This is a genomic window from Rhodococcus yananensis, assembly GCF_020515525.1.
In the GTDB taxonomy this organism is placed as follows: Bacteria; Actinomycetota; Actinomycetes; order Mycobacteriales; family Mycobacteriaceae; genus Rhodococcus; species Rhodococcus yananensis.
On sequence record NZ_JAIYEP010000026.1, the window covers coordinates 1 to 54141 of the forward strand.

The window sequence follows — 54141 nt, forward strand, 5'->3', positions numbered from 1 at the left end:
CGGGACACCCGCGGGTGCGCGAACGTCCGGTGGGGAGTAGGCATGAAGACATGAGTGAACCCGCTGCCCCCACGACGACGGCTGCCGCATACGCGGCCACCGCCGCCGACGCCCCGCTGACGAAGACCACCATCGAACGCCGCGCGCTCGGGCCGCTCGACGTCCTCATCGCGATCGAGTTCGCCGGTATCTGCCATTCCGACATCCACACCGCTCGCAACGAGTGGGGCGGCACGAAGTATCCGGTGGTGCCCGGCCACGAGATCGTCGGCATCGTCGCGGCCGTCGGCGCCGACGTGACCCGGCATTCGGTGGGTGATCGGGTCGGTGTCGGATGCTTCGTCGACTCGTGCGGTGAATGCGAACCGTGCGTCACCGGCTACGAACAGCACTGCACGGCGCGGGTGACCGGCACCTACAACGCGATCGGGCGTGACGGGCAGGTCACCCAGGGCGGGTATTCGACGCACATCGTCGTCACCGAACACTTCGTGCTGAAGGTGCCGGACGGTCTCGATCCGGCCGGTGCGGCGCCCCTGCTGTGCGCGGGAATCACCCTGTATTCACCGCTGAAACGATGGCACGCCGGACCCGGCACGAAGGTGGCGATCATCGGCATGGGCGGGCTCGGGCACGTCGGTGTGAAGATCGCGTCGGCGCTCGGCGCGGAGGTGACGGTGCTGGGTCATTCGCTGTCGAAGAAGGACGACGGACTGCGGTTCGGGGCGGTGGACTACCGGGCCACCACCGACCCCGCGGTGTTCAAGGAGTTGCGTTCGCGCTTCGATCTGATCCTCAACACGGTGTCGGTCAACCTGGACATGGATCGATACCTGTCGCTGTTGAAGCTGCACGGCACGCTCGTCGAACTCGGGTTGCCCGAGAACCCGCTGAGCTTCCGAGCGTTCTCCCTCGGGATCAACGACCGTGCCATCGCCGGTTCCAACGTCGGGGGCATCCCGATGACCCAGGAGATGCTCGATTTCTGCGCGGCGAAGGGCATCACCGCGGAGGTCGAGGTGATCTCGGCGGACCGCATCGACGAGGCGTACGAGCGGGTCGTCGCCAGCGACGTGCGGTATCGCTTCGTCATCGACGCCGCGACCTTCTGATTCAGAACGTGTCGCCGAGCTGCTCGCGCAGGTGCGCGAGCGTCTTCGCGAGCAGCCGCGACACATGCATCTGCGACACGCCCACCTGCTCGGCGATCTGCGTCTGTGTCCGATTGCCGAAGAACCGCAGTACGACGATGGTGCGTTCGCGCGTGGGCAGAGCGTCGAGCAACGGGCGCAGGGCCTCGTGGTTGTCGACGTCGTCGAGCGCGGCGTCGTACTCCCCGAGGGTGTCGGCGAGGGTGAGCCCGTCGTCGGTGTGCGGGGCCGACCGGTCCACCGACACGGTCTGGTAGGCGTTGCCGGCGACCAGCCCCTCGAGCACCTCCTCGTGACCGATACCGAGTTCCTCGGCGAGTTCGCTCGGCGACGGCGCACGACCCAACCGCTGGGACAGATCGGCGGTCGCCCTACCGAGCGCACTGTGCAGTTCCTTCATGCGGCGGGGGACCCGGACAGCCCAGCCGCTGTCCCGGAAATGGCGGCGCACCTCGCCCATGATCGTCGGTACCGCGAACGACGCGAAGTCCGTGCCGCGTTCGGGATCGAACCGGTCGACGGCGTTCACCAGTCCGAGCCGCGCGACCTGCTGCAGGTCTTCGAGGGATTCACCCCGGCCGTCGAAGCGTCGCGCGATGTGTTCCGCGAGCGGCAGGCACCGTTCGACGACGGAGTCGCGGAGGCACGCGCGCTCCGGGTCGTCCTCGGGGAGCGAACGGAGTTCGTTCAGGGAATCGGCGACATCGGCGTATTCGTCGCTCGTCCTGCCTGTCGCACGTTTCACCGAGCGGAACTGCCTTCGCTCAGTGTCAGTGCGATGGTGGCGACGGTGCCGCCGTCGCCGTCGCTGTCGGCGTCCGAGGATACGGACACCGAGTCGGTCAGTGCCTCGAGGACGTGCCACCCGAACGAACGGGATCGGTCGGCGGCGATGTCGCCGCGTGTGGGTGCCGACAGGATGATCGACAGTTCGCCGGGGGTCGTCTCGAAGATGCACGACAGGGTCGAGGTGGTCGCGGAATCGGTGATCAGTCGCGTCGCGGCTTCGTCCACGGCCAGCTTGACGTCTTCGACCGTGTCGAGGTCGAAATCCTGCCGGAGCGCGATCGCTGCTGCGACGGCCCTCAGGACCGACAGCTGGTCGGCATCCGCGCGAACGCGCAGTTCGACTGTGGACGGGGTGTTTTCGCGTACGGAATCGATCGACGCGGATCTCGCCATGAGGGTGTGTGCTCCATGCGTGCGCTCTGCGGTGGTGGCCATCGCGGTCTTCTCTTCTCCTGTGGTCCGGGCGAGGGTACCCGCCCGGGCGACGTTTCAATCGTCGCAGCGGCGGCGGGACGACGGGTGTGCCGGTCGGTTGAGGGTGAATGCATCGTCCATTAGGGTGGATGGCGGTTGAGCACACAGCCGGGAACGTGAAGTGCCTCGCAGTTGCGCGGTGTCCGGTGCTCGGAATGCCGCTGCGGCGTACTCTCTCATGCTTCGATGTTGGGAAGTGCTTCGATGTCGGGAAGTGCAATGGCCGTCAGATCGGATGGTGCAGGACTGCGTTCGCCGAGGGAAACGGCCTCTCGGTCCGGTCGCACGGAGTCCGTCCGGGCCGAACCCGTCCGGGGTGAATCCGCCGCCGACGTTGCGGGAGTGAGCCCGGGCGCACGATTCGCCGCGCGGCCGATCAGTTCCGAACTCGCGTGGGTGGGGGTGTCCGGGGACGTCGATCTCCGCAATGCCGATGACCTCCGAAGATTCGCGTGCCATCACTTCCGGAGGTCTCCGCGTCTGGTCCTCGATCTCGCCGACGTCGGCTTCTTCGGAACCGCGGGACTCCGCGTGTTCGAGGGACTCGACGAACATGCGCTCGGGTCGGGGGCGCGTTGGGTCCTCGTGTGCGACCGGCCCGTCGCGCGGTTGCTGCGGATCGCCGACCCCGAGCGACACGTGCGGATGCACGGTTCCCTCGAAGCCGCGATGAGTTCGCTGCGGCGGCCGACGATGTGAAGCGGTGGCGGGCGGTCTGCGCCGGTCAGCCGGCCACCCCGGCTGAGATCCCCGCATACACGAGCATGAGAACGAAGAGTGCCCACCCGGTGCCGTGCCAGATCGGCCAGGTACCACCGGCACGCCACGTCCGGTAGGCCTGGACGAATGCGCCCGCCCCACCGAGCAGAAGGATCGCGGTGGGTCCGAACAGCAGGATGCTGCGCGCCGGCTCGGTGCACACCGCGAACTCGTCGTCGGCGCATGTGTCACCGGATCCGGCCGACCACACGACGACCGCGAACATCAGAACCAGTGCGAGCGCGACGGTCGTGGCCGCGTACCACATCGCGCTGCGGAAGGTGCGCGGGTCGTTCCAGCGCTTCTCGACATCGCTGTTCCTCACGTCCGGGTCGTCTCCGTTCCGTCGTCGAGGGGAACCGTGTACACGGGGTTCCCGGGTGCTTCGGGGTGCAAACCCGACGCGGGCGCCGGCGCGTACGGTTCGCGTCAGGCCTCCTGCTGCAGGACGTCGGCGCCGGCGTCGCGCAGGTCCGCGAGGAAGCTGCGCGCCCAACGCTCGACGTCGTGCGTCATCACCTGGGTGTGCATCGACCGCATCCGTCTCGTCAGGCTCGGATCGTCCCGCCGCACCGCCTCGACGATCGCGCGTTCGACATCCTCCAGATCGTGCGGATTGACCAACAGTGCCCGCCGGAGCTCCGCGGCCGCCCCGGCGAACTCGCTGAGCACGAGAGCGCCGGAGCCGTCACCGTGGCACGCGACGTACTCCTTCGCGACCAGGTTCATCCCGTCGCGCAGCGGTGTCACCAGCATGACGTCGGCACCCGTGTACATGGCGACGAGTTCGTCCCGGTCGACGGGCCGGTGCAGGTAGTGCACGACCGGCCTGCCCAGCTCGCCGAATTCGCCGTTGATGCGGCCGATCTCCCTCTCGACGTCGTTGCGCAGCTCCGCATACGCTTCGAGACGTTCGCGACTCGGTGTGGCGAGCTGCACCATCACGACCTTCTCCGGGTCCAGCCTTCCATCGGCGAACAGTTCCCGCAGGGCCTCGATGCGCAGGTTGATGCCCTTGGTGTAGTCGAGTCGGTCGACGCCCAGCAGGATCGTTTCGGGATCGCCGAGTTCCGCCCGGATCCGTGCGGCCCGCCGGAGCGTGTCGTCGTGCCGCGACCGATCGCGCAACTGCGCCGAATCGATCGAGATCGGGTAGGCGCCGACCCGCACACTGCGGTCACCGAGATCGATGCGGCCGCTGCCTCGCCGCCCGTCTCCGGTGGTCGGCAGATCGAGGAGAACCCGGGCGAGCTGCCGGAAGTTCTTGGCGCCGTCGGGCAGGTGGAAGCCGACGAGGTCTGCCCCGAGAAGACCTTCGACGATCGACCTGCGCCACGGCAACTGCAGGAACAGTTCGGACGGTGGGAAGGGAATGTGCAGGAAGAACCCGATGGTGAGATCGGGACGCAACTCCCGCAGCAGGCGCGGCACGAGTTGCAGCTGGTAGTCGTGTACCCACACCGTGGCGCCGTTCGCGGCGGCGCGTGCCGCCGCGTGCGCGAAACGTTCGTTGATCCGACGGTAGGTGCGCCACCATGCCCGGTCGAAGGTCGGTGTGACCAGAGCATCGTGGTACAGCGGCCAGAGGGTGTCGTTCGAGAAACCCTCGTAGTACTCGGCCACGTCGTCCTCGTCGAGACGCACCGGATGCAGGGTCAGGCAGTCCTCGACGAACGGCTCGAGTTCGACTCCTGCGGATCCGGGCCAACCCACCCACGCCCCACCGGAGGAACGCAGGACCGGTTCGAGCGCCGTGACGAGGCCGCCCGGGCTGCGTCGCCATTCGGGTGGACCGCCGTCGGCGGGTGTCACCAGGTCGACGGGGAGACGGTTCGCGACGACGACGAGATCCTGCGGTTCGGGTTCGGGGTTGCCGGTGCGACCGTTCACCGGCCGACGGGTCCGGTCACGGTCGACGGCCGCATCGCGTTCACTCATCGTGCAGGGTGTCCTCTCCGCTCGCCCGCCTGGTCGTCGGCGGGGAGCAGCGTCGCCAACACTGTCATGCGCCAATCTAGCCGTCGGGGTCGACGGAACCGTTCGATCGCCGCGCGCGCCGCCGGCCACACGGATTCCGGAACCGGCGAGGGCGGTGTGGCTTCCCGCGGCACCGGACTGTCGTAAACCGTGGCGGTGACCCACGCGGGGTGGCATCGTCGACCCCATGGCTACTTCGGAGAATCCGGGGGCGAGTGTGCCCGGCGAGTACAGCGTCGACGACGAGGACCAGCTCCAGCCGGAGGACACCCTCATCGAACGCGGGCCGGAGGACATCCTCGACGAGGGGATCTCGCCACCGGAGCGGCCGCTGGCCCTCGAACCGCACGACACGCTGGATGCGCGACTCGAGGAGGAGGAACCGGACGGTGCCCTCGACACGGGAACCGAGTCCGGTGACCGGACCGACTATCCGTCCCGCACCGAGGTCGGCGACGTCCGCGCCGGTCGACTCGTCGCACCCGACGAAGGCACCGGCGAGGACGTCGACAAGGACCTGATCGGAACGGATGTGGGAATCGACGGGGCCGGCGCGTCGGCGGAGGAGGCCGCCGTGCATCGGTTCGACGAAGGCGACGTCGACACCGGAGTCCCACCGGAACGGTGACGGACCGTTTCCCGTTCGACCACGATCGACCACAGGAGCCTGCAGTGGGCAAGACCGTCTACTTCACCGCGTCCACCGTGAACGGATTCCTCGCGTCCGACGACCACGACCTGAGTTGGTTGCTCACCCGCGACATCGATCAGGGCGGACCCGGCGGCGGGGAGGAGTTCTTCGCGACCGTCGGGGCGATGGTCATGGGGTCGTCGACGTATCGGTGGATCCTCGATCACGAGGGAGCCGACGCGTGGGAGTACGACGTTCCGTGCTGGGTGTTCACCCATCGCGACGATCTGCCGGTGGCGCGCCGGAACGGTCGCCGGGGAGACATCCGGTTCACCCGCGCCGACGTCGCGGACGTGCATGCCGAGATGTCGGCCGCCGCGGGCGGGCGCGATCTGTGGATGGTCGGTGGCGGAGACCTCGCCGGGCAGTTCGCCGACGCCGGACTGCTCGACGAGGTGATCGTGTCGTTCGCGCCCGTCACCCTCGCGTCGGGCCGGCCGCTGCTGCCGCGGCACGTCGAACTCGAACTCCTCGACGTCGCGCGCAACCGTGACTTCGTCGTCGCCACGTACCGCGTCGGGAAGCGGTAGCACCCCGATCTCCTTGTGACCGTCATCACCCGGGGGTACCGTCGGAGTCACCGAACTCCCAGCTCGGGAAGGAGAAGAGGCCGTGAAGCTCAATCTCTTCGTCGCGTGGTCGGGGTACGCACTCGCACTCGTTGCGGTCCTGACGATCGCGCTCGCACTGGTCGCAGCAGGCACCGGGTACGGCGGACACGCACTCACGAGTGGCATCGTCGCCGCCGTGGCCGTGATCCTGGGGATCCTGATGGTGGCGGGAGCGAGCCGACGCGACCACAGGCATCACATGGAGACACCGCACCTGTTCTGACCCGACACGCGGCGCCCGGCGGTCACGATTCCGCCAGGCGTCGTTTCTCGGTGTCGATGTCGAAGGTCGGTTCGGGCCAGTCGAGGTCGAGCCGCTCGAACGCGTCGATGAGCAGTTCGGTGACCGCGATGCGGCTGTACCACTTGCGGTCGGCCGGAACCACGTACCACGGCGCGTAATCGGTGTTCGTCCGGTCCAGCATGTCCTGGTACGCCTTCTGGTACTCGGGCCACAGTGACCGTTCGGTGACGTCGCTCGGGTTGTACTTCCAGTGCTTGTCGCGACGCTCGAGGCGTTCGGCGAGCCGCTGCTTCTGTTCGTCGAGGGAGACGAACATCGCCACCTTGACGATCGTGGTGCCGGTGTCGGCGAGTTCGCGTTCGAACCGATTGATCTCGTCGTACCGGTGCCGCCACACGTTCTCGGGAACCAGGTCGTGCACGCGGACCACCAGCACGTCCTCGTAGTGCGAGCGGTCGAACACGCCGAGTTGGCCGTCGCGGGGGAGTGCCTTGCGGATGCGCCACAGGTAGTGGTGGCGCAGTTCCTCGGGTGTGGGTACTCCGAAGGCGGTGTGGTCGACCCCCTGCGGGTCGACGTGTCCGATGACGTGCCGCACCATGCCGCCCTTGCCCGACGTGTCCATCCCCTGCAGGACCAGCAACACCGACCGTTCGTCGCCGGTGCGGCCGTTGGCGAACAGCATCTCCTGCAGGTGGGAGAGCACGGCACCGCGCTCCTCGAGCAGCCGTTCCCCGAGGTCCTTGTCGCCGTCGAACCCCGGGGTTCCGTTCGTGTCGAGATCGGCGATGCGCAGGTGCGGTCCGGCGCGCAACGCCTCGGTCGCGGGGGTGTGCCAGTGCTCTGCGCGCTTTCCGCTCTTGCCCATGGCGACGAGGGTGCCACAGGTGGGGCGTGTGTCGGTGGAACGCGACGTCAGTCGTCGGACGCGTCGTCGGAGATCGTCCGGTAGGGCGGTGTCGACGTGCCGTCCACCATGTGACTGCCCCACAGGTCGACCTCGGTGATGCGGGCGGTGGCGGTCAACTCCCCGTCGTCGGTGGTGACGGTGATGGTCACGTCGGTGCCGGAACCGAGGGGGGTTCCGGCGGGCAACGCCGCGGTGAGACCACGCAGTCGGCCGCGCCACACGTGGCGCCCGAGAATCGGATCGAAGTGGCCGGACAACTGGATGTCGACGGTGGCGTGGGCGGCGCCGACGGTGACGTCGGCGGGTCCCCGGTACGCACCGGTGTCTTCGTCGTCGTGATGGTGTGCAGTGGGCTCGGACATGCCGGCCAGGTTACACGTTACCCGCAGTTACGTGAATTGGCTCACTCGGTGTCGGGCACCAGCGGGTGGGGTTGGGCGTTGAAGCGGGTCGGCGACCCGCCCGCGCCGGCGATGCCCGTCATTCCACCCCACGCCATCATCGTGAGGTAGTCGATGAGATCCTCGGCGGACATCGACTTGTTCGAGATCCACCAGTGTGTCGCCAGCTGGATCGCGCCCACGATGCCGTAGGCCCACGGAACGGACCCGCCCGAATCCATCTCGAGCCGCCGCAGGCGCTCACCCAGCACGGTCGCGACCAGTTCGGCGATCATGCGTTCGGAGTCGGCGACGACATCGTGGCTCGCCGACGAGTTGTTCGACATCACGTACAGGTAGACCTCGGGGTCCTCCGCCACGGTCTCGACGTAGGTGGCGATCGCGACACGGGTGAGGTCGAACTCGTCGAGATCCTCACCGACCGCCGCGTACAACCGCGGCGCGAGGATCTTCTCGACGTACCGCATCATCGTCGCGGTGGTCAGATCGTTCTTGTCGGTGAAGTAGCGGTACAGCACGGTCTTCGACACCCCGATCTCCGAGGCGATCTCGTCCATCCCGATGTCGTGTCCTCGGGTGCGGATCGCCCGGATCGTGCCGTCGACGAGTTCTTCGCGGCGCGCGATCTTGTGCTCGTGCCAGCGACGCTTGCGACCGTCCTGCTTCGTGGGCGGCGTCGTGGTCACGTCGGGCTCGGTCGTGGTGTTGGCGCGATTGCTGGGCACAGGTAGTGGCACATCCGTTCGGTGTCGATCGTCGCCCCAGTTTACGGCGGACGAGTCGAGCGGGTGCGCGGTGTCCCGGACCGCGCGACCGCGCGCCGGTGGTTTCGGCACAATGGTCCGGTGCAGTTCATCACTACCGACGACGACGTCAAACGCGCAGATCTGCGTCGGATGAAGGCTGTCGCGACAGGGTTTCTCGTCGTTGCGACGATCGTCTACCTGTTCTGTCGGTGGCAGGAGACCCGCGGTGCCGGCGAGTGGGTCGGTTACGTGCGGGCCGCCTCGGAGGCCGGCATGGTGGGTGCGCTCGCCGACTGGTTCGCAGTGACCGCGTTGTTCCGGCATCCCCTGCGGATCCCCGTTCCGCACACCGCGATCATCAAGCGGAAGAAGGATCAGCTCGGCGCGAGCCTCAGCTCGTTCGTCGGCACCAACTTCCTGGCCCCCGAGGTCGTGTCCGCGAAGGTCGAGTCCGCGCAGATCCCGTTGCGGCTCGGCACCTGGATGGCGCAGCCGCGGCACGCGGAGCGGGTGGCCAAGGAGACGTCGACGATCCTGCGCGGCATCGTCGGAGTCCTCCGCGAGGACGACATCCAGCAGGTCATCGACAACACCATCGTCAAGCGGATCGCCGAACCCGACTGGGGTCCGCCGCTGGGGCGGTTGCTGGCCGAACTGATCGACGAGGGGCGGCACCGCCCGGTGATCGACATGCTCGCCGAACGAGCGCACCAGTGGGCACTCGGAAGTCAGGAGACGATCGATCGCGTCATCAGCCGGGACTCGCCGTCGTGGTCGCCGAAGTTCGTGGACCTGTTGCTGGGCGAGAAGATCCACCGAGAGCTGGTCGAGTTCACCTGGAAGGTGCGGTCGAATCCCGACCACGAGGTCCGGCGTGCGGCAGACCGGTTCCTCACCGACTACGCGCAGGATCTCCAGCACGATCCGGCCACGATCGCCAAGGCCGAGAAACTCAAGGCCGAGATCATGGGGCGTGAGGAGATCACCCAGCTCGCGGCCGCGACCTGGCGCACCGCGAAGCGGATGATCCTCGAGTCCGTCGACGATCCGAACAGCACCCTGCGGACGAAGGTGGCCGAGAACGTGGCCGGATTCGGCGTGCGGCTCCGTGAGGACGACGCGATACGCGCGAAGTTCGACACCTGGCTGCTCGACGGCGTGCGTTTCATCGCCGCCAACTACGCGGACGAGATCACCTCGGTGATCCGGGAGACCGTCGAGAGGTGGGATGCCGACGAGGCGAGCCGCAAGATCGAGCTTGCGGTGGGGCGCGATCTCCAGTTCATCCGGATCAACGGCACGGTGGTGGGTGCACTCGCCGGCCTGGCGATCTACACGCTGTCCGAACTGCTGTTCGCGTGATACCCACCACTTGCTAGCAGAGCGCTTGCTGTAGCTAGCACCTGGTCGTAGGCTGACGTCGTGTCCACGATTCGAGACCGGACGGGTGACTCCGCCGACGAACCCGATGCGAGCACCGGGTCCGCGGAGGCTGCCGGGCCCGGCGACATCGCCGCCCGGGTCGTCAATTCGGCGGCGCAGGACATCGGGGGGTTCATCCGTTCGCAGCGGGAGGCCGCCCAGGTGTCCCTGCGGCAGCTGTCGCAGCTCGCAGGCGTCAGCAACCCGTACCTGAGCCAGATCGAACGTGGGCTCCGTAAGCCCTCCGCGGAGGTGCTCGCGCAGATCGCGAAGGGTCTCCGACTGTCCGCTGAGGTGCTCTATGTGCGGGCCGGGATCCTCGAGGAGAGGCCCCACAGCGCGGTACGTGACGCGCTGCTCGCCGACAACGCCCTCTCCGAGCGGCAGAAGCAGGTCCTGCTCGACATCTACGACTCGTTCAGCAGGGAGAACGAGTCGGCTCCGGTGGTCGCTCCCGTCGACACAGCGTCGGTCGGGCACTCCGCGGACACCGGCTGTTCCACGGATATCGGGCATTCCACAGACATCGACGAGGAGAACCGACATGACTGATCCCAACGCTGCCATCCGAACATCCCTCTACGCCGCCGTGGGTGCGGGCGACGCCGTCGTCCAGGCCGTGGCCGACGTCGTCGCTCAGGTCCGGGAACGCGCCGAGACCACCCAGGCCGATGTCAACGAGCGCGTCGAAACCGCCCGGGGCCGTGTGTCGTCGGTGCCCACCGACGTCGCCGAGGCCGTCGAGTCGCTGCGCTCGCGTCTCGTCGAACTGCCCGCCGAGCTTCCCGAGGAGCTCGCCGAGCTGCGCGAACGCTTCGGTGCCGACGAACTGCGCCGGGTTGCCGAGGCGTACCTGAAGGTGGCCTCCGATCTGTACACGGCGCTCGCCGAGCGCGGTGAGGAGACCATCGAGCGTCTGCGCAAGCAGCCCGCGGTCGAGGAGCGTCTCGGTCGTGCCGAGGCGGCTCTCGGCGACGCCGTCGACCTGACCGAGGAAGCGCTCGGCACCGTCGCCCGGCAGACGCGTGCCGTCGGTGAGCAGGCCGCCAAGCTCGCCGGTCTCGCCGCCACCCGCATCTCCGACACCGCCGAGGAGGTCGGTGAGGCCATCGCCGACGCGGGTGACGAGGCCGCGCTGCGCGTGCTCGACCTCGGCGACAAGGCGGAGGAGGCGGGCACCGAGGCCGCCACCCGCGTCGAGGAGGTCAAGGACGACGTCGCCGCCGCGGCGGAGGACGAGGCCCCGGCGCAGCCGGCACCGGCGAAGGCCCCTGCCAAGGCGCCCGCCAAGGCTGCGGCGAAGACGCCTGCGAAGAAGGCTCCCGCGAAGGCCCCGGCGAAGGCTCCCGCGAAGAAGGCCGCCCCGCGCAACACCGCGGGTTCCTGACGGCCGACGTACCACGGTGACACCGGCGCGGTGGCGCTCCACGGATTCGGAGCGTCACCGCGCCGGTGTTCTCGCATGTTCGTGTGTTCGGGTGTTCTCGCGGCGTCGCGCTCCGGCGGGATGCCGTCGACGATCCGGTCGCCGGTCGGGCGCCCAGTAGACTGGAGCGGTGACGAACGTGGATTCTCTCGCAGGTCTGATCATTCTCGTCTTGCAGATCGTGGCGATCGCGGGCGCCGGCTTCGCGCTGTTCCACGCGGTCCGTCAGCCTTCCGAGGCATTTCCCGCCGTGGACAAGCTGACCAAGCCCGTGTGGCTCGGGATCCTCGCGGCGTCGCTGGTGGTCCTGTTGCTGTTCGGCGCGATCGGGTTCCTCGGCATCATCGCCGTGGTCGCGGTCTGCGTGTACCTCGTGGATGTGCGGCCGCGGGTGGAGGAGGTTCAGCGTCCTCGCTGGTAGTGCGCTGCGGGGTGGTGCATCTCCCCGGTGTGGTCGTCCCGTGTGTGGTCGCCCTCGGTGTGGTCGTCGCGACATCGGCGGGTGACGGCCGATGCCCGTTGCTTGACAAGTGCGATCCAGATAATGACACTTCGAGTAACGGGTAATTTCCGAGACGAGGTGGTCGGCCATGACGCTCGCCCATACCAACCGGATCGACACCGTCCACGGCGACGCCGAGGACGACGGCAGGCAGGGCTCCGCACGACGGTTGCTCGCGTCATCGGCACGTCGGTCCTACGATCCGACGCTCGAGATCGACTGGGACGCCCCCATCCCCGACGACAAGTACGGCATGACCCCGGAATGGTCCAGTCTCTACGGCACCGAGCTGTGGGACCGCATGACCGAGCAGCAGCGGATCACCCTCACCAAACACGAGGCCGCGAGCATCGCCGGTGCCGGTATCTGGTTCGAGATGATCCTGATGCAGATGCTCGTGCGGGACCTCTACCAGCACGACCCCGCGACCCCGTACGTCCAGTTCGGGCTCACCGAGATCGCCGACGAATGCCGGCACTCGATCATGTTCGCCAGATCCGCACAGCGATTCGGCATCCCGTCGTACCGGCCCGCTCGATGGCTCCGGACCAGCGGGCGGCTGTTCAAGGCCGTCGCGTCCGGGGCGTTGGCATTCGGGGGCACGCTGTTCGCCGAGGAGATCCTCGACATGATGCAGCGCGACTTCATGCGCGACGACCGGGTCCAACCCCTCACCCGCACGGTCAGCCACATCCACGTCCTCGAGGAATCACGCCACATCCGGTACGCGCGGGAGGAGACGGCCCGACGCATGCGCACCGCCACACGCTCCCAACGCGCGTGGGTGCGGATGCATCTGGCCGTCAGCGCGTACCTGATCGTGACGAACCTCGTGAACGAGCGCGTGTACGCCGCAGCGGGCCTGGACGTGGCCGAAGCGAAGGCCGCGGCGCGCGCCAACACCCACTACCACGACAAACTGCGGTTCGGAACACGCCGCACCGTCGAATTCCTCGACGGTGTCGGCCTCATCGGCGGGCCGTCCACGCTGTTGCTGCGCCGCGCGCACATCCTCTGAGCCGAGCGAACACGTCCCACCCGGCGGTGCCGCCGACCCGGACCCGGATCCCGGTCCGGGCACGATCACACACAGGAGACCATCACACGTGAAGAAGCCGTCCCGGAAGTCGCTGCTCGTCGCGGGGGGCATCGCCCTCGTCGGTACGGCGGTGGGAGTCGCCGCCGCGCGCCGTCGCCGTTCGCATTCCGCGGTGCAGACGAAGGATGTCGCGCCGCACGCGTTGCTGGCCCCACCGAGCCTCGAGGCCGACGAGATCGAGGTCACCACGGCCGACGGTGCCCGTCTGCGCGTGCTGGCCTACGGCGATCCCGACGCCCAACCCCTGGTCTTCAGCCACGGCTGGACCTGCAACGCCCTGTTCTGGACGCCGCAGATCAACGCGTTCGCCGACCGCTACCGGGTGATCGCATACGACCAGCGCGGACACGGCGCCAGCAGCGTCGGCACCCGCGTACTCCGCCCCGACGTGCTCGCCGACGATCTGGCCGCGGTGCTCGACGCGACGGTTCCCGCCGGTCGCAGGGCCGTGCTCGCCGGGCACAGCATGGGCGGAATGAGCATCATCGCGTGGGCCGAACGGCATCCGGAACAGGTGCACGAGAAGGCGGCGGCGGTGTTGTTGGCCAGCACCGGGATGGACAATCTCGTCACCGATGCGGCGCTCGTCCCGTTGCCGCCGAGGTTCCCGCGCGTCCCGGTCGCGGTGGCGCGTCCCCTGCTCGGTTCGACGATGCCGTTCGCTGCGTCGCCGATCACCACCCGGGCGTTGCGTTATGTCGCGCTGTCGCCGTCCGCGACCGCCGCCGAAGTCGAATTCTGCGAGAAGATCGTCCTCGAATGCCCCCGTCGTACCCGCGGCGCGTGGGGCCGCGCACTGAGCGTGCTCGACATCCACGAGGGGCTCGCCAACCTGACGGTGCCCACCAGCGTGATCGTCGGAACCGCCGATCGGCTCACCCCGCCGGTGCACGCGCGCAGGCTCGCGGACGGACTCGAACGGGCCGGCAACCTCGAGCATCTCTTGGTGCTCGACGGCGTCGGCCACATGAGTTCGGTGGAGGCGATCGACGCGTTCGACGACGAGATCGTGCACCTGCTCGACCGGGCCGGTGCGCCGGTGTCCTGAACACCGGCGTCCGGGCAGGCCGTGATCGGCCTCAGTTGAACACGACGGTCCGCCGACCGTGGACGAGGACCCGATCCTCGAGGTGCCAGCGCAGACCGCGGGCCAGAACCAGCTTCTCGACGTCGCGGCCCTGCCGCACCATGTCGGTGACGGCGTCGTTGTGGCTGACCCGGATGACGTCCTGTTCGATGATCGGACCGGCGTCGAGTTCCGCCGTCACGTAGTGGCACGTCGCCCCGATCAACTTCACACCGCGCGTGAACGCCTGGTGGTACGGCCGGGCGCCCACGAACGACGGCAGGAAGCTGTGGTGGATGTTGACGGCGCGACCCGCCCAGTGTTCGCACAGTTCCGGCGGCAGTACCTGCATGAACCGGGCCAGCACCACGGCGTGCGGGTCGTGCGCGTCGACGATCTTGCGGACCTGCTCGAATGCCGGTCCCCGCTCGGCGGGGTCCTTCGGGAACGACACGTAGTGGAACTCGATGCCGTGGCGCCGCGCGACCTGCTCGAGGTCGCGGTGGTTCCCGATGACCGCGCACACCTCGGCCTCCATCTCCCCGGCCGCGACCCGGCCGAGCAGATCGTGCAGGCAGTGGCCTTCCTTGCTGACGAGCAGCACCACCCGCTTGCGGCGGCCGGTGTCGGAGATCGTCCACTCGGTGTCGGGGCCGATGGACTCGGCGACCGCCGCGAACTTCTCCTGCAGTTCCTCGATCCCGAAAGGAATGGAGGAGGCGCGCACCGCCTGCCTGGTGAAGAACCAGCCGCTGTCCTGATCCGCGTGGTAGGCGGCTTCCACGATGGACCCGCCGACCTCGGCGAGGAAGGTGGAGATGCGGGCGACGATCCCGGTCGTGTCGGGGCAGCCCAGGGTCAGGACGTAGCGCCGGTCGTCGCCGGACGAGGAACGAGTCATGCCGGCCATTGTCCCAGGTCGTGTCGCGCGACGGTCGGCCGCCGGGTGTGCGCGTCGTCAGAGCGCGTAGAACGGCGCGGGGTACCGGAACACGCCGCGCAACGACGGGTCGTGGGCGTCGAGGGCGCGGGCCTGGAAGTGCGGACCGGCCCACTCGGCGACGTCGGGTTCGACCCCGAGATCAGCGGCCGGTACGAACCCGAACCGCGGGTAGTAGCCGGTGTGTCCGAGCAGCACGACCAGTTGCTCGTCGAGCGCATCCGCAGCGCCCAGCGCGGCGTGCATCAGGGCGCCGCCGACACCGGTGCGCTGCCGGTCGGGGAGGACCCCGATCGGTCCCAGCGCGAGGGCGGGACGCCCGGCGACGTCGCCTCGGGTGAGGCAGACGTGTCCGGTGAGCGTCCCTGTCGGTTCCTCGGCGACGAGGGTGAGCGCCGGCAGCCACGCTTCGCTTGCGCGCAGTGCATGCACGAGACCGACCTCCGCGGGTTCTGTCGCATCCGGGGTGACCGACGCGAACGCCGCCCGGTGGATCGCATCGATCGCGTCGGTGTCGACGGGACGTTCGCGTCGGATCAGCATGGCCGCAGTGTGGTCCACGATCGCTCCGCGCGGCAACGGGTTTTCGGATGTGGGAGTCTGGCGGCATGCCGGACACTGCACTCACCCGAGACCGCGTCGCATCGATGATCGACCACACCCTTCTCGCGCCGGAGGCGTCCGCCGCGGACGTGCGTGCCCTCGTCGCCGAGGCCCGCGAGCTCGGGGTGTACGCGGTGTGCGTGTCACCGTCGATGCTGCCGGTGCGTGCCGACGACGTCGTCGTCGCGACGGTCGCGGGTTTCCCGTCCGGCAAACACCATTCGCTGGTGAAGGGAGCCGAGGCCCGCCTGTCGGTGGAGCAGGGGGCGCGCGAAGTCGACATGGTCGTCGATGTGGGGGCGGCCGTCGCCGGCGACTACGACGCGGTGCTGGCCGACATCCTCACGGTGCGTGAGGCAGTCGGATTCTCCACCGTGCTCAAGGTGATCCTCGAGTCGGCGGTGCTCTCGGACGACGCGATCGTCGAGGTGTGTCGTGCGGCGGAGAAGGCGGGCGCGGATTTCGTGAAGACGTCGACCGGTTTCCACCCGGCCGGCGGGGCGTCGGTGCACGCGGTGCGACTGATGGCCGAGACCGTCGGCGGCCGGTTGGGGGTGAAGGCCAGCGGTGGGATCCGCACGGCCGCAGACGCGGTCGCGATGATCGAGGCGGGCGCGACCAGGCTGGGCCTGTCGAGGAGCCGCGCCGTGCTCGACGGCCTCCACTGACCCCACCCGTGCGCACTTCTGGTAGCGGTAGCTACCAGAAGTGCGCACAGTCAGCCGAAGAGGCCGCAGGCCGACTGCTGGTCCTGCTCGGCGGTCGCCGGCGGAAGTGTGAACTGTCCCCCCTCGAGGGTGAGCTGCACACCGGAGTCGGACACGTGGACCTCGGTGGCCCGCATACCCAGTGGGTACTGCTGCAGGCCCGAGGTGAGGATGTCGACGACACCGTCCACGAGCGCGGTGGGAATGCCGAGCCCGAGCACCGACGCGTCGGTGGTCTCGACCGAGACGACCCCGGTCGTGATCACCGGGCGGACCGTGAACTCGGCCAGCCCCGCCCCGCCGACCGTGAAGGTGAGGGTGCCGGCGTCGCCGTCCGCGGTCACGTCCGTGATCAGAGCGCCCACGGGCTGGCCCTGCACGGTCTCGAGGATTCCGGCGGTGGGCCAGTCGACCTCCGCCCGCGAACTCCCGATCGTTCCGGAGCTGTCGGCGCTCTGTGTCAGATCCACGTCGCGGACCTCGGCGTGCACCTGCATCTGCTGGGCGGGACCGAACGCGGTGTCGTCGCTGTCGAGGGTGACGGACGGAACCTGCCGGTCGAGGAACTGGAGCAATACCGGTTTCCAGCTCAGGTCCACGTCCACTCCGGTTCCGAGTTCGCTCTCGAACGACTGGGCCAGACAGGTGGTGGCACGGATGCGGACGTAGACCTCCGCACCGACGAGGACGGCGACGAGCGCGGCGACGAGAACGACCGCGATCGTGGTGAGGCGATTCCGCTTTCGTTGCGTCATGGGGCGATTGTTCCGGAGAACCCTGAAAATCTTCTGAGTGGACGCGCCGCAACCGACACAATCATGTGAGATGAAACACAGTCGTTCGGTAGTGTTGGCTGCATGACAGGGTGGACGGATTCAGAGTACGGCGCATTCGGGCGGGCCGACGCCGACGAGCTCCTGCGACGCCTCGCCGTCATGCAGGCCGGCTTCTTCACCGCACGTCAGGCGATCGCGCACGGCATCGCTTCCGACGAATTCAATCTCCGGATCGAGTCGGGTCGATGGGTGCGTGTCGAGAACGAGCTGTTCCGGCTCGCGGGCAGCGTCCCGACGAAATTCGACGAGTTCGCGCAGTGGTGCGCCTGGTACGAGGGGGCCGCGGTGGTCTCCCATCAGAGTGCCGCCGACCTGCACGGGATGGGGCACCTGCAACCCCGGTTCCTGCACCTGTCGACGGTCGACCAGCGCACGGTGCCGAGCAACAGGCTCGCGCTGCACCACCGGGAACTCTCCGACAGCGACGTCGAGGCGGTGGGATGCTTCCGGGTGACCACACCGGCGCGTACCGCCGTCGACCTCGCTGCCGGTGGCGTGTCGCAGGAGGTTCTCGACGAACTGGTCGGTGACGCCATCACCCTCGGGCGTGTCGACTCCGAAGGGTTGCACGCCGCCGTCGCCGGGCAACCCGCGGCCGTCGCCGATCGGATCGAACTGGCGTTGCTCGCCGCGGGCTGACCGCTCGTCGCCGCGGACCGGGTCGCGGCTGCCGGGAACATCGCGGGTGGCCGGGAACACCGAGCAGTCAGGCGGGTGCGACCGCATCCCACGGCACGGTGAGCACGCAGTCGCGTATGCGTCGGCGGGGCCGACGCACCGGGATGCCCTGGGTTGCCAGCAGGTCCAGCGCCGCCCGCCACCGCACTCGCGGACCGAACACGGACTGCGGGGCGACCGTCGCCCACGCGCGGTCCGCCGCCTGCAGCAACTCGTGGATCGGTTCCCCCGGCACGTTGTGGTGGATCAGAGCCTTCGGCAGCCTCTCCGCCAGATCGGAGGGGCGCTCGGAGTGGAATGGGCTCCACGCCAACGTCAGTGTTCGCGGGCCGTGCTCGTCGAGCAGCACCCACGCGCATCGTCGGCCCAGTTCGTCGCACGTTCCGTCGACGATCCGCCCACCCGGCGCGAGGCCCGCGCGCAACCGCGCCCAGGCCGGTGCCACCGCCTCCTCCGGGTACTGGCGCAACACGTTGAACGCCCGGATCAGCACCGGGCGCAATCCCGCCAGTTCGAACCCGCCGCGCGCGAACTCCACGCCCTCGCGGCCCGGCACCACCCGCTCCGGATCGATCTCGAGTCCCACCATCCGCAGATCGGGCCGCACGGTGCGCAGGCGCGCCGCGAACTCGAGCGTCGTCGTGGGCATCGCGCCGTACCCCAGATCGACCACGAGCGGATCGGGGGCGTCGGCGAGGACACGTGCGACGTCGGGATCGTGCATCGCCCACCGGTCGCTGCGTCGCAGCCGGTTGATGCCGGTCGTGCCGCGGGTCACGACACCCACGGGGTGCTCCGTTCTCACGGGGCCGTCACCCGCGGTCGAGCCAGCCCGCGGTGATCGCGGCCTCCGCGGTGAACACGTCGACGAGATTGTCGAGCATCAGTTCTTCGAGTTTTCCGCCCACGAACGGCAGGTTCACCTTCGCCTCCGACGCCGTGCGCAGCACGGCACCTCCGTCCGACGCGAACAGCGTCATCGTCCCGGTGAGGCTGCCCGGTCCACCGGGGATCGTCGCTTCGTAGTGGCCGGTGGCCTGCGTGTCGAACGGGCCGTAGCTCTCGCGACGGGTGATGATCAGGTCGCTGCGCATCACCGTCTTCGCGATGTCGGGAAGCGCGGACAGCGGCAGAACATGGTGCAGCACGAGTTCGACGCCGGATTCACCGACGGTGAACTCCTCCAGACGGTTCTCCGAGTACTTGCGCATCTCGGTGATGCGCGCTTCCCAATGGCGACGGTCCGACAGCGCCGCGTACACCAGTTCCGGGGAGTGCCGGAACCGTGCGGAGAACTCCTTGCGTCGTGCCACGGCAGGCCAGGGTACCGACCCGGCCGGGGCACGACGAAATCACGCCGCGCGGATCAGGCCGGGCAGGGTTCGACCCGGGCCGGGATCACCCCGGGTACGAGCCGTCCAACCAGTCGGCGGTGAATCGCTGTTCCGCGTCGAACAGTCCGACGAGTTCGTCGACGATCATCGCCTCGATCTTCGAACCGAGGAACGGGATCTTCACCTCCACGGATCCCTCGGTCACCACCGTGGATCCGGTTTCGTCGGAGGTCAGCGACAGGGTGCCCTCCACTTTGCCCGGCATGCCCTCGACGCCGGCGGAGAACCTGCCGCGCGCGCGGTCGCCGTCGATGCGTTCCCACTTCTCGGTGCGGTGGATGATGAGGTCGCCGGGGCGGATGCTCGTCACGACGCTCGGGAGGTGTTCCTCGGCGATGGCCTGTCGCAGCGTCAGGTCGATCGTGCCGTCCCCTGCGGACGCGTCCTCGATCTCGGCTCCCGGTCCGCCGACCTCGGCGAGCCGCATCCGCCAGTACGCGGGGTCGACGAACGCCGCGTGCACCTCCGCCGGTGTCGCCGTGTAGTGCGCAGAGTGGTCGATAGGGCTACCCATGTCCGGCACGCTACCGTTTGCACGTGTCCGATCCACGCTTATGTGCCCGGCTCGCCGATGCGGGCGCCGTCGTCACCGAGAACGTTCCCCTGTCGACGTTGACGACCCTCCGGCTGGGGGGCCCCGCACGCTACGTCGCCGACTGCTCCACCACCGACGTTCTCGTCGACGTCATTCGTCTCCTCGACACCGATCGGGTTCCGGTGCTCGTCGTCGCCGGTGGCTCGAACCTGGTGGTCGGCGACGACGGGTTCGACGGTGTCGCCGTCCGCATCTCGACGCGCGCGGTCGACCTCGACGGTGCCGTGGTGCGCAGCGACGCCGGCGCGGTGTGGGACGACGTGGTGGCCCGCACCGTCGCTGCGGGACTCGGCGGCCTCGAATGCCTCTCGGGGATCCCCGGCTCCGCCGGCGCCACACCGGTACAGAACGTGGGTGCCTACGGTGTCGAGGTCGGCTCGGTCCTGCGGCGTGTCCGCCTGCTCGACCGCCGCACCGGTACCGACGGCTGGGTGGGGCCGGAGGCACTCGGCCTCGGTTACCGCACCAGCGTGCTCAAGCATTCCGACGATGCGCTCGTCCTCGAAGTGGAGTTCGACGTACGGGCCGACGGGGAGAGCGAACCCCTCGCGTACCGCGAACTCGCCGCGCGGTTGGGTGCCGACGAGGGGGAGCGCCGACCCGCCGCCCAGGTCCGCGACCACGTCCTCGACCTGCGGCGCGGCAAGGGAATGGTGCTCGACGCCGCCGACCACGACACGTGGAGCGCCGGATCGTTCTTCACCAATCCCGTCGTGCCGGACGATCGGTTGCCCGCGGTGCTCGCCGCGATCGAGCAGCGCGTCGGCGCGGACACGCACGTGCCGAAGTACCCCGCGGTCGGCGGCACGAAACTGTCGGCGGGATGGCTCATCGAACGGGCCGGCTTCGTCAAAGGTTTTCCCGGTGAGGACGCGCCCGCACGACTGTCGACGAAACACACCCTCGCGTTGACGAACCGTGGAACGGCGACGACCGCCGATCTCGTCGCCCTGGCCCGCGAGGTTCGTGACGGCGTGGAGGACGTCTTCGGCGTGCGGCTGCGTCCGGAACCGGTGACCGTCGGCTGCGTCGTGTGAACCGACCGCGCGTGCCGCGGTGGGTCACCAACGGTTGTGCACCACTTCCGCGAAACCGAGGAGATCGCCGATCTCGAGGCGGGTGCCGTCGTCGAGCAGGACGTGACCGGTGAACCGGCCGAACACCTGATGTTGATCGGATCGCAACACCAGCGCGTTCACGTCGGCGGCGCGGTCGAGTACGGGCGCGAAGTCCATCTCGAACCGGCCGTCGCTGCTGGTGAACCGCCAGGGTGCGCCGTCGAACGTGCCGGCGGGACGGTGGAAGTGCACGCGGTCGAGTTTGTGGGCGATGCCGTCGTGGAACAGCATGTTCTCCGTGGCCGAGGTGGTGTCGCCGAACCCGTGGCCGATGTTGAATCCGAACGGCACCCCGTCGAGCAACCCGGACGCGGAACCCCAGTACCAGGTGTTGTCGTACGTCCACACCCCGCGACCCCAGTCGAACACCCCGAACGCCGATTCCGGCAGGAACTCGCGGGTGTGGCCGCCGACCGTGAGCGACCCTCGCGCGGCCAAGCAGTTGATCTTCTGGTTGTAGTAGAACGCCCTCGGTGCACGGGGGAACGGTGTGGCGATCACCATGCGATCGGCCTCCGGCTGTGCCAGCACCAGTTCGCCGGCGATGCCCCGGCCACCGTCGAATCCGGGATGCTCGACGATCAGGCGGCGGGCACCGTCCTCGTGTCGGAACTCGATCCGCATCGCACCTCGGTGCGCCACCACGTCGCCCGCGTCGGCGCTCGCGGGCATCCGCATCCGTCCGCGGGGGAACGGCACCAGTTTGTTCTCGGTGATCTCCGTGCGGCCGGTGAGATCCAGCCAGCTCACCCCGAGCAGCCCCATGTACCCGTTGTCGGCGACGGTCAGCGCCACTCCGTACGGCCCGGACGGGCCGTCGGACAGGACACAGTAGTAGTCCCACTCCTTGATCCGCAGCCGCGGCGCCGCGACCTGCGACCGTCCGTACGCGCGTACCTCACCGGTGGCCCATCCCGCCTGGGCGAGGACACCGTCGGCGTCCAGCAGCGGGCCGCGCGACAGACGTTGTTGCTGCATACCCGGCGAGCCTACTTCGGTGGGTTCGCGGTGCGGTGGAAACGACCGGCCGACGCCTGATCGCGCGGTTTGACGATGATCTGGTCCAGGTTCACGTGCGACGGGCGGGACGCGACGAACCCGACGATCTCGGCGATGTCCTGCGCGACGAGCGGCGTGATGCCCTCGTACACCTTGTCGGCACGCTCCTGATCACCCTCGAACCGCACGAGCGAGAACTCGGTCTCCACTGCGCCCGGCGCGATCTCCGTGAGCCGGACCGGCCGACCGAGCAGTTCGCCGCGCAACGTCCGGTGCAGCACCGCCTGCGCGTGCTTGGCGGAGGTGTAGCCCGCACCGTTGTCGTACGCCTCGAACGCCGCGACCGAGGTGATGGTGACGATCAGTCCGTCGCCGGAGGCGATGAGTTCGGGCAGCAGCGCCCGGGTGATGCGCATGGTGCCGATGACGTTGGTCTCCCACATCCACCGCCAGTCGTCCTCCACGGCGTCTGCGACGGTGGCGAGTCCCTTCGCACCGCCCGCGTTGTTGACCAGCACGTCGACGCGCGGCAGCACCGTGGTGAACGCCTCGACCGAGTCCTCGTCCGTCACGTCGAGCGGGAGTGCGGTACCGCCGATCTCGTCGGCGAGGGCCTGCAGTCGGTCGAGTCGCCGCGCGCCGACGACGACGTGATAGCCCTGGGCGGCCAGGGTGCGGGCGGTCGCCTCTCCGATGCCGGAGGACGCGCCGGTGACGACGGCGATGCGGGAATCGGCGGAAATACTCATGTCGTCGATCGTAGATCCGGCGGGGTCACGGTGCCGGTCGCACCGGTGCACCCGCAGATTCACCCGTGAGTTGAGGAGAATTCGGAGCGTGACGTAGCGTCGCGCCATGTCGCCGAGCCGTCTCGCCCCGCGGGTCACGTACGTGACCGCCGCGCTGGGCGCACGGCTGCCTCTGGCACGCGAACTCTGTTGTCGCCGCTGCGGAATGTAGAACCGCGCCGACCCGACCACTCGGACACTCCGTCCCCGCCCGTCGCGGATGTCGTGGTTCGACGCGTCGATGCCCCAGTCGTGCACACCCCGGAACCGTCGAGGCGCCCCTCGTGTTCCGGGTCGAGTCGCAAGGAACCGGACCGTGTCCACACCCACTGTGCCCCGATCGCTCTTCCCTTCCACCGTGTCCCGGTCCGGTGCGGGCCGCACCCGTTCGGGTCGCACCGGCCCGCCCGGAGCCTCCGCGGGCCGGCCTCCGCGGATCGTCGCACCCGACCTGAGGGTCGCCGACGGCGCGGCGGGCGTGGTCTTCCGGGCCGCAGCGAACCGCGGCCCCCTCGCCCGTGATCACATCGCGAAGCTGACCGGGCTGAGCACCGCGACGGTCAACCGACAGGTGTCGTCGCTGCTCGACGTCGGGTTGCTCCGTGAACGCGCCGGCCTGACCGAGCCGGGTGCGGTCGGGCGCCCGCGCATCCCCATCGAAGTCGATCACGAGCGCTACCTCACCGTCGGCATCCACATCGGTGCCGTCACCACCGGCATCGTCGCCGTCGACCTGCGGGGTCGCATCCTCGCCGGCGTCGAGATTCCCACCCCGACCGGAGATCAGGACACAGCGCTCACCACCATCGCGTCCGCCGCGGTCACGTTCGTGTCGCGGTGGCACCGCCGCACTCCACTGTGGTCGGGGGTCGCGCTCGGCGGCCGTGTCGATCCGGTCGCGGGAACCGCCGACCACCCTCGGTCGGGTTGGGTCGACGCCCCGGTCGGCGCGATCATCGGCGGCGGGCTGGGACTGCCCGTGTCGGTGTCGGCGCACGTCGAGGCGATGGCCGCCGCCGAACTGCTGCTCACCCCCGACCGGGAGGCCGTCGCCGGGACCGGGACGGGTCTGTACGTCTACGCGCGCGAAACGGTCGGTATCGCCCTCACCTTCGACGGAAAGGTGCACACGCCCAGGGGAGGTCCGGGCTCGATCGCGCATCTACCGACCGGGTCGTCCGCGCAGTGCCCGTGCGGTGCCGTCGGCTGCCTGGAAGCGACGGTCTCCGACCGGGCGACCGTCGAGAACGCGCAACGGCAAGGCGTTCTGGGCGAGGGAGATGCGTCGATCCGGGGGCTGTACGGACTGGCCCGCGACGGTTCCGCGGCCGCGCACGGACTGCTCGTCGAGCGCGCCACCGTGCTGGGGCGGACCGTCGCTCTGCTCCGCGACCTGTTCAATCCCGATCGGGTCGTGCTCGGAGGCCAGGCATTCACCGAGTACCCGGCCGCGGTCGCGCACGTCGCGTCGGCATTCGACCGCGCATCCACCCTGCCGGGCAAGGGAATCGGGGTCACGGCCTTCGGAAACAGGGTGCAGGCGTACGCGGCCGGCGCGGTGTCGCTGAGTTCGCTGTACTCCGATCCGCTCGGTGCGATGCGGCGGCGTGCGGTGTGACGGCGGTGTGTCAACCCGCGTAGGAGTCGAGCATCTCCTGCGGCAGCGGTTCCGTCATCACCACCCGCGAATCCCAGACGTAGTCGATCACAGCGGGACCGCCCGACGGGCAGCAGTTCGCGTCGTCGTCCTCGAGCCAGCGGTACTGCACCGACACCGTGTTTCCGTTGGTGCCGACCACGGTCGTGTAGGCGTATGCATCGGAGGTCGCGGTGCCCAGATAGGCCCCGTCGTGGAAGAACAGCACCTGCGACGGTGAACTCGCTGTTCCGCCGGGGGTTTCGGCCATGAGCCACACCAACTGCGGGCACGGCGCGAGCCCGTCGTAGGCGGCGCCGGCAACCCAGTCGTCACCGCCCGGGGCGGTCGCCCCGAGCGAGGCGAGTGCGGCGGTCGCGACGGGCGAGGACGGGTCCATGCACGGCCCGTCGACGACGGGGGCGGTCGCCGGGGCGGTGTCGTCCGCGGGGGTCGTGCGGGTCGTGTGGTCGGGCTCCGTTGCGGCGGTGGTGGAACGGGCCGCCGCGGTCTCGGTTGCTCGCGTGGTCTCGGTCGCGGGGGTGGTGGTGTCGGGCGCGACCGTGGTGGCCGACACGGGAGACGGGTTGTCCGTGGTGTTTCCGCCGTCGTCGCCGCATGCCGCGACGAGTAGGATGCCGGTCGCGAGCATCGCGGCCACGGTCAGGCGCTCGGTCGTCACGTTCGCTCCGTTCCACCGCGGCACGGTGCCGCGGTTCAGTAGGGTGCGTCGCACCCCGCGCGGAATCCGTTAGCGGCAGTAACCGATTCGTTACGACACTGGACGACGCACGACGTCGTCGCGCGGTGATCACAGCGCGGGAACACCGCGTTGTCGTCGATTCCGGTGCACGCACGGGGGTGGTGGGTTCAAAGACGCAACATCGACTCGTGCACGCCCGGGGGCACACCGCGCCGCCGGAACCACTCGATCCCGAATGCCGCGCCGAGCTGTTCCGGTGTCATCGCCAGCATCGGGCCGAAGTCGCCGATCTGTGATTCGTGCGCGCGCATCGCTGCGACCTTCGCGTCGATCGCGGCGGTGACGTCGACGGCCGTGGTGAGTTCGGCCTCGGACAGTCCGAACGAATCCAGATCGGGTGGGCCGGCCTCGGCGGTCACGTCCGGGTTCGCGGCGAGGAGCCGCGCGAGATGGTCGCGGTTCATCGCCGACTCGTACACCGCGTCGTGTCCCGTCGACTCCGCGGCCCGCGCTCCCACCCGGTGCACCTGCACATGATCGGGATGGCCGTAGCCGCCGTTCGGGTCGTAGATCGTCACCGAGTCGGCGCGTTCGTCGTCGATGATCTCGGCCAGGCGTTTCGCGACGACGTCGACGTCGGTGTTCGCGAACGCATCCGGGTGGTCGTTGCCCGGGGTGCCGGCCATTCCCGAATCCCGGTATCCGAAGGGCACCAGGCGGCTCACGCCCAGCGCCTCCGCGGATCTCTCCAGTTCGTGGAGGCGACGGTCGGCGAGGGACTCACCCGGCGCCAGCAACCCCTCGGGATGCTCACCGGCCGCGCCGTCGGTGGCGACGACGAGTACCACCCGGTGCCCGGCGTCGGCGGCGAGCCGCATCACACCGCCGGTGGTGAAGACCTCGTCGTCGGGGTGCGCGTGGAAACAGACCAGAACGCCCATCCCCGCATACTCGCACGGACGGGAACGGGGCCGCGAGGGGACGGGTGTGGACGACGACGACCGTTAGAGTGCTGCGGCATGACGATCCGTGAAGTTCACAGCACCGACGGCACCTCCCTCGTGTACCGCGTCACCGGCGACGCCGCGGCCCGCCCGCTGGTGCTGCTGCACGGTTGGGCGCAGTCCTCGAAGTGCTGGGGTGACGGGGTTCTCGCGGCACTGTCCGAACGGTTCCGGGTGATCGCCGTGGACCTGCGCGGACACGGCTACAGCGGTGTTCCGGCGGACGGCTACGACGACCGCGACAACTGGGCCGCCGACGTGCAGGCCGTCCTCGACGCGGAGAACGCGCGCGGCGCGGTACTGCTCGGGTGGTCCTACGGCGGGCTCGTCCTCTGCGATCACATCGCGGTGCACGGCGCGGATCATCTGGCCGGTGTCGTCCTCGTCGGCGCGATCACCAGTATCGGACGAGGCGAGGCCGGTGGGCGGGTGGGGCCCGCGATGCGCGCCGCCGTTCCCACGGCGATGTCGGAGGACCCGGCGGAGGCCATCCGCGCGCTCGGGTCGTTCGGCAGCGCGCTCACCGGCCCCGGCGAGGGGAAGGGCGTGGTCTCGCAGGCACTGTTCGGCGCCAGCCTGTGCACACCCCCGCACGTGCGTGCCGCGCTGTTCGCGCGCAGCGCGAGCAACGACGATCTGTTGCGTGGGCTCGGAGTTCCCGTCCTGATCGTGCACGGCACCGCGGACTCCGTCGTCGACGTCTCCGCTGCGCGGCACGCCGAAGCACTGTTGCCGACGGTGACCGCTTCGTACTGGGACGGGGTCGACCACGGTCCCTTCGTCGAGGACCCGGAGCGGTTCGTCGACGAGGTCGTCGGGTTCGTCGGTTCCCTCGGTGCCGCCGTGTAGGGCCCGTGCCCGCGTCGAATACGAACAGGGCAGTATGGAGGGGTGACACCCCAGCCCAGCAGCCCCCACCGCGTGGCCGTGATCTCGGTCCACACCTCGCCGCTGGCTCAGCCCGGCACCGGGGACGCCGGCGGAATGAACGTCTACGTGCTGCAGTCCGCGATCGAACTGGCGCGTCGCGGTGTGGAGGTGGAGATCTTCACCCGCGCCACCTCCTCGACCGACCCCGCGGCGGTGCAGGCTGCACCGGGCGTGCTGGTGCGGAACATCGAGGCCGGTCCGTTCGAGGGCCTCGACAAACACGACCTGCCCACCCAGCTGTGCGCGTTCGCCGCCGGGGTGCTGCGCGAGGAGGCGCGTCACCCGCAGGGTTACTACGATCTGATCCACTCGCACTACTGGTTGTCCGGGCAGGTGGGGTGGCTCGCACGCGACCGGTGGGGTGTTCCCCTGGTCCATACCGCGCACACGCTGGCCGCGGTGAAGAACGCGTCGCTCGCGGCGGGAGACACACCGGAACCGGCCGCCCGCCAGATCGGTGAACAGCAGGTGGTCGCCGAATCCGACCGGATGATCGCGAACACGGTCGACGAGGCGCGGGCCCTCGAACGGATCTACGGCGCCGACCCCGGCAAGGTCGACGTCGTCGCGCCCGGCGCCGATCTGCGCCGCTACCGGCCGGGTGACCGAGCGAAGGCCCGCGCCGAACTCGGGTTGGATCCGCACGAGACGATCGTGACCTTCGTCGGACGTATCCAGCCGCTCAAGGCTCCGGACGTGCTGCTGCGCGCCGCCGCGCTCGCGATGACCGATGCCCCGGACACGCCGTGGCGGGTACTGGTGGTGGGCGGTCCGTCCGGAACCGGTCTCGACCGGCCGGACTCGCTCATCGAACTCGCCGCCGACCTCGGCATCGCCGACCGGGTCACCTTCTTGCCCCCGCAACCACCGGATCGCCTCGCCGAGGTGTACCGCGCATCGAACCTTGTTGCAGTGCCGAGTTATTCGGAATCGTTCGGGTTGGTGGCGATCGAGGCGCAGGCATGCGGGACGCCGGTGATCGCGGCCGACGTCGGCGGACTCGGTGTCGCGGTCCGCGACGGCGAGACGGGTCTGCTCGTGCACGGGCACCGGATCGACGACTGGGCCGGTGCGTTGCGCGGTCTCGTCACCGATCCCGGGCGACTGGCTGCCTTCGCCGCGGCCGCGCCCGCGCATGCGGAGGAGTTCTCGTGGGAACACACCGCGGACGGGCTGCTCGAGAGTTACCGGAAGGCCGGCATGCGCCGTAACCGCGCTTTCGGGACCGGCGAGTTCTCGCCGCGCCGGCAGCGTGGTGTGTGGAAGTTGCGTCGGACGAGCGGAGTGAAGGCGTGAGCGAACGACTGAGCGAACTGATCGAGGCGACCCTGCGGGATCGGGAACTCGAGTTCTCCCGCAAGGACGGCGGCCATTTCGTCGTCGAACTGCCCGGTGAGAACAAGTTGAAGACCACGACGTTGCTGACCGTCGGGCTTCACGGCGTGCGCATCGAGGCGTTCGTGTGCCGCAAACCGGACGAGAATTTCGAGGGCGTCTACAAGTATCTGCTGCGTCGCAATCGCCGTCTCTACGGCGTCGCGTACACACTCGACAAGGTCGGCGACATCTATCTCGTCGGCCGTCTGTCGGCGGATTCGGTCACTCCGGATGAATTGGACGCGGTGCTCGGACAGGTGCTCGAGGCCGCCGACCACGATTTCAACATCATTCTCGGAATCGGCTTCCTGGCCTCGATTCGTCGGGAGTGGGAATGGCGGGTCTCCCGGGGGGAGTCGCTGCGCAATCTCGAACCGTTCCGGCACCTGATCGAGGAGGGCTCCGACGCAACCGTGCGGCCGGTGGCCGACGATCCGGGTGGGCGCGATTCCTGACGGAACTCCGAATCGTGCCGCTGTCCGATTCGAGGGATTCGGCGGATTGTTTCCGATGTATATCGGATGACTTTCGGTGTGTCACAATTTGTTTTCGGCGTCCGAATTGTAGGGACTGCCCCGAATTGAATTGTGAGCGTCCACACATGACATTTATGTGATTCACTGGCGCACGGCCGGCGATTCGGTGCCTCTCACCTGCGCGAAGTCGAATCGATCATGAATATATCGGTACGTGTGTGCCAGTAAATCGTGCCGTGACCTTTTCGTGATAGCGGGCTACGGTGGTTCCAGGTTCGAAACAACGAGCCGTTACGCACCGGCCCCGCAGTAGTTGATTCTGCCCCCGCGGATGTGCCGGACGACTCGAACTTCAGGGGCAGAACGAGGTGGGTGCACCTCGGCGACCGATCCGGTCGCGGTGTCACCCCGCGGTGTCGGGCGCCGATTCGCACGGCATCTTCCGCGCCGCACCTCGTGCACACTCGGAGAGGATTCACCCCCACATGGCACACTTCACGATCAAGCGCACCCTGGGCACCGTCGCCACCGCCGCGGCTCTCGTCGTCACGCCCCTCGCTCTGGGCACCGGCACCGCCAACGCTGCGTCGGGCAACTGGGACGCCGTCGCGCAGTGCGAGAGCGGTGGCAACTGGGCGACCAACACCGGCAACGGCTACTACGGCGGCCTGCAGTTCAGCCAGAGCACCTGGGAGGCCTACGGCGGCTCCGGCACCGCCAACAACGCCTCGCGTGAAGAGCAGATCCGCGTTGCGGAGAACGTCCTCGCCGGCCAGGGGATCGGCGCGTGGCCGGTCTGCGGTCAGTACTTCTGATCGTTTCCCGAGCATGATCCGGATGCCGTCCCCCGCGTGAGATCCGGGCGGGACGCCGCCCCGGCACCGCAGCCCCGAATGTGACACTATTCACATTCGGGGCTGTTCGTTGTGATCGGCCCCATACTGGCATCGAGTGCCGCACCGATTCCGTATGGAGGAGAATTATGAGCTTCCGCAGCCCGTTTCCGGACGTCGAGATCCCGGCATCGAGTGTCTACGATCTGCTGTTCGGCTCGATCGCCGATGCCGATCTCGACCGGCCCGCACTGATCGACGGTGCGTCGGGCGCGATCACCGACTACCGCGCACTCATCGCGCAGATCGACGGGGTCGCGGGCGCACTGGCCGCGCGGGGCCTCGGCGTCGGTGACGTCGTCGGTCTGCTGTCCCCGAACGTCCCGGCGTTCGCGGCGGTCTTCCACGGCATCCTGCGCGCCGGAGCCACCGCCACCACCATCAACGCGCTGTACACCGCGGGTGACATCGCGAAGCAACTCGAGGACTCCTCGGCCAAGGCGCTGTTCGTGGTCTCCCCGCTGCTGCCGCAGGCGAAGGAAGCGGCCGCGACGGTGGGGATCCCCGACGACCGGGTGATCGTCCTCGACGGCGCCGAAGGACACCCCTCGCTGCGCGACCTGCTCGCCGAGCAGTCGCCGGCACCGGAGGTCACCTTCGATCCGGCCACGCACCTCGCCGTGCTCCCGTACTCGTCGGGCACGACCGGCCGCCCCAAGGGGGTGATGCTCACGCACCGCAACCTCGTCGCCAACGTCTGCCAGATCCAGCCGCGGATGGGTATCGGTGCCGACGACAAGATCCTCGCGGTCCTTCCGTTCTTCCACATCTACGGCATGACCGTCCTGCTCAACGCGGCCCTCTACAATCGCGCCGCGCTGGTCACGATGCCGAAGTTCGATCTCGTCGAATTCCTCCGCATCGTCTCGGAACAGAAGTGCACGTACGTGTTCATCGCGCCGCCCGTCGCCGTGGCCCTCGCCAAGCACCCGCTCGTCGATCAGTACGACCTGTCGAGCGTGCACACGGTCTTCTCCGGCGCGGCCCCGCTCGATCGCGAACTCGGCGGCGCCGTCGCACGGCGGCTCGGGTGCAGGGTCAGGCAGGGCTACGGCATGTCGGAGATGAGCCCCGTCTCGCACGCCATCCCGTTCGACGACGACGACACGCTGCTGGACGCGGTCGGACCGACCATCGCCAACATGGAATGCAAACTGGTCGATCCCGCCACCGGTGAAGAGGTCGCATACCCGACCGGTGATGGTGTGTCGGAACCCGGCGAGCTGTGGTGCAAGGGACCGAACATCATGGTCGGCTACCTCGGCAACGCCGAGGCGACCGCGGAGACCCTCGACGAGGACGGTTACCTGCACACCGGTGACATCGCGACCGTCGACGGGAACGGCGTGATCACGATCGTCGACCGACTCAAGGAACTGATCAAATACAAGGGCTACCAGGTTCCGCCCGCCGAGCTCGAGGCCCTGCTGCTGACGCACCCGCAGATCGCCGACGCCGCCGTGATCGGGGTCCTCGACGACGAGGGCGAGGAGGTGCCCAAGGCGTTCGTGGTGCGCCAGCCGGACACCGACCTCAGTGAGGACGACGTGATCACGTTCGTCGCCGAGCGGGTCTCACCGCACAAGAAGGTCCGTCGAGTGCAGTTCATCGACATCGTGCCGAAGTCGGCCGCAGGAAAGATCCTCCGAAAGGACTTGCGTTCCACCACAGCGTGATCCGGCGGGTCTCACAGCCGCAGAACCCGGCCCAGATGCGTGAGAAGCGCGTCTGCGGTCGGGTTCGTCGTCCGGAACGCCAGGTATCCGTCGGGGCGGACGACGACGGCCTCGGCGGCGGCACCGAACCCGTACGTGGCCGCCGCGCGGCCGCAGTCGTCCTCGAAGCGGCGACCCGACGCGCCCGCGACCCCGGCCGGGGTGAGGACGTACGCGCGCAGAAGGTCGCCCGCCCGCTCGATCAGGGTGTCCGCCAGATCGTCCGCGGCGTCGACATCTCCGGGATCCGATGACCACAGGATCACGGTGTGCCCGGGATGGCGCAGCAGATCGTGAAGCCGGGTCGGCACCGCGACCGGTGCCTGTCGCAGCCCGCGCGCATCGGGGGCGCGGTCACCCGCCGACGGACCGGACCCGGCCACCGCGTCGTCGACGATCGGACTGCCGCGGTACCCGAGCAGCAACTGGGCTTCGCGCAGCATGATCGTGGTCGGATCGTTCTCGCCGGCGCCGATACCCTCGCGGGCGTCCCGCACGGTGCGGCCCACCACCTCCTCGCCGATCGGCCGACGCTCGGCGTCGTAGCTCGCGAGCAGACCGTCGGCGGCGCGGCCGGTCACCGCCAACGCGAGCTTCCAGCAGAGATCGTAGGCGTCCTGGATGCCGGTGTTCATCCCCTGCGCGCCGGTCGGCGGGTGGATGTGTGCCGCGTCGCCGGCCACGAACACCCGGCCCGTCCCGTAGCTCCCCACGATGCGGTGACTGATCCGGAACACCGACGACCACCGCAGCGCCGACACCCGGGTGGGCTCGGGAGCCAACCGGTCCGCAAGCGCCTGGATGTGCGCGAGGGTGGGCCGGTGCTCGGCCTCCATCCCGTGCGCGATGCCGCGTTCGCTCGGCGGAGTCGCCAGATCGGGTGCGACGAACGACGACACCCGGTACCGCCCGCGGCCGGGCAGCGGAATGCACACCATCAGATCGGTGGTGGCCCCGTCGGACGTCGTCATCGACCGGATTCCGTACCCGGCGGGAAGCGACCACCCGAGTTCGACGTCCGCGAGCATGTACTCCTCGGGGAACGCGTCACCGTCGAAGGACACCCCCAGCCCCTTCCGCACAGCGCTGTGCGCGCCGTCGCACCCCACCAGGTACTCGGTCGTGCACTCCCACGAGCCGTCGGCGTCGCGCAGGGTCGCGACCACACCGTCGGCGCCCTCGGTGAACGAGGTCAACTCGACACCGCGTCGTACCGTGCCGCCGAGATCCGTGAGCGCGCGGGCCAGTACGTCCTCGGTGGCGTACTGGGGTATGCACGCGAACCGGTACGGCACATCGTCGGGTAGTTCGAGGTCGATCCGCATCGCCTCGCGACCGTCGACGAACACGATCTGCCCGAGCATCGGCGCGGACACGTCGAGCGCGGACCGGGCGATGCCCATCGCGTCCCACACCTCGAGTGTCCGCGGCTGGATGCCGACGGCCTTGGCGTACCGGGCGGGCTCCGTCAGCCGGTCGATCACGGTGGCGTCGATGCCGCGTCGCCGCAACTCGACGGCGGCGGTGAGGCCCACCGGGCCTGCTCCCACGATCAGAACCGGTGTGTTCGTCACTCGGGTGTCCTGCACGATTGACCTCTCGTCGTCTTCCGCGGGTCCCTCGTCGAGTGTCCCGCGCCGAGCCCGAGTTCGAGGCGGAACGGTACGATCACGCGTTCGGATCACGCCAGCAGATGAGGCAGCCCCGCGCGATGGCGCTCGGCGTCGATCAGTCGCATCGGTTCGAGTTCCGGCGGTTCGTGCAGCCGGTACCGCGCGGGCGGTGCGGCGGGGGAATCGGCGGCTTCGAGCAGCGCCGCCACGGCGGACCTGGCAGATTCGTTCGCCGACTCCATGGTGGCGAGATCGATGTCGGTGCGGACGTAGTCGCCGGCGAGGAACAGGTTCGGGATCGCGGTGCGGGCGTCGGGACGATCCGCCCACGACCCGACCGTGTTGATGAACAGCGGGGTGTCGTTGGTGTTGCGGCCGGCGGCGGCGTTCCAGCGCACGCCCGGGTCGAGGAACCACGATGCGAGGTCGTCGTCGCGCAGTACCGCCTCTCCGGTGTCGTTCAGGCACGCCTGGATCTGTACCCAGACCTCGCGGGCGATCTCGTCGGGTGTGCACTCCTTCGCGCTTCGTCGGTACAGGATTCCGGGGGTGCCCCAGTCCGAGATGTCCGCAGACAGGCAGTCGTCGACCGTGCCGTCGCCGTAGCGGTCGGCGAACTCCCCGCGCCAGAACTGCGCTTGGCAGATCGAGGTGAGTGCCCAGGGTGACCCGAGGTACGCGACGTGCCCCCGGGCGATCGGTACCGGTCGGCGGAGGAAGTACTGGATACCGACCATCCAGTCCGTCACGAGGTTGCGCATGAGGCCGAGGCGCGGTTCGGCGTCGAGCATCGCACGCGACCACAGCGGCACGGCCCGCTCGACCGGCATCGCCGCGATGAACCAGTCTGCGTCGACGCGGGCGCGATTCCCGGCTCCGTCGACCACTCGTGCTCCGGTGATCCGGCCTCCGGTCATATCGAACGATTCTGCTGCCCAACCCATCTCGAATCGCACGCCGAGGCCGGTCAGGAGCTGCGCCCAGGATCGCTCCACCGAGCGAGAACGCGGCTTCGAGGGACTGCCGCAGCGAGTCGAGGTCGCGGACGTCGACGGCGCCGATCGAACTGGGCGCGGTCAGATCGGGGCCGCCGGAACCGACATGCGGAACGCCGGGCCCTCCACGAGGTTGTCGAACACGCCGTCGTCGTTGCCGGGAACGGGAATGCGGCGCATGGTGTCCGGTATGTGCTGGTAGAAGCCCGGGAAGAAACGGAACCCGTGTTCGCCCGGAAGGTCGAGGCGGCCACCGGCGGCGGTGCCGGGTGACGGGATGCTCCGGGCCTTGCCGCCGAGCGCGGTGGGTTCGTGGACGGTGACCGAGAATCCCCGTTCGGCCAGTTCGTGCGCGGCGGTCAGGCCCGCCGGTCCGCCGCCGAGGACCGCGACACGGCGACCTCCGGTGTGGGCCGGACGAGCGTCGCGTCGGCCTCGTCGAGGCGATCCCGGGCAGCGCCGTTGCGGCACCGAGTGCGCCGAAGGCGGTCAGCGCGGTACGGCGGGACATTCGGGCATCGGTCACTGCACTACCCCCACTTCACGATGGTCGCCGGTTGCGTCGGGGCGACGATCGGCGAAATTGGCAACGTGCGTTGTCAGATATAGCGAACGAATCGTGATCCCGTGGGCGAATCGGACGACGAAGCGTGTCAGGATTGGGGACATGAGTACCGGAACACTGGTCCTGCTCCGCCACGGCGAGAGCGAATGGAACGCGATGAACCTGTTCACCGGCTGGGTGGACGTGCACCTGACGGACAAGGGTGTCGCCGAAGGCAAGCGTGCCGGGCAGCTGCTCGCCGAGCAGGGGGTGCTCCCCGACGTCCTCTACACCTCGCTGCTGCGTCGGGCGATCAGCACCGCCAACATCGCCCTCGACGCCGCCGACCGGCACTGGATCCCCGTGGTCCGCGACTGGCGCCTCAACGAACGCCACTACGGCGCCCTGCAGGGCAAGAACAAGGCCGAGATCAAGGACGAGTTCGGCGAGGAACAGTTCATGCTGTGGCGTCGCAGCTACGACACCCCGCCGCCGGCGATCGAGTCCGGCTCGAAGTACAGCCAGGATGCCGATCCGCGGTACGCCGACCTCGACGAGGTTCCGCTGACCGAATGCCTCCAGGATGTCGTCGCGCGTCTGATCCCGTACTGGGAGAACACCATCTCCCAGGATCTGCGTGCCGGAAAGACCGTGTTGATCACCGCGCACGGCAACTCGCTGCGCGCGCTCGTCAAACACCTCGACGGAATCTCGGACGAGGACATCGCCGCGCTCAACATTCCCACCGGCATCCCGCTGCGCTACGACCTCGACGAGGACCTGCGCCCCCTGAACCCCGGTGGTACCTACCTCGACCCCGAAGCCGCCGCAGCGGGCGCCGCCGCGGTCGCGAACCAGGGCGCCAGGTAGTCGACGACGCCCACTCGCCGGGCGTCCGGGCCCGCGCGCGTCCGTGCGCGCGGGCCCGGGCGAACAGTAGGTTAATGATCGGATAATTGCCGCAAAACCGGCCGTGACGTGCACGGAACGGTGCCGACCCGCCGTCGTCCCCCGGTTCGGCGTCATTACGATTCGAAGCGTGAATGTTCTGCAGGCAGTCCTGCTGGCCGTCGTGGCCGCCGCTCTGGGCGGACTGCTCGCGATCGCCGCCGGGCGTCTGCGCCGCGACCGCGGCGACGACGACACCGACCTGACCATGGCGCAGGTGCTCGATCGTGTCGTGTACCGCTCGTCGACGGGAATCGCGGTGGTGGACGGATTCCACGATGTGATCCTGTTCAACCCGCGTGCCGAGGAACTCGGCCTCGTCGACCGTCGGTTGTTGGTGGAACCCGCCTGGGCCGCGGCGAATCTGGTCCTCGACCGCTCGGAACCCGTCCAGATCGACATCGTCCGGAAAAATCCGCACGGTCGCGACCGGGTCGCCGTGCGATGCGTCGCCCGACAGCTGTTCGACGACGATCCCAGGTTCGTCGTCCTCTACGCCTACGACGACTCGGAACAGGTGCGGATGGAGGCGACACGCCGGGATTTCGTCGCCAACGTCAGCCACGAACTCAAGACGCCGGTCGGCGCGATGGCGCTGCTGGCCGAGGCCCTTCTCGAATCCGTCGACGATCCCGAGAGCGTGCGGCACTTCGGGCAGCGCGTCCAACGGGAGGCCACCCGGCTCGGCAATCTCGTCACCGAACTGATCGCACTGTCGCGGTTGCAGGGCGCGGAGAAACTGCCGGATCTCGACGTCGTCGACGTCGACGACGTCGTCAGCGATGCCCTCGAACGCACCCGGCTCACCGCCGAGAACGCTCGCATCGAGATCACCGCGGACCGACCCAGCGGGTACGAGGTGCTCGGCGACCGCACGCTGCTCGTCACCGCGCTGACGAATCTCATCGAGAACGCGATCGCCTACTCGCCGCCGGGGACCCCGGTGTCGGTGAGCCGGACCCTGCGTGAGGGCAGGATCGCGATCGCGGTGACCGACCGGGGGATCGGCATCGAGAAGCAGTATCAGGAACGGGTCTTCGAACGGTTCTACCGAGTCGACAAGGCGCGGTCGCGAGCCACGGGTGGAACCGGGCTGGGGTTGGCGATCGTCAAACATGTCGCCGCGAACCACGACGGCGAGATCCTGTTGTGGAGCAAACCGGGTACGGGATCGACGTTCACCTTGCTGATCCCCGCCCACTTCGGTCCAGGTGGCGCCGACGACGACCCGTCGTCGCGCCGCGAGAGCCCGGTCGGATCGTGAATCCGGTCGGTACGGCACCCGCGCCGGGTGCGCATGCAACGAGAAAGGTACGGAGGACTCAACCGTGACCCGTGTTCTGATCGTGGAGGACGAGGAATCGCTGGCGGACCCGCTCGCATTCCTATTGCGCAAGGAGGGATTCGACACCGTCATCGCAGGCGACGGCCCCTCCGCGTTGGCCGAGTTCGATCGAGCGGGCGCCGACATCGTGCTCCTGGACCTGATGCTTCCGGGCATGAGCGGCACCGACGTGTGCAAACACCTGCGCAGCAGGTCGGGGGTGCCGGTCATCATGGTCACGGCACGCGACAGCGAGATCGACAAGGTCGTCGGCCTCGAATTGGGTGCCGACGACTACGTCACGAAGCCGTACTCGGCCCGAGAGTTGATCGCGCGGATCCGGGCGGTGCTCCGGCGGGGGGCCGACACCGACTCCGACGCCACGTTCGACGACACGATCCTCGAGGCGGGTCCGGTGCGGATGGATGTCGACAGGCACGTCGTGCAGGTCGACGGGGAGGTGGTCCCCCTGCCGCTCAAGGAGTTCGATCTCCTCGAGTACCTGTTGCGGAACTCGGGCCGCGTCCTGACGCGGGGGCAACTGATCGACCGGGTGTGGGGCGCCGACTACGTGGGCGACACCAAGACCCTCGACGTCCACGTCAAGCGTCTGCGGTCCAAGATCGAATCCGATCCCGCCAAGCCCCGGCACCTGGTGACGGTGCGGGGTCTGGGATACAAGCTGGAGGGCTGACCTCCACCCGGTCAGGTGCCCGTCGCGGGATGCACGGCGACCAGGCCGAGTCCTTCGCGACGTCGGCACAGTCGGGCGAGTTCGTCGTACGCCGCGACACCGAGCAGTTCACGTAGTTCCGGTGCGTACGACTGCCACACAGGTTTGGCGCCGACGTGCGCGTCGGGCGACCCGGAGCAGTACCAGTGCAGGTCGTGGCCCCCTTCGCCCCAGCCGCGTCGGTCGTATTCGGTGATCACCGTGCGCAGGATCTCGGTGCCGTCCGGGCGTTCCACCCAGTCCTGGGTGCGGCGGATCGGCAACTGCCAGCACACGTCGGGTTTCATCTCGAGCGGTTCGATGCCGCGTCGCAACGCCATGGTGTGCAACGCGCATCCGCCGACGCCGCCCCGGAACCCCGGCCGGTTCAGGAAGATGCACGCGCCCTTGTACCGGCGGGTGCGCAGCGCAGGCTCGTCCTCGAGGTCGTCCTCTTCGAGGTAGCCCTTCTTTCCGAGGCCCTTGTCGATGAACTGCCAGTCCTCCGACGTGAGATGTTTCACTGCCTTCGCGAGCTTGCGGCGGTCGTCGCTGTCGCTGAGGAACGCGCCGTGGGAACAGCAGCCGTCGTCGGGCCGACCCTCGATGATGCCCTGGCAGGCGGGAGTGCCGAACACGCAGGTCCACCGGGACAGAAGCCATGTCATGTCCGCGCTGATCAGGTGTTCGTCGTTGTCCGGGTCGCTGAACTCGACCCATTCCCGGGGGAAGTCGAGGGGAACTTCTGGGGCCGGAACGATCTTGAATGTGGCTCCGGGCGTACCTGCTGTCACAGCCACCGACGGTAGACCCAGTACCGTAGCCATGTGCGCCTAGGGGTACTCGACGTCGGAAGCAACACCGTTCACCTGCTCGTGGTGGACGCCCATCGTGGCGGCCACCCCACACCCATGAGCTCGACCAAGGCGACTCTGCGCCTGTCGGAGAACATCGACGACGACGGGGACATCACCGTCCGCGGCGCCGACCGCCTCGTCGAGACCACCCGGGAGTTCGCCAGCATCGCGCAGACCTCCGGGTGCGGTGAGCTGATGGCCTTCGCGACGTCCGCCGTGCGCGACGCCCGGAACTCGCAGGCCGTGCTCGACAGGGTGAACGCCGAAGCCGGTGTCAAGCTCGACGTGTTGTCCGGGGTGGACGAGGCCCGACTCACCTTCCTCGCGGTCCGCCGCTGGTACGGGTGGAGTGCCGGGCGCATCCTCGATCTCGACATCGGCGGCGGATCGCTCGAGTTGACCTACGGTGGCGACGAGGACCCCGAGGTCGCCTACTCGTTGCAGCTCGGCGCCGGGCGACTCACCCGCGACTGGTTCCTCGACGACCCGCCCGGAAAGCGCCGTATCTCGGCGCTGCGCGACTGGCTCGACGCCGAGCTGGCCGGACCGACCAAGGACATCCGCGGCGCCGGCGACCCCGACCTGTGCGTCGGGACGTCGAAGACCTTCCGCACGCTCGCTCGGCTCACGGGGGCCGCTCCCTCGTCCGCGGGGATCCGGGTACGACGGACCCTGACGGCGAGCGGGCTGCGACAGCTCATCGCGTTCATCTCGCGCATGACGACCGCGGACCGCGCCGAACTCGAAGGCGTCAGTGCAGACCGTTCCCAGCAGTTGGTCGCCGGCGCGCTCGTCGCGGAGGCGGCCATGCGGGCACTCGGGGTGGAGACCCTCGAGATCTGCCCGTGGGCGCTGCGGGAAGGGCTGATCCTGCGCAAGCTCGACACGGAGATGGGGGGCGAACTGGTGGTGGCAGCCCGATGACAGACGATCACAGCACCGACACCGGACAGATCTCGGTCGCCGAACTGCTCGCACGCAACGGGCAGAAGGTGGGGTCGCGCAGCGGGGGTCGCCGTCGCCGCGGGAACACCGGCGGTATCTCCGTCGCTGAGCTCACCGGCGAGATCCCCGTCGTCGGCAGGGCGGCACGCACGAACGACGGTGACTCCGGCACCGGCGACACGGCCGCGGCAACTCCGCCGACACCCACGGTGGAGCCGCTGGCGCAGCAGACCCCGAGGGTCGAGCCGCCGGTGCTCGAGACCCCGAAGGTCGAGCCCACCGTCCCCGAGACCCCGAAGGTCGAGCCGCCCGTGCTCGACACCCCCAAGCCGCCTTCGGCGGCCGCGGTCGTCTCCGACGCGACCGCGAACGAGATGACGCGGGTGACCTCCCCGGCGCCGGTGGCGGACCCGCCGACCACCGTTGCGGAGGTCGCGAAGATCGAATCGCCGACCGAGATCATCCGCCCGTCGGCGCTGCCTCGCCGGGCACGGGCTCACCTCGACACCGTCAGCGCCTCGACGCCGCCCCCCGCGCCGGTCCGTTCCACCGACGGTCCGGAACCGCGGCTGCTGTCCGGACCCGCGAGCGATCTGCGCGGGACCGGATCCGACGACGACGCCGCGCAGAACACCGACACTATCGACCCGGCCGCGGACGACGGGGGCTCCGTCGACGCCTCCGTGACACGCACGCCGCGCGACTCGAAGAGCCGGGACGGTGACAAGGGTGCCGGAGGGAAGAGCACCGGGGAGAAGGGGAAGGCCGGCAAGGTCAAGGCGGGCGCGAAGGCCGCCGCATCCGCCACGGAGGACGCGGAGGCGACCGACGGCGAACCCCCGCGCGACGGATCCTCCGACAGTGGCGTCCGGCAGTGGGCGCTGTTGATCGGTGAGAGTGTGGGCGCGATCGTCGCCGGCGGACTGCTGTTCAAGGGCTTCGAGAAGCTGTGGGACATGATGCCGTGGGTGGCGTTCGGGCTCGCGCTCGTCGTCATCGTCGGTCTCGTCGCGGTGGTGCGCATCCTGCGGCGGACCGACGACATCATGAGCCAGCTCATCGCGCTGGCGGTGGGCGCGTTCGTCGCGTTCGGGCCGCTGCTGTTCCTCCTACCCAACGGATAGGCCCGGCACATGGCGACGGCACGACGCATCCCGGTGGGCTTGTCGACCGCATCCGTGTATCCGGAGAACACGGAGTCGGCCTTTCGCTTCGCCGCCGACCTCGGGTTCGACGGCGTCGAGCTGATGGTGTGGGCCGACCCGGTGAGTCAGGACGTCCGGGCCGTGCGTGCACTGGTGCGCAAGTACGGAGTGGCGGTGCTCGCGGTCCACGCGCCGTGCCTGCTGATCTCCCAGCGCGTGTGGGGAGCGGACCCCGCGGCCAAGCTCGAACGGTCCGTGCGGGTCGCGGGAGCACTCGGTGCCCGCACCGTCGTGGTCCATCCGCCGTTCCGGTGGCAGCGCCGGTACGCGGACGGATTCGCCGACCAGGTCGCGGCCCTCGAAGCGCGCGGCGAGGTGTCGGTCGCGGTGGAGAACATGTATCCGATGCGCGCCGACGTGTTGTTCGGCGGTCGGGATCGCGGTGCCGAACGGCTCCGTCGGCGAGGCCCGGGCCGATCCGTGTCGGCGTACAGTCCGTCGATCGACCCCACCGACACCGGGTTCGGGCACTACACGCTCGACCTGTCGCACACCGCGACGGCGGGCATGGATCCGCTCGCCTTGGCGGACCGGATGGGGGAGCGACTCGACCACCTGCATCTGGCCGACGGTCGCGGTGCCTCGCTCGACGAGCATCTGATCCCGGGAACGGGCACGCAGCCGTGCGCGGAGGTCTGCCGGCGACTGGCGACCGACGACTTCGCCGGCCAGGTGGTGCTCGAGGTGAGTACGCAGTCGGCGCGCACGCGTGCCGAGCGCTCGGCGATGCTCGCGCAGGCACTGGCGTTCGCCCGGGAGCATCTCGACCGCCCGGCGCGGACGGCGCTCACCGTCGGTGCGGAGCCGTCACGTCCGGCCGGTGTTTCCTCGGCGGAGCCCCCGGGGTCAGAGCGCGCCGATCCCGGCGGCGAGCACCGTGACCCCGGAGATCACGACACCGACGGTCAGTGAGGCGGCACCGAGCCACACCGACGCCATCATCGGGCCGGGCCGTGCGGGGTCGGCGCCCAGCACCGACAGGAAGAAGCCGGCGGGGACGAGGACGGCGGAGGCCAGCACCGCGACGGAGCCGACGGCCGCCCATCCCGGTGATGCTCCGGCCACATGGGTGAGCAGCACCACCGTCAGGCCGAGCGTGACGAGGACACCCGCATGCGCGTGTCCGGCGCGGAAGAACGTCTTCTGCAGGTCGTTGGTGGGCACTCCGCCGTTCCCGACCCGCAGCAGGAAGGTGCCTCCGAATGCGATTCCGGCGACGCTCAGCAACGTCACCCCGACGATGATCACGAGCACGGGATTCATGGTCGTCTCCGTCCCTCGATCGGATAGTGGAGCTACCCAATATTGGATAGCTGTAGTATCCGGTGTCAAGAGGTGCAAGGAGGACGAGGTGCGGATCTCGGAGTTGGCGGCACGCGCGGGCGTGCCGCTCCCCACCGTGAAGTACTACCTTCGCGAGGGACTGCTGATGCCCGGGCGCGCCACCAGCGCGACGCAGGCCCGGTACGACGACACCCACGTCCGGCGGCTCGGGTTGGTGCGTGCCCTCGCGGGGCAGGGGCTACCGCTCGACCGGATCAAGGTCGTCGTCGCGCTCGTGGAGCAGCCCGGCGACGACCTCTTCGCGGCGCTCGGCAAGGCCGTCGCGGCACTCCCGCCGTATGTGGACGACCCGCCCGACGCCGACCACCCACGTGCCCGGGCGTTGCTCGAGAGGATCGGTCAGTCGTACGACCCGAGATTCGCCGCGGTCGCCCAACTCGAACGTGCGCTCGTCGCCCTCGAATCCGCGGGGCTGACCATGTCCGGTCGGCGCATCGACGTGTACGACCGGCACATTCGTGCGATCGCCGATCTCGAAGTCGACATGCTCCCGATGAACTCGCGGCACGAGACGGTCGAGGCGGCCGTCCTCGGCACCGCGTTGTACGAACCCGTGCTCGCCGCGATGCGCCGCCTGGCGCATCAGCACCGTGCGGCCCGGGCCTTCGCGGCATCACCCGATCGACACCCGCAGAACGCGGGTGACACCACCACGCAGGAGACAGAGGCACCATGACCGTCGACCATCCCTTCCGTGACCTCACCGCGATCACCGCGGTCGGCGCGGCCACCTGGACCGCGCACATCGACCCCACCTGGACCATCGGGCCGAAGGTGCACGGAGGATGCATGCTCGCGGTGAGCGCGGCCGCCGCGCGCCGCGCCGCGATCGCGGCCGACGCCGATCCCACGATCCAACCCCTCGCGGTGAGTTCCTCCTTCGTGGCCGCACCGGACCCCGGAGACGTCGAGATCACCACGGCCGTCCGTAAGATGGGCAAGCAGGTGTCGGTGGTCGAGACCGAACTCTCGCAGGGCGGACGGGTCGCCGTCCGGTCGAGCGTGACGCTCGGCGTGCCCGATCACGACGAGCCGCGCTACACCGTCCCGCACAGCGCGACCGGGATGACTCCCGAGCCGGCGACCGACGCCATCGTGGTCACCCCCGACCATCCGATGGGGCAGATCGTCAAGCTCAGCGGTGCCACCGACATGAGCCTCGACGCCGCCACCGGCCATTTCCTCACCGGCGCACAGGGGGAGCCGCGTATCGGGATGTGGGTGCGGCCCCGACCCGCCGACCGCGAGGACGTCGACACGTCCGTGCTGTTCGCGCTCATGGCGGGCGACATCTCGGCTCCGGTGGTGATGAATCGCGGTGTCTTCGGCTGGGCGCCCACCGTTCAGCTCACCGCGTACCTGCGCAGGATCCCCGAGCCGGGTTGGCTTCGTGTGGTCGCCGAGAGCACCGTCCTCGGACAGACCTGGTTCGAGGAGGATCACACCGTCGTCGACGTCACCGGCGCCGTGGTCGTGCAGTCCCGTCAGCTGGCGATGCTCCCGCGCTGAGGTGGACCCGGCGGGGTACGGACTGCGATGCGGGCCACACAGGGGCGTCGTGGCAGTCTGTCACCCATGACGAGAATTGCGGTGATCGGTGGGGGCCGGATCGGTGAGGCCCTGATCTCGGGCCTGTTGCAGAACGGCTACCCGACCAAGGACCTCGTGGTGGCCGAGAAGTTCCCCGAGCGCGCGGAGGAACTCGCGCGCGACTACGCCATCCGTGTCACCGACAGCACCGCCGACGCCGTCGAGGGCGCCGACGTCATCGTCGTCGCGGTCAAGCCGGGTGATGTCGACACGGTGGTGACCGCGGCGGCGTCCGCCGACAGCGGCGACACCGAACAGGTGCTGGTCTCGCTCGTCGCGGGCATCACGACCGCGCGCTACGAGAACAAGCTGCCCGCGGGTTTCCCCGTGGTCCGGGTCATGCCGAACACCCCGATGCTCGTCGGGCAGGGCGCCAGCGTGCTCGCGGCGGGCCGGCACGTCCGCCCGGAGCACCTCGATCAGGTGCGCGAGATGCTCGCGTCGGTGGGGACGGTCTCCGTCGTCCCCGAATCGCAGATCGATGCCGTCACCGCGGTGTCCGGTTCGGGACCCGCCTACTTCTTCCTCGTCGCCGAGGCGATGATCGACGCCGGCGTCTCGCTCGGGCTGTCCCGGGCGGTCGCCACCGAGTTGGTCGTGCAGACCATGACCGGATCCGCGGCGATGCTGGCGCAGTCGGGGGACAAGGCATCGGATCTGCGTGCGGCGGTCACGTCACCCGGTGGCACCACCGCGGCGGCCGTCCGGGAACTGGAACGAGGCGGGCTGCGCACCGCGTTCTACGAGGCGCTCGAGGCCGCGCGAGCGCGGTCCGTGCAGCTCGGTGGTTCCGCCGAATAGACCGCCGGACGGCCCGCCGCGGGTGCGGCGGGGTCGGTGTCGATACCGAATTGGTGACGTGCATCGTCGCACAGGACCCATTCGTCACGCTAAGCTCGGAAGAGCACGTGCGTGTCTGTTCCGCCGGAGGGGAAGCCGGCGGCGCGGACGTGCCGGAGGTGTCAAATGGTTTCAGGAAACACACCGTCGAAGGGGCAACCCCAGGACGGACAGTCGGTTCTCTCCGGTACCCAATTCCTGACGGTCGCCGAAGTGGCGGCGTTGATGCGGGTGTCGAAGATGACCGTGTACAGGCTGGTGCACAGCGGTGAACTACCTGCCGTGCGTGTGGGACGGTCGTTCCGCGTGCACGCGAAGGCGGTCCACGACTATCTCGAGACGTCGTACTTCGACGTCGGGTGACCGGCTGCGGAGCCGGACGGAACGCGGAGCGGACCTCGGTTTCCACTCGGTCGGACCCGCCCGGTACGATCGTGTGTCGTCGTACCGGCCAGCCGGTGTCGTGAGGCGCTGAACTCGTCACCACGAGGCCCAGCGTCGACATACTCAGGCGTACGTCACCGGCGTGCGCAGGAACGCTAGTAGAACGTGAGGGATGCCCACCATGGGTTCTGTGATCAAGAAGCGCCGCAAGCGCATGTCGAAGAAGAAGCACCGCAAGCTGCTCCGCCGCACCCGCGTGCAGCGTCGTAAACTCGGCAAGTAGTCTGCCGGATCGATATACCCGTCACCGTTTCGGTGGCGGGTATTCGCATTTCGGTCACCGGCCGCCATGCGATGTCGCCGAAGTCACCGTATCGTTGACCACGGACGTGGTGCCCGCGACATCGGACACCCACCGTTTCAGGGCATCGGGCGCGTAACGTCGTCGAGCACAGACATGCAGTGGTGGCTGGCAGGGGGCCGTGTGACATCTGGGGACAGGAATGTGGATCCGCCATCGGTGGCGTTGGTGACCGGTGCCAGCAGGTTCCTCGGCGGATATCTCGTGACGCGGCTCGCGCAGAACCCCGACATCGACCGCGTCATCGCGGTCGATACGCAGCCGCCCAGCAAAGACATGCAGCGTCGCATGGGCCGGGCCGAGTTCGTGCTCGCCGACATCAGGAACCCTCTCGTCGGCAAGGTCATCCGCAACATGAACGTCGACACCGTCGTGCATGCCTCCGCCGTCACCAAGGCACCCAAATCGGGCAGCCGGGTCGCGATGAAGGACATGAACGTCTTCGGGGCGATGCAGTTGTTCGCGGTCTGTCAGAAGGCGCCGTCGGTGCGCAAGGTCGTGCTGCGGTCGTCGTCCGCCGTGTACGGATCCAGCGCGAAGGACCCCGCGAAGTTCACCGAGGAGATGAGCGCGCGGCACCGGGTCACCGGCGCGTTCGCCCACGACATGATCGAGATCGAGGGGTACCTGCGGGGGTTGGCCCGGCGTCGCAGCGACATCGACACCACGATCCTGCGCCTCGCCCCCACCGTGGGGCACCGCCTCCCCGGATCGGTGTCGAGCTACCTGACGTCCCCGCTGGTGCCCACCGTCCTCGGACGCGACCCGCGCATGCAACTGCTGCACGAGGAGGATGCGCTCGGCGCGCTCGAACGTGCCACCGTGGCGGGCCCGCCCGGCACGTTCAACGTCGCCGGTGATGGCATCGTCACGATGTCGCAGGCCGTGCGCCGCGCCGGTGGCGCGACGGTTCCCATGCCGTACTCGCTGTTCCGCACCGTCGGGCACGCGCTCATGGGGTCGGTGATGAAGTCCTTCACCAAGGAGGAACTCGACTACTTCCACTTCGGCTGCGGCCTCGACACCACCCGGATGCGGTCCGAACTCGGATTCGAGCCGCGATGGAGCACCCGCGACGCGCTGGACGACTTCGCTCACGGCATCGGGCTCACCCGGGTCGTGCGCACGGAATGGATCGACAAGGCCGAATCGATGGTGCTCTCCGCACTGGGAGAGAAGGTGGATGTGCGATGACCCAGGTGGCGAAGGTGATTCCGCTGCACGCCGGAACCCGGCGATCGCAGGGGCGGCTCCCCGACGGCGCCTCCGCGCACCCGTCGACGATGCCCCCGGTACCCGACGAGCGGAGCGACGCGTTCGCCGAGGACATCCGGCAGGCTCTGATCGGGTACGCCACCGGCACGGCCGAGTTCGTGCGGCGCCGCGTCACCGGCGACTACGAGGTCGACGACTTCGGATACGACCCGCACTTCGCCGACCACGTGATCATGCCGCTGCTGCGGCCCCTGTTCGACAAGTGGTTCCGCGTGGAGGTCCGCGGCATCGAGAACATCCCGGCGGACGGTCGCGCGCTCGTCGTCGCCAACCATGCCGGCACGTTACCCGTGGACGCGCTCATGACGTCCGTGGCCGTGCGCGACCACGCCGGTCGGCCACTGCGGATGCTCGCCGCCGACCTCGCGTTCGATCTGCCGGTCGTGGGCACGGTGGCCCGCAAGGCCGGACACACCCTGGCCTGTCACCCCGACGCCGAACGGCTGCTGCGCGACGATCAGGTGGTCGCCGTGTTCCCGGAGGGATACAAGGGACTCGGCAAACCGTTCAAGGAACGCTACAAACTGCAGCGTTTCGGGCGCGGAGGCTTCGTGTCGGCGGCACTGAAGACCGATGCGCCGATCGTGCCGTGCTCGATCGTGGGATCCGAGGAGATCTACCCCAACATCGCCGACCTGACGTCGCTCGCACGGTTGCTCGGGCTGCCGTACTTCCCGATCACACCGCTGTTCCCGGCGCTCGGCCCGCTCGGCGCGGTGCCGTTGCCGTCGAAGTGGTACATCGAGTTCGGGACGCCGATCGCCACCGACATCCACGACGACGCCGCGGCCGACGACCCGATGGTGCTCTTCGAGGTGACCGACCACGTGCGCGAAACCATTCAGCAGACCCTCTACAAGCTGCTCACCCGCCGCCGCAACGTCTTCCTGGGCTAGTCGCCCGGCGGGTCACGCCGCGCGGTCGCGTCGCCGGCCGACGAGCACCGCGACGGCGCCGCCCGCCGCGCCGAGGCCGAGCGCCGTCGGCAGACCGACCTTGGCGGCCTTGCGGGCCGTCCGGAAGTCCCGGATCTCCCATCCCCGGGTGCGGGCGACCTGACGCAGGTCGGGGTCGGGGTTGATCGCGACGGCGGTACCGACGACCGACAGCATCGGCACGTCGTTGTGACTGTCCGAATACGCGGTGCAGCGCTTGAGGTTGAGGCCTTCGCGGATCGCGAGAGCGCGCACGGCGTGGGCCTTGCCGAGGCCGTGGAGGATGTCGCCGACCAGACGCCCGGTGAACACGCCGTTCTCGGATTCGGCGACCGTGCCGAGAGCGCCGGTCAACCCCAGTCGTTTCGCGATGACGTCCGCCAGTTCCACCGGCGTCGCGGTCACCAGCCACACCTGCTGGCCGGCGTCGAGATGCATCTGCGCGAGAGCCCGCGTGCCCGGCCAGATCTTGTCGGCGATGATGTCGTCGTAGATCTCCTCACCGAGACGGCGCAGTTCCGCGGTCGATCGGCCCTGCACGAACGACAGTGCCTTGTCGCGGCCGGACGCGACATCCGCGCTGTTCTCCTTGCCGGTGACGCGGAACTTGACCTGCTGCCACGCGAACTCGAACAGGTCGGCCTTGTCGAAGTAGTCGCGGGCGACGAGTCCGCGTGCGAAATGGATGATCGACGCACCCTGCACCATCGTGTTGTCCACGTCGAAGAACGCGGCGGCGGTCAGATCCCGCGTGACGGGCTCCTCCGGAGCGGCATCCGGCGTGGGTTCGCGGGCACCCTGCAGCGCGAGTGCGGCGTCGGCGCTGGCCTCGCCGGCGAGATTGGCGCGGACCTCGGCCTCACTCGGCCCGAACTTGCGCGACAGCGGTCGCCGGCCGGGCCGGATCACCCGCGCCCACGTCTCGCCCATGTCCCAACCTTGCGGAAACGATCGCGTCGGCACTCGCACCTCCCCTGGGTCGCGGCGACCGTGGCGCCGCATCATCACACTCGACGAACGATCCGGGCCCAGCCTAGCCCGTGCCCGCCGGTCGTTCCGGGTCGGAGGAGCACCGTATCAGTGGGTGTGACGTTCCTCTCGGGCGGGCGTGGAGCACAGTGGAGGCATGACGGTTCCTCCTTCCGACACCCCCGGACCCTCCGTTTCCCGTCACGAGGTGACGTTGCTCGTGCGCGCCGGATGCGGTGGTTGTGTCCCGGCGCGTGCCACCCTCGAGTCGGTGTGTGCCGACTTCGGGCTGCAGGTCACGTGCATCGATGTCGACGAGGTCGCCGCGACGGATCCGGATCTGCGTGCCGAGTTCGGTGACCGGCTGCCGGTGGTTCTGCTCGACGGGCGGGAGCACAGCTACTGGGAGGTCGACGAGGCGCGGTTGCGCGCCGATCTCGCGCACTGACGCCGTGTAGTGCAGGTGAGATGCACATTCAGGCGGGTCCGAGCAACTTTGTGCATGGCTTCACAAGCGGCTACCGTGGTTGGACGAGACCCCCGGATCACCGTGAGGCCGGACTGTGTGCATCGGCCGGACGAGGAGCCACGAACGTGACGCAACAGCACCCACCGCAGGGCACCGGTGCCCGCGGACACGCCGAAGTCGGCGAGGGTGCTCCACCGACGGTGTCTCTGCGTGATCTTCCCCAGGCTACTGTGACCCGACTCGCGACCTATCTGCGGGTCCTGGCAACACTCGCCGACTCGGGAACCCTCATCGTCTCCAGCGAGGAACTGGCGAGTGCCGCCGGTGTGGGTTCCGCCAAACTCCGCAAGGACCTGTCGTATCTGGGCCCCAACGGTGTCCGCGGTGTCGGATACGACGTGATGCGTCTCCAGGCGCGGATCGAGCACGTCCTCGGCCTCGACCGCGGGCACCGGGTCGTTCTCGTCGGCGTCGGTGATCTCGGTCGCGCCCTCGCCCGGTACCCGGGTTTCGACCACCGCGGTTTCACGATGGCCGGGTTGTTCGACGTCGATCCGGCGGTCGTCGGCACCGTCGTATCCGGGCTGACGGTGCGGCACGTCGACGAACTGGAAGCGGGTGCCCGCGAACTCGGTGCGACGGTCGCCGTCGTCGCCACACCCGACGACGCCGCTCAGCACGTGTGCGACGTGCTGGTCCGGTCCGGTGTGCGCAGCATCCTGAGCTTCGCGCCGACGGAACCGGACGTCCCCGAGCATGTGGAGGTCCGCCGCGTCGATCTCGCCGTCGAGATGCAGGTGCTGTCGTTCGACAGCACCCGCAACGACGAACTCGCACACGCTGCCGGGGGCGAGCCTCCCGCCGGGCTGCCTCCCCGTGGTCCTCGGGGGACCGCGGTGGCCGCACCGGGCACAGCAGCCCGGAATGTCAGTACTGCACCGGGCAGGGCCCGCAGTGTCAGCACCGGAAATGCCGCGACCCTCGGGCCGGCAGCGACCAGAAACGGATCGGTGATCGCACCGTGAGTGTTCTCCTCGTCGGCATATCCCATCGGAGCGCGCCGGTCTCGGTTCTCGAGAAGGTGGCCGTCGCCGATACGGATCGGCCGAAGCTGACCGACAAGATGATGGCCTCCGACCACATCTCGGAGGTGATGATCGTCTCGACCTGCAACCGGGTCGAGATCTACGCGGTCGTCGACGCCTTCCACGGCGCGCTCGCCGAGGTCAGCGATCTGCTCGCCGAGCACTCCGGTCTCCTCGCCGCGGATCTGCACCGGCACGCGTACGTGCGGTACAGCGAGGCCGCGGCAGAACACCTGTTCTCGGTGGCGAGCGGTCTCGACTCGATGGTCGTCGGAGAACAACAGATCCTCGGTCAGATCCGCGCCGCGTACGCCAGCGCCGATGCGCAGCAGGCCGCCGGACGCGCACTCCACGAACTCGCGCAGCAGGCGTTGCACGTGGGCAAGCGCGTGCACACCGAGACCGGCATCGACGCCGCCGGTGCATCCGTGGTCTCGGTGGCGCTGGACAAGGCGGGAGCCCTGTTCGACGGCGGACTGGTGGGCCGCACCGCCGCCGTCATCGGTGCCGGTGCCATGGGGGGGCTCGCCGTCGCGCACCTCACCCGCGCCGGAATCGGGCGGATCGTGCTGGTCAACCGCACCCGCGACCGCGCCGAACGGCTCGCCGACACGGCCCGGGGCAACGGGGTCGACGCCGACGTGGTCGACTTCGGTGAGCTCGCGGCGGCACTCGCATCGGCCGATGTCGCGGTCACGTGCACCGGCGCGGTCGGCACCGTCGTCACCCTCGCCGACGCCCACCGTGCCCTCGCCCAGCCCGACCGCGGTGCACGACCCATCGCCATCTGCGACCTCGGACTTCCCCGCGACGTGGACGCCGCGGTCGCCGGTCTGCCCGGCGTGACGGTGTTCGACATGGAGTCGCTGCAACGCGACCCCGCCGCCGGAGCGGCCGCCACCGACGCGGAGTCGGCGCAGGCGATCGTCGCGGCGGAACTCGCGGACTATCTCACCGCGCAGCGCCTCGCCGAGGTCACCCCGACGGTCACCGCGCTGCGGCAACGCGCCGCCGAGGTCGTCGAGGGCGAACTGATGCGTCTCGAATCCCGACTTCCCGACCTCGACGACGGGCAGCGGGGCGAGGTCGCCCGCACCGTGCGCCGCGTCGTCGACAAGTTGCTGCACGCGCCGACGGTGCGGGTCAAACAACTCGCATCGACGCCGGGTGGCGACCAGTACGCGGAAGCGCTCCGCGAGCTGTTCGAGCTGCGGCCCGGAGCGGCCGAGGCCGTCGCCGCACCCCGGAAGGACCTGGAGGTACTCAAGGAGCTGGGGTCGCTGGGCGATCCGAGCACGTCGGCGGATCTGTCCGCTGCGCTCGACCCGGCCCTGACGACGGAGCTGAGCGCTCCACGAAAGGACGGACAGGCATGAGCACCGAAGCCGCATCCGCCACACCGATCGACGCCGCCGGCGCGCAACGCACACTGCGTATCGGTACCCGCGGAAGCCTGCTCGCCACCACCCAGGCGGGCACGGTCCGGGATGCACTGATCGCGGCCGGGCATCCGGCCGAACTGGTGGTCATCACGACCAAGGGAGACGTCACGGCCGGGCCGGTGCAGCGCATCGGCGTCGGCGTGTTCACGGCGGAACTGCGCGAGGCGCTCCTCGCCGGTGACGTCGATCTCGCGGTCCACTCGTACAAGGACCTCCCCACACAGCAGGACGAACGGCTCGTCGTCGCGGCGGTCCCGCCGCGTGAGGATCCGCGTGACGCGCTCGTGGCCCGCGACGGTCTCGTTCTCGGGGAACTGCCGCCCGGATCGAAGGTGGGTACGTCGGCGCCGCGGCGCCGCGCCCAGCTCGCGGCGCTGGGCCTGGGCCTGGAACTCCAGGAACTGCGCGGCAACATCGACACCCGCATCGGCAAGGTCGACTCCGGTGAGCTCGACGCCATCGTCATCGCCCGCGCCGGGCTGTCGCGGATCGGCCGGCTCGACCGGGTGACCGAAGCCCTCGAACCCGTGCAGATGCTGCCCGCACCGTCGCAGGGTGCGCTCGCCGTCGAATGCCGGGCCGACGACCCCTCGATGATCGAGCTGCTCACCGAACTCGACGACGCCCCCAGCCGTGCCGCCGTCCTCGCGGAACGGGCGCTGCTCGCGGAACTCGAAGCCGGCTGCACCGCGCCGGTGGGTGCGATCGCGGAGGTCGTCGAATCCCTCGACGACGACGGGCGCGTCATCGACGAGTTGTCGGTGCGGGGGTGCGCCGCCGCCCTCGACGGATCGGATGTGATCCGTGCGAGCGCGGTGGGGTCGCCCGACCGGGCCGAGGAACTCGGTCGTGCGGTCGCCCGTGAGCTGCTCGATCTCGGTGCGCGAGAACTGATCGTCACCGAATCGTCGGATACCGCCGATGATTGACGTCGCCGCCCGTAACCGCTGTTCCCTTATCGCAGATTTGATTGCACTGGAGATTGACCGATGAGCCGAGTCCGTAAGAACGCCCCCGGACGGATCCTGTTCGTGGGATCGGGTCCGGGCGACCCGGCGTTGCTCACCGTGCGCGCCCGCGACGTGCTGACGTCCGCGACGATCGCCTTCACCGACCCCGACGTCGACAAGGACGTCGTCGAACTGGTGGGTGCCGATCACGGTACCGACCCGGAGACCGGGGAACCGGTGACCGAGGTCCGGCCCGCTCTGGGAGAACCCGCCGAGGTCGCGAAGACGCTCGTCGCCGAGGCGAAGGCCGGCCACGACGTCGTGCGTCTGGTCGCCGGCGACCCGTTGACGACCGATTCCGTGATCGCCGAGGTCACCGCGGTGGCCCGCACCCAGGTGCTGTTCGAGGTGCTGCCGGGCCTGCCGTCCGGGTCGGCGGTACCGAGCTACGCGGGTATGGCTCTCGGCTCGTGCCACACCGAGGCCGACGTGCGCGGCGAGGTCGACTGGGCGGCGTTGGCCGCGGCCCCCGGACCGCTGGTCCTGCACGCGACGTCCGGGCACCTGGCCGAGACGGCGAGCGCGCTCGTCGAGCACGGTCTCGCACCGCAGACGCCCGCGGCGATCACCGTGCGCGGCACCACCCGTCAACAGCGCACCGTCGAGGCGACCCTGGCGACGCTCAACGACGCCGGATCCGAACTGGTCGGTTCGCTGGTCGTGACCGTCGGCAAGATCGTCGGGCAGCGCAACAAGATGTCGTGGTGGGAGTCGCGCGCCCTGTACGGCTGGACCGTGCTCGTACCGCGCACGAAGGAACAGGCCGGGGAGATGAGCGACCGACTGGTGTCGCACGGTGCCATCCCCATCGAGGTGCCGACGATCTCGGTGGAGCCGCCGCGGAGCCCCGCGCAGATGGAACGCGCCGTCAAGGGCCTGGTGGACGGTCGCTACCAGTGGGTGGTGTTCACCTCCACCAACGCGGTGCGCGCGGTGTGGGAGAAGTTCGAGGAGTTCGGGCTGGACGCGCGGGCCTTCTCGGGCGTGAAGATCGCGTGTGTGGGGCAGGCGACGGCCGCGAAGGTGCGGTCGTTCGGGATCACACCGGAGCTCGTCCCGACGGGCGAACAGTCGTCGGAGGGGCTGCTCGCCGAGTTCGCGCCGTACGACGACGTGTTCGATCCGGTCAATCGGGTGCTGTTGCCGCGCGCCGACATCGCCACCGAGACCCTCGCGGAGGGGCTCCGGGAACGGGGCTGGGAGATCGACGACGTCACCGCGTACCGCACCGTGCGGGCCGCGCCGCCGCCGGCGGAGACCCGCGAGATGATCAAGACCGGCGGATTCGACGCGGTGTGCTTCACGTCGTCGTCGACGGTCCGGAACCTGGTCGGTATCGCGGGTAAGCCGCACGCACGCACGATCGTCGCGTGCATCGGCCCGAAGACGGCGGAGACCGCCATCGAGTTCGGGTTGCGGGTGGACGTGCAGCCGGAGACCGCGCAGGTCGGTCCGCTCGTGGAGGCTCTCGCCGAGCATGCGGCACGCCTCCGCGCGGAGGGGGCACTGCCTCCGCCGCGGAAGAAGTCCCGCGCCCGTCGCTGACCCGTGCGCACTTCTGGTAGCCAGAGCTACCAGAAGTGCGCCCGGCACGGAGGGAGAGGCTTGCCGCGATGTACCCCGCAGTCCGTCCC

Annotated in this window: 61 protein-coding genes; 38 read left to right on the forward strand and 23 right to left on the reverse strand. The window is 69.1% G+C overall.

Annotated elements, in window-relative coordinates:
- Positions 1-50: 50 nt before the first annotated feature.
- On the forward strand, positions 51-1112 hold the full coding sequence (locus tag LDQ05_RS08640; protein ID WP_226436501.1) for an NAD(P)-dependent alcohol dehydrogenase: 1062 nt from the start codon (positions 51-53) through the stop codon (positions 1110-1112).
- A 1-nt stretch (position 1113) separates the two neighbouring features.
- Here the strand turns inward: LDQ05_RS08640 and LDQ05_RS08645 are convergent, their stop codons facing one another.
- Complete coding sequence (locus tag LDQ05_RS08645) at positions 1114-1896, reverse strand: SigB/SigF/SigG family RNA polymerase sigma factor (protein WP_226436503.1); 783 nt, start codon at positions 1894-1896, stop codon at positions 1114-1116.
- The gene (locus tag LDQ05_RS08650) at positions 1893-2375 is read right to left on the reverse strand and encodes an ATP-binding protein (protein ID WP_226436504.1); all 483 of its coding nucleotides are present in this window, start codon (positions 2373-2375) and stop codon (positions 1893-1895) included. The genes LDQ05_RS08645 and LDQ05_RS08650 overlap by 4 nt, the downstream gene beginning before the upstream one ends.
- Positions 2376-2756: 381 nt before the next feature.
- Here LDQ05_RS08650 and LDQ05_RS08655 point away from each other — a divergent pair, with 381 nt between their 5' ends.
- Positions 2757-3113, forward strand: coding sequence for an STAS domain-containing protein (locus LDQ05_RS08655; RefSeq protein WP_226436506.1), 357 nt, complete (start codon positions 2757-2759; stop codon positions 3111-3113).
- A 25-nt stretch (positions 3114-3138) separates the two neighbouring features.
- Here LDQ05_RS08655 and LDQ05_RS08660 read toward each other — a convergent pair whose 3' ends face one another.
- On the reverse strand, positions 3139-3441 hold the full coding sequence (locus LDQ05_RS08660; RefSeq protein WP_226436559.1) for a hypothetical protein: 303 nt from the start codon (positions 3439-3441) through the stop codon (positions 3139-3141).
- 161 nt (positions 3442-3602) lie between these two features.
- The gene (locus LDQ05_RS08665; protein ID WP_226436507.1) at positions 3603-5111 is read right to left on the reverse strand and encodes an alpha,alpha-trehalose-phosphate synthase (UDP-forming); all 1509 of its coding nucleotides are present in this window, start codon (positions 5109-5111) and stop codon (positions 3603-3605) included.
- A gap of 226 nt (positions 5112-5337) precedes the next feature.
- Between LDQ05_RS08665 and LDQ05_RS08670 the strand changes: the two genes are divergently transcribed.
- The 3 genes from LDQ05_RS08670 (at position 5338) to LDQ05_RS08680 (ending at position 6675) form a co-directional block, all read left to right on the forward strand.
- Positions 5338-5778 carry a DUF5709 domain-containing protein gene (locus tag LDQ05_RS08670; protein ID WP_226436508.1) on the forward strand — a complete coding sequence of 147 codons (441 nt, stop codon included), beginning with the start codon at positions 5338-5340 and terminating at the stop codon, positions 5776-5778.
- 44 nt (positions 5779-5822) lie between these two features.
- A complete protein-coding gene (locus LDQ05_RS08675) occupies positions 5823-6371 on the forward strand; it encodes a dihydrofolate reductase family protein (protein ID WP_226436509.1) in 549 nt (182 codons plus the stop codon).
- Between the two features lie 82 nt (positions 6372-6453).
- Positions 6454-6675 carry a hypothetical protein gene (locus LDQ05_RS08680; protein ID WP_226436510.1) on the forward strand — a complete coding sequence of 74 codons (222 nt, stop codon included), beginning with the start codon at positions 6454-6456 and terminating at the stop codon, positions 6673-6675.
- Between the two features lie 22 nt (positions 6676-6697).
- Here the strand turns inward: LDQ05_RS08680 and LDQ05_RS08685 are convergent, their stop codons facing one another.
- From LDQ05_RS08685 to LDQ05_RS08695, 3 genes are read right to left on the reverse strand one after another with little or no spacing between them, the layout of a single operon-like run.
- Positions 6698-7564: a polyphosphate kinase 2 family protein gene (locus LDQ05_RS08685; protein ID WP_226436511.1), complete on the reverse strand. Its 867-nt coding sequence runs from the start codon at positions 7562-7564 to the stop codon at positions 6698-6700.
- A 47-nt stretch (positions 7565-7611) separates the two neighbouring features.
- Entirely contained in the window at positions 7612-7968 is a 357-nt protein-coding gene (locus tag LDQ05_RS08690) for a DUF4873 domain-containing protein (RefSeq protein WP_226436512.1), read from the reverse strand.
- Between the two features lie 41 nt (positions 7969-8009).
- Positions 8010-8693: a TetR/AcrR family transcriptional regulator gene (locus tag LDQ05_RS08695; RefSeq protein ID WP_226436513.1), complete on the reverse strand. Its 684-nt coding sequence runs from the start codon at positions 8691-8693 to the stop codon at positions 8010-8012.
- Positions 8694-8903: 210 nt separating this feature from the next.
- Between LDQ05_RS08695 and LDQ05_RS08700 the strand changes: the two genes are divergently transcribed.
- The 6 genes from LDQ05_RS08700 (at position 8904) to LDQ05_RS08725 (ending at position 14250) form a co-directional block, all read left to right on the forward strand.
- Positions 8904-10115 (forward strand): DUF445 domain-containing protein, encoded by a 1212-nt coding sequence (locus tag LDQ05_RS08700; RefSeq protein ID WP_226436560.1) that lies wholly within the window; start codon positions 8904-8906, stop codon positions 10113-10115.
- Between the two features lie 69 nt (positions 10116-10184).
- Entirely contained in the window at positions 10185-10727 is a 543-nt protein-coding gene (locus LDQ05_RS08705) for a helix-turn-helix domain-containing protein (protein ID WP_372461063.1), read from the forward strand.
- On the forward strand, positions 10720-11562 hold the full coding sequence (locus LDQ05_RS08710; RefSeq protein WP_226436514.1) for a heparin-binding hemagglutinin: 843 nt from the start codon (positions 10720-10722) through the stop codon (positions 11560-11562). Before LDQ05_RS08705 ends, LDQ05_RS08710 begins: the two co-directional genes overlap by 8 nt.
- Before the next feature lie 169 nt (positions 11563-11731).
- Positions 11732-12022 carry a DUF2516 family protein gene (locus LDQ05_RS08715; RefSeq protein ID WP_226436515.1) on the forward strand — a complete coding sequence of 97 codons (291 nt, stop codon included), beginning with the start codon at positions 11732-11734 and terminating at the stop codon, positions 12020-12022.
- Positions 12023-12191: 169 nt separating this feature from the next.
- Complete coding sequence (locus tag LDQ05_RS08720; RefSeq protein ID WP_226436516.1) at positions 12192-13121, forward strand: AurF N-oxygenase family protein; 930 nt, start codon at positions 12192-12194, stop codon at positions 13119-13121.
- 88 nt (positions 13122-13209) lie between these two features.
- Positions 13210-14250: an alpha/beta fold hydrolase gene (locus LDQ05_RS08725; RefSeq protein WP_226436517.1), complete on the forward strand. Its 1041-nt coding sequence runs from the start codon at positions 13210-13212 to the stop codon at positions 14248-14250.
- 31 nt (positions 14251-14281) lie between these two features.
- On the opposite strand, the gene purU is transcribed toward LDQ05_RS08725, so the two are convergent.
- Both purU and LDQ05_RS08735 read right to left on the reverse strand, forming a co-directional pair.
- Positions 14282-15169 carry a formyltetrahydrofolate deformylase gene (gene purU / locus LDQ05_RS08730; protein WP_226436518.1) on the reverse strand — a complete coding sequence of 296 codons (888 nt, stop codon included), beginning with the start codon at positions 15167-15169 and terminating at the stop codon, positions 14282-14284.
- 57 nt (positions 15170-15226) lie between these two features.
- Positions 15227-15751, reverse strand: coding sequence for a GNAT family N-acetyltransferase (locus LDQ05_RS08735; RefSeq protein ID WP_226436562.1), 525 nt, complete (start codon positions 15749-15751; stop codon positions 15227-15229).
- Positions 15752-15816: 65 nt separating this feature from the next.
- Between LDQ05_RS08735 and deoC the strand changes: the two genes are divergently transcribed.
- Positions 15817-16479 (forward strand): deoxyribose-phosphate aldolase, encoded by a 663-nt coding sequence (gene deoC, locus LDQ05_RS08740; protein ID WP_226436519.1) that lies wholly within the window; start codon positions 15817-15819, stop codon positions 16477-16479.
- Positions 16480-16529: 50 nt separating this feature from the next.
- Here the strand turns inward: deoC and LDQ05_RS08745 are convergent, their stop codons facing one another.
- Positions 16530-17273, reverse strand: coding sequence for an LmeA family phospholipid-binding protein (locus LDQ05_RS08745; RefSeq protein ID WP_226436520.1), 744 nt, complete (start codon positions 17271-17273; stop codon positions 16530-16532).
- Positions 17274-17375: 102 nt separating this feature from the next.
- Between LDQ05_RS08745 and LDQ05_RS08750 the strand changes: the two genes are divergently transcribed.
- The gene (locus LDQ05_RS08750; protein ID WP_226436521.1) at positions 17376-17993 is read left to right on the forward strand and encodes a type IV toxin-antitoxin system AbiEi family antitoxin domain-containing protein; all 618 of its coding nucleotides are present in this window, start codon (positions 17376-17378) and stop codon (positions 17991-17993) included.
- Between the two features lie 67 nt (positions 17994-18060).
- Here the strand turns inward: LDQ05_RS08750 and LDQ05_RS08755 are convergent, their stop codons facing one another.
- From LDQ05_RS08755 to LDQ05_RS08765, 3 genes are all read right to left on the reverse strand, one after another.
- Entirely contained in the window at positions 18061-18837 is a 777-nt protein-coding gene (locus tag LDQ05_RS08755) for a class I SAM-dependent methyltransferase (RefSeq protein WP_226436522.1), read from the reverse strand.
- Positions 18838-18844: 7 nt separating this feature from the next.
- Positions 18845-19345: a DUF2505 domain-containing protein gene (locus LDQ05_RS08760; protein ID WP_226436523.1), complete on the reverse strand. Its 501-nt coding sequence runs from the start codon at positions 19343-19345 to the stop codon at positions 18845-18847.
- 85 nt (positions 19346-19430) lie between these two features.
- Positions 19431-19940, reverse strand: a complete 510-nt coding sequence (locus LDQ05_RS08765; RefSeq protein ID WP_226436524.1) for a DUF2505 domain-containing protein — start codon at positions 19938-19940, stop codon at positions 19431-19433.
- A 23-nt stretch (positions 19941-19963) separates the two neighbouring features.
- Here LDQ05_RS08765 and LDQ05_RS08770 point away from each other — a divergent pair, with 23 nt between their 5' ends.
- Positions 19964-21058, forward strand: coding sequence for a UDP-N-acetylmuramate dehydrogenase (locus LDQ05_RS08770; protein WP_226436526.1), 1095 nt, complete (start codon positions 19964-19966; stop codon positions 21056-21058).
- A 24-nt stretch (positions 21059-21082) separates the two neighbouring features.
- On the opposite strand, the gene LDQ05_RS08775 is transcribed toward LDQ05_RS08770, so the two are convergent.
- Together LDQ05_RS08775 and LDQ05_RS08780 are read right to left on the reverse strand one after the other, a co-directional pair.
- Positions 21083-22117: a DUF2804 domain-containing protein gene (locus LDQ05_RS08775; RefSeq protein WP_226436527.1), complete on the reverse strand. Its 1035-nt coding sequence runs from the start codon at positions 22115-22117 to the stop codon at positions 21083-21085.
- A gap of 11 nt (positions 22118-22128) precedes the next feature.
- Positions 22129-22887 carry an SDR family NAD(P)-dependent oxidoreductase gene (locus tag LDQ05_RS08780; RefSeq protein ID WP_226436528.1) on the reverse strand — a complete coding sequence of 253 codons (759 nt, stop codon included), beginning with the start codon at positions 22885-22887 and terminating at the stop codon, positions 22129-22131.
- Positions 22888-23242: 355 nt separating this feature from the next.
- Here LDQ05_RS08780 and LDQ05_RS08785 point away from each other — a divergent pair, with 355 nt between their 5' ends.
- Entirely contained in the window at positions 23243-24544 is a 1302-nt protein-coding gene (locus LDQ05_RS08785; protein ID WP_226436529.1) for an ROK family transcriptional regulator, read from the forward strand.
- 10 nt (positions 24545-24554) lie between these two features.
- On the opposite strand, the gene LDQ05_RS08790 is transcribed toward LDQ05_RS08785, so the two are convergent.
- Positions 24555-25244: an LppP/LprE family lipoprotein gene (locus tag LDQ05_RS08790; RefSeq protein ID WP_226436530.1), complete on the reverse strand. Its 690-nt coding sequence runs from the start codon at positions 25242-25244 to the stop codon at positions 24555-24557.
- Positions 25245-25432: 188 nt separating this feature from the next.
- Complete coding sequence (locus LDQ05_RS08795; RefSeq protein WP_226436531.1) at positions 25433-26206, reverse strand: PIG-L family deacetylase; 774 nt, start codon at positions 26204-26206, stop codon at positions 25433-25435.
- A gap of 78 nt (positions 26207-26284) precedes the next feature.
- On the opposite strand from LDQ05_RS08795, the gene LDQ05_RS08800 reads away from it, so the two are divergent.
- The 5 genes from LDQ05_RS08800 to LDQ05_RS08820 all read left to right on the forward strand — a co-directional run bounded on the left by LDQ05_RS08800 (position 26285) and on the right by LDQ05_RS08820 (position 31621).
- Positions 26285-27118 carry an alpha/beta fold hydrolase gene (locus LDQ05_RS08800; RefSeq protein WP_226436532.1) on the forward strand — a complete coding sequence of 278 codons (834 nt, stop codon included), beginning with the start codon at positions 26285-26287 and terminating at the stop codon, positions 27116-27118.
- Between the two features lie 42 nt (positions 27119-27160).
- Positions 27161-28495 carry a D-inositol-3-phosphate glycosyltransferase gene (gene mshA, locus LDQ05_RS08805; RefSeq protein WP_226436533.1) on the forward strand — a complete coding sequence of 445 codons (1335 nt, stop codon included), beginning with the start codon at positions 27161-27163 and terminating at the stop codon, positions 28493-28495.
- Positions 28492-29031, forward strand: a complete 540-nt coding sequence (locus LDQ05_RS08810; protein WP_226436534.1) for a type III secretion system chaperone family protein — start codon at positions 28492-28494, stop codon at positions 29029-29031. The genes mshA and LDQ05_RS08810 overlap by 4 nt, the downstream gene beginning before the upstream one ends.
- Positions 29032-29537: 506 nt before the next feature.
- Positions 29538-29867 carry a transglycosylase family protein gene (locus tag LDQ05_RS08815; RefSeq protein ID WP_226436535.1) on the forward strand — a complete coding sequence of 110 codons (330 nt, stop codon included), beginning with the start codon at positions 29538-29540 and terminating at the stop codon, positions 29865-29867.
- Between the two features lie 167 nt (positions 29868-30034).
- Entirely contained in the window at positions 30035-31621 is a 1587-nt protein-coding gene (locus tag LDQ05_RS08820; RefSeq protein WP_226436536.1) for an AMP-binding protein, read from the forward strand.
- 11 nt (positions 31622-31632) lie between these two features.
- Here LDQ05_RS08820 and LDQ05_RS08825 read toward each other — a convergent pair whose 3' ends face one another.
- The 3 genes from LDQ05_RS08825 to LDQ05_RS19950 all read right to left on the reverse strand — a co-directional run bounded on the left by LDQ05_RS08825 (position 31633) and on the right by LDQ05_RS19950 (position 34739).
- Positions 31633-33234: an FAD-dependent monooxygenase gene (locus LDQ05_RS08825; RefSeq protein WP_226436537.1), complete on the reverse strand. Its 1602-nt coding sequence runs from the start codon at positions 33232-33234 to the stop codon at positions 31633-31635.
- 107 nt (positions 33235-33341) lie between these two features.
- On the reverse strand, positions 33342-34268 hold the full coding sequence (locus tag LDQ05_RS19945) for an FAD-dependent oxidoreductase (protein ID WP_372461062.1): 927 nt from the start codon (positions 34266-34268) through the stop codon (positions 33342-33344).
- Positions 34269-34349: 81 nt separating this feature from the next.
- Positions 34350-34739, reverse strand: a complete 390-nt coding sequence (locus tag LDQ05_RS19950) for an FAD-dependent oxidoreductase (protein WP_287220629.1) — start codon at positions 34737-34739, stop codon at positions 34350-34352.
- A gap of 187 nt (positions 34740-34926) precedes the next feature.
- Here LDQ05_RS19950 and LDQ05_RS08835 point away from each other — a divergent pair, with 187 nt between their 5' ends.
- The 3 genes from LDQ05_RS08835 to LDQ05_RS08845 all read left to right on the forward strand — a co-directional run bounded on the left by LDQ05_RS08835 (position 34927) and on the right by LDQ05_RS08845 (position 37778).
- Positions 34927-35682 (forward strand): phosphoglyceromutase, encoded by a 756-nt coding sequence (locus LDQ05_RS08835; RefSeq protein ID WP_226436563.1) that lies wholly within the window; start codon positions 34927-34929, stop codon positions 35680-35682.
- 169 nt (positions 35683-35851) lie between these two features.
- Positions 35852-37024 carry a sensor histidine kinase gene (locus tag LDQ05_RS08840; protein ID WP_287220625.1) on the forward strand — a complete coding sequence of 391 codons (1173 nt, stop codon included), beginning with the start codon at positions 35852-35854 and terminating at the stop codon, positions 37022-37024.
- Between the two features lie 64 nt (positions 37025-37088).
- Positions 37089-37778: a winged helix-turn-helix domain-containing protein gene (locus tag LDQ05_RS08845; RefSeq protein WP_226436538.1), complete on the forward strand. Its 690-nt coding sequence runs from the start codon at positions 37089-37091 to the stop codon at positions 37776-37778.
- A gap of 11 nt (positions 37779-37789) precedes the next feature.
- Here the strand turns inward: LDQ05_RS08845 and LDQ05_RS08850 are convergent, their stop codons facing one another.
- Complete coding sequence (locus LDQ05_RS08850; RefSeq protein ID WP_226436539.1) at positions 37790-38623, reverse strand: DUF3109 family protein; 834 nt, start codon at positions 38621-38623, stop codon at positions 37790-37792.
- On the opposite strand from LDQ05_RS08850, the gene LDQ05_RS08855 reads away from it, so the two are divergent.
- From LDQ05_RS08855 to LDQ05_RS08865, 3 genes are read left to right on the forward strand one after another with little or no spacing between them, the layout of a single operon-like run.
- Positions 38624-39577 (forward strand): Ppx/GppA family phosphatase, encoded by a 954-nt coding sequence (locus LDQ05_RS08855; protein ID WP_226436540.1) that lies wholly within the window; start codon positions 38624-38626, stop codon positions 39575-39577.
- A complete protein-coding gene (locus tag LDQ05_RS08860; RefSeq protein WP_226436541.1) occupies positions 39574-40722 on the forward strand; it encodes an Rv0497 family membrane protein in 1149 nt (382 codons plus the stop codon). The genes LDQ05_RS08855 and LDQ05_RS08860 overlap by 4 nt, the downstream gene beginning before the upstream one ends.
- A 9-nt stretch (positions 40723-40731) precedes the next feature.
- A complete protein-coding gene (locus tag LDQ05_RS08865; RefSeq protein ID WP_226436542.1) occupies positions 40732-41715 on the forward strand; it encodes a sugar phosphate isomerase/epimerase family protein in 984 nt (327 codons plus the stop codon).
- Here the strand turns inward: LDQ05_RS08865 and LDQ05_RS08870 are convergent.
- On the reverse strand, positions 41650-42066 hold the full coding sequence (locus tag LDQ05_RS08870) for a hypothetical protein (protein WP_226436543.1): 417 nt from the start codon (positions 42064-42066) through the stop codon (positions 41650-41652). The genes LDQ05_RS08865 and LDQ05_RS08870 overlap by 66 nt on opposite strands.
- An 88-nt stretch (positions 42067-42154) precedes the next feature.
- Here LDQ05_RS08870 and LDQ05_RS08875 point away from each other — a divergent pair, with 88 nt between their 5' ends.
- The 7 genes from LDQ05_RS08875 (at position 42155) to LDQ05_RS08905 (ending at position 47493) form a co-directional block, all read left to right on the forward strand.
- A complete protein-coding gene (locus LDQ05_RS08875) occupies positions 42155-42823 on the forward strand; it encodes a MerR family transcriptional regulator (protein WP_226436544.1) in 669 nt (222 codons plus the stop codon).
- Positions 42820-43656: a thioesterase family protein gene (locus tag LDQ05_RS08880; protein WP_226436545.1), complete on the forward strand. Its 837-nt coding sequence runs from the start codon at positions 42820-42822 to the stop codon at positions 43654-43656. Before LDQ05_RS08875 ends, LDQ05_RS08880 begins: the two co-directional genes overlap by 4 nt.
- 66 nt (positions 43657-43722) lie before the next feature.
- The gene (gene proC / locus LDQ05_RS08885; RefSeq protein WP_226436546.1) at positions 43723-44538 is read left to right on the forward strand and encodes a pyrroline-5-carboxylate reductase; all 816 of its coding nucleotides are present in this window, start codon (positions 43723-43725) and stop codon (positions 44536-44538) included.
- Positions 44539-44703: 165 nt separating this feature from the next.
- Complete coding sequence (locus LDQ05_RS08890) at positions 44704-44940, forward strand: helix-turn-helix domain-containing protein (RefSeq protein WP_226436547.1); 237 nt, start codon at positions 44704-44706, stop codon at positions 44938-44940.
- Positions 44941-45142: 202 nt separating this feature from the next.
- Positions 45143-45244, forward strand: a complete 102-nt coding sequence (locus tag LDQ05_RS08895; protein ID WP_003402602.1) for a 30S ribosomal protein bS22 — start codon at positions 45143-45145, stop codon at positions 45242-45244.
- Positions 45245-45418: 174 nt separating this feature from the next.
- Positions 45419-46516 carry an NAD-dependent epimerase/dehydratase family protein gene (locus LDQ05_RS08900; protein ID WP_226436548.1) on the forward strand — a complete coding sequence of 366 codons (1098 nt, stop codon included), beginning with the start codon at positions 45419-45421 and terminating at the stop codon, positions 46514-46516.
- Positions 46513-47493, forward strand: a complete 981-nt coding sequence (locus LDQ05_RS08905) for a lysophospholipid acyltransferase family protein (protein WP_226436549.1) — start codon at positions 46513-46515, stop codon at positions 47491-47493. The genes LDQ05_RS08900 and LDQ05_RS08905 overlap by 4 nt, the downstream gene beginning before the upstream one ends.
- 12 nt (positions 47494-47505) lie before the next feature.
- On the opposite strand, the gene LDQ05_RS08910 is transcribed toward LDQ05_RS08905, so the two are convergent.
- Positions 47506-48462, reverse strand: coding sequence for an HAD family hydrolase (locus LDQ05_RS08910; protein WP_226436551.1), 957 nt, complete (start codon positions 48460-48462; stop codon positions 47506-47508).
- Between the two features lie 196 nt (positions 48463-48658).
- Between LDQ05_RS08910 and LDQ05_RS08915 the strand changes: the two genes are divergently transcribed.
- The 5 genes from LDQ05_RS08915 to LDQ05_RS08935 all read left to right on the forward strand — a co-directional run bounded on the left by LDQ05_RS08915 (position 48659) and on the right by LDQ05_RS08935 (position 54052).
- Positions 48659-48949, forward strand: coding sequence for a glutaredoxin family protein (locus tag LDQ05_RS08915; RefSeq protein WP_226436552.1), 291 nt, complete (start codon positions 48659-48661; stop codon positions 48947-48949).
- Between the two features lie 146 nt (positions 48950-49095).
- Complete coding sequence (locus LDQ05_RS08920; RefSeq protein WP_226436554.1) at positions 49096-49995, forward strand: redox-sensing transcriptional repressor Rex; 900 nt, start codon at positions 49096-49098, stop codon at positions 49993-49995.
- Complete coding sequence (locus LDQ05_RS08925; RefSeq protein ID WP_226436556.1) at positions 49992-51431, forward strand: glutamyl-tRNA reductase; 1440 nt, start codon at positions 49992-49994, stop codon at positions 51429-51431. The genes LDQ05_RS08920 and LDQ05_RS08925 overlap by 4 nt, the downstream gene beginning before the upstream one ends.
- The gene (gene hemC, locus LDQ05_RS08930; RefSeq protein ID WP_226436557.1) at positions 51428-52426 is read left to right on the forward strand and encodes a hydroxymethylbilane synthase; all 999 of its coding nucleotides are present in this window, start codon (positions 51428-51430) and stop codon (positions 52424-52426) included. Before LDQ05_RS08925 ends, hemC begins: the two co-directional genes overlap by 4 nt.
- A 60-nt stretch (positions 52427-52486) precedes the next feature.
- Entirely contained in the window at positions 52487-54052 is a 1566-nt protein-coding gene (locus LDQ05_RS08935) for a bifunctional uroporphyrinogen-III C-methyltransferase/uroporphyrinogen-III synthase (protein WP_226436558.1), read from the forward strand.
- The last annotated feature ends 89 nt before the right edge of the window (positions 54053-54141 follow it).

Bases quoted from the DNA above. Each gene is read 5' to 3' on its own strand.
- LDQ05_RS08640 (WP_226436501.1), top strand. From the start codon at position 51: ATGAGTGAACCCGCTGCCCCCACGACGACGGCTGCCGCATACGCGGCC.
- LDQ05_RS08650 (WP_226436504.1), bottom strand. From the start codon at position 2,375: ATGGCCACCACCGCAGAGCGCACGCATGGAGCACACACCCTCATGGCG.
- LDQ05_RS08660 (WP_226436559.1), bottom strand. From the start codon at position 3,441: ATGTGGTACGCGGCCACGACCGTCGCGCTCGCACTGGTTCTGATGTTC.
- LDQ05_RS08665 (WP_226436507.1), bottom strand. From the start codon at position 5,111: ATGAGTGAACGCGATGCGGCCGTCGACCGTGACCGGACCCGTCGGCCG.
- LDQ05_RS08670 (WP_226436508.1), top strand. From the start codon at position 5,338: ATGGCTACTTCGGAGAATCCGGGGGCGAGTGTGCCCGGCGAGTACAGC.
- LDQ05_RS08685 (WP_226436511.1), bottom strand. From the start codon at position 7,564: ATGGGCAAGAGCGGAAAGCGCGCAGAGCACTGGCACACCCCCGCGACC.
- LDQ05_RS08690 (WP_226436512.1), bottom strand. From the start codon at position 7,968: ATGTCCGAGCCCACTGCACACCATCACGACGACGAAGACACCGGTGCG.
- LDQ05_RS08700 (WP_226436560.1), top strand. From the start codon at position 8,904: ATGAAGGCTGTCGCGACAGGGTTTCTCGTCGTTGCGACGATCGTCTAC.
- LDQ05_RS08710 (WP_226436514.1), top strand. From the start codon at position 10,720: ATGACTGATCCCAACGCTGCCATCCGAACATCCCTCTACGCCGCCGTG.
- LDQ05_RS08720 (WP_226436516.1), top strand. From the start codon at position 12,192: ATGACGCTCGCCCATACCAACCGGATCGACACCGTCCACGGCGACGCC.
- purU (WP_226436518.1), bottom strand. From the start codon at position 15,169: ATGACTCGTTCCTCGTCCGGCGACGACCGGCGCTACGTCCTGACCCTG.
- LDQ05_RS08735 (WP_226436562.1), bottom strand. From the start codon at position 15,751: ATGCTGATCCGACGCGAACGTCCCGTCGACACCGACGCGATCGATGCG.
- deoC (WP_226436519.1), top strand. From the start codon at position 15,817: ATGCCGGACACTGCACTCACCCGAGACCGCGTCGCATCGATGATCGAC.
- LDQ05_RS08745 (WP_226436520.1), bottom strand. From the start codon at position 17,273: ATGACGCAACGAAAGCGGAATCGCCTCACCACGATCGCGGTCGTTCTC.
- LDQ05_RS08750 (WP_226436521.1), top strand. From the start codon at position 17,376: ATGACAGGGTGGACGGATTCAGAGTACGGCGCATTCGGGCGGGCCGAC.
- LDQ05_RS08765 (WP_226436524.1), bottom strand. From the start codon at position 19,940: ATGGGTAGCCCTATCGACCACTCTGCGCACTACACGGCGACACCGGCG.
- LDQ05_RS08775 (WP_226436527.1), bottom strand. From the start codon at position 22,117: ATGCAGCAACAACGTCTGTCGCGCGGCCCGCTGCTGGACGCCGACGGT.
- LDQ05_RS08780 (WP_226436528.1), bottom strand. From the start codon at position 22,887: ATGAGTATTTCCGCCGATTCCCGCATCGCCGTCGTCACCGGCGCGTCC.
- LDQ05_RS08795 (WP_226436531.1), bottom strand. From the start codon at position 26,206: ATGGGCGTTCTGGTCTGTTTCCACGCGCACCCCGACGACGAGGTCTTC.
- LDQ05_RS08800 (WP_226436532.1), top strand. From the start codon at position 26,285: ATGACGATCCGTGAAGTTCACAGCACCGACGGCACCTCCCTCGTGTAC.
- LDQ05_RS08815 (WP_226436535.1), top strand. From the start codon at position 29,538: ATGGCACACTTCACGATCAAGCGCACCCTGGGCACCGTCGCCACCGCC.
- LDQ05_RS08820 (WP_226436536.1), top strand. From the start codon at position 30,035: ATGAGCTTCCGCAGCCCGTTTCCGGACGTCGAGATCCCGGCATCGAGT.
- LDQ05_RS08850 (WP_226436539.1), bottom strand. From the start codon at position 38,623: ATGGCTACGGTACTGGGTCTACCGTCGGTGGCTGTGACAGCAGGTACG.
- LDQ05_RS08860 (WP_226436541.1), top strand. From the start codon at position 39,574: ATGACAGACGATCACAGCACCGACACCGGACAGATCTCGGTCGCCGAA.
- LDQ05_RS08865 (WP_226436542.1), top strand. From the start codon at position 40,732: ATGGCGACGGCACGACGCATCCCGGTGGGCTTGTCGACCGCATCCGTG.
- LDQ05_RS08870 (WP_226436543.1), bottom strand. From the start codon at position 42,066: ATGAATCCCGTGCTCGTGATCATCGTCGGGGTGACGTTGCTGAGCGTC.
- LDQ05_RS08880 (WP_226436545.1), top strand. From the start codon at position 42,820: ATGACCGTCGACCATCCCTTCCGTGACCTCACCGCGATCACCGCGGTC.
- proC (WP_226436546.1), top strand. From the start codon at position 43,723: ATGACGAGAATTGCGGTGATCGGTGGGGGCCGGATCGGTGAGGCCCTG.
- LDQ05_RS08890 (WP_226436547.1), top strand. From the start codon at position 44,704: ATGGTTTCAGGAAACACACCGTCGAAGGGGCAACCCCAGGACGGACAG.
- LDQ05_RS08895 (WP_003402602.1), top strand. From the start codon at position 45,143: ATGGGTTCTGTGATCAAGAAGCGCCGCAAGCGCATGTCGAAGAAGAAG.
- LDQ05_RS08900 (WP_226436548.1), top strand. From the start codon at position 45,419: ATGCAGTGGTGGCTGGCAGGGGGCCGTGTGACATCTGGGGACAGGAAT.
- LDQ05_RS08905 (WP_226436549.1), top strand. From the start codon at position 46,513: ATGACCCAGGTGGCGAAGGTGATTCCGCTGCACGCCGGAACCCGGCGA.
- LDQ05_RS08910 (WP_226436551.1), bottom strand. From the start codon at position 48,462: ATGGGCGAGACGTGGGCGCGGGTGATCCGGCCCGGCCGGCGACCGCTG.
- LDQ05_RS08915 (WP_226436552.1), top strand. From the start codon at position 48,659: ATGACGGTTCCTCCTTCCGACACCCCCGGACCCTCCGTTTCCCGTCAC.
- hemC (WP_226436557.1), top strand. From the start codon at position 51,428: ATGAGCACCGAAGCCGCATCCGCCACACCGATCGACGCCGCCGGCGCG.
- LDQ05_RS08935 (WP_226436558.1), top strand. From the start codon at position 52,487: ATGAGCCGAGTCCGTAAGAACGCCCCCGGACGGATCCTGTTCGTGGGA.